At 31.7% G+C, this 57,671-nt stretch carries 47 protein-coding genes, 2 pseudogenes and 2 riboswitches (2 of these 51 only partly in view); of the genes and pseudogenes, 14 read left to right on the top strand and 35 right to left on the bottom strand.

What is annotated here, in order from left to right; genetic code table 11:
* The 5 genes and pseudogenes from CKL_RS08570 to nifB all read right to left on the bottom strand — a co-directional run.
* Positions 1–1,004, bottom strand: the 5' portion of a protein-coding gene (locus CKL_RS08570) for a nitrogenase component 1 (protein WP_012102137.1). 382 nt of this gene lie to the left of the window's left edge; only the first 1,004 of its 1,386 coding nucleotides appear in the window; its start codon is at positions 1,002–1,004; its stop codon lies off the left edge, out of view.
* Positions 1,005–1,027: 23 nt separating this feature from the next.
* Entirely contained in the window at positions 1,028–1,366 is a 339-nt protein-coding gene (locus tag CKL_RS08575) for a Fe-only/vanadium nitrogenase subunit delta (protein ID WP_012102138.1), read from the bottom strand.
* A gap of 8 nt (positions 1,367–1,374) precedes the next feature.
* Entirely contained in the window at positions 1,375–2,763 is a 1,389-nt protein-coding gene (gene vnfD / locus CKL_RS08580) for a nitrogenase vanadium-iron protein, alpha chain (RefSeq protein WP_012102139.1), read from the bottom strand.
* Positions 2,764–2,948: 185 nt separating this feature from the next.
* Positions 2,949–3,776, bottom strand: coding sequence for a nitrogenase iron protein (gene nifH / locus CKL_RS08585; protein ID WP_012102140.1), 828 nt, complete (start codon positions 3,774–3,776; stop codon positions 2,949–2,951).
* 131 nt (positions 3,777–3,907) lie between these two features.
* Positions 3,908–5,191 (bottom strand): annotated as a pseudogene (gene nifB, locus CKL_RS08590) (nitrogenase cofactor biosynthesis protein NifB); the annotation flags it as partial.
* Between the two features lie 1,059 nt (positions 5,192–6,250).
* Between nifB and CKL_RS08595 the strand changes: the two are divergent.
* The 5 genes from CKL_RS08595 to CKL_RS08615 all read left to right on the top strand — a co-directional run bounded on the left by CKL_RS08595 (position 6,251) and on the right by CKL_RS08615 (position 8,840).
* Complete coding sequence (locus CKL_RS08595) at positions 6,251–6,619, top strand: helix-turn-helix domain-containing protein (RefSeq protein ID WP_012102142.1); 369 nt, start codon at positions 6,251–6,253, stop codon at positions 6,617–6,619.
* Positions 6,579–7,439, top strand: a complete 861-nt coding sequence (locus tag CKL_RS08600; RefSeq protein ID WP_012102143.1) for an ImmA/IrrE family metallo-endopeptidase — start codon at positions 6,579–6,581, stop codon at positions 7,437–7,439. The genes CKL_RS08595 and CKL_RS08600 overlap by 41 nt, the downstream gene beginning before the upstream one ends.
* The gene (locus CKL_RS08605; protein WP_012102144.1) at positions 7,429–8,025 is read left to right on the top strand and encodes a hypothetical protein; all 597 of its coding nucleotides are present in this window, start codon (positions 7,429–7,431) and stop codon (positions 8,023–8,025) included. The genes CKL_RS08600 and CKL_RS08605 overlap by 11 nt, the downstream gene beginning before the upstream one ends.
* A 99-nt stretch (positions 8,026–8,124) precedes the next feature.
* On the top strand, positions 8,125–8,451 hold the full coding sequence (locus CKL_RS08610; protein WP_012102145.1) for a P-II family nitrogen regulator: 327 nt from the start codon (positions 8,125–8,127) through the stop codon (positions 8,449–8,451).
* Between the two features lie 17 nt (positions 8,452–8,468).
* Entirely contained in the window at positions 8,469–8,840 is a 372-nt protein-coding gene (locus CKL_RS08615) for a P-II family nitrogen regulator (RefSeq protein ID WP_012102147.1), read from the top strand.
* 98 nt (positions 8,841–8,938) lie between these two features.
* Here the strand turns inward: CKL_RS08615 and anfO are convergent, their stop codons facing one another.
* From anfO to CKL_RS08640, 5 genes are all read right to left on the bottom strand, one after another.
* Positions 8,939–9,577, bottom strand: a complete 639-nt coding sequence (gene anfO / locus CKL_RS08620) for a Fe-only nitrogenase accessory protein AnfO (protein WP_012102148.1) — start codon at positions 9,575–9,577, stop codon at positions 8,939–8,941.
* A 75-nt stretch (positions 9,578–9,652) separates the two neighbouring features.
* Positions 9,653–10,282 (bottom strand): NifB/NifX family molybdenum-iron cluster-binding protein, encoded by a 630-nt coding sequence (locus tag CKL_RS08625; RefSeq protein WP_012102150.1) that lies wholly within the window; start codon positions 10,280–10,282, stop codon positions 9,653–9,655.
* Between the two features lie 43 nt (positions 10,283–10,325).
* Entirely contained in the window at positions 10,326–11,135 is an 810-nt protein-coding gene (locus CKL_RS08630) for a homocitrate synthase (protein ID WP_012102152.1), read from the bottom strand.
* 156 nt (positions 11,136–11,291) lie between these two features.
* Entirely contained in the window at positions 11,292–12,353 is a 1,062-nt protein-coding gene (locus CKL_RS08635; RefSeq protein WP_012102153.1) for a homocitrate synthase/isopropylmalate synthase family protein, read from the bottom strand.
* A gap of 224 nt (positions 12,354–12,577) precedes the next feature.
* Positions 12,578–12,988, bottom strand: coding sequence for a GNAT family N-acetyltransferase (locus CKL_RS08640; RefSeq protein WP_012102154.1), 411 nt, complete (start codon positions 12,986–12,988; stop codon positions 12,578–12,580).
* A gap of 404 nt (positions 12,989–13,392) precedes the next feature.
* Here CKL_RS08640 and CKL_RS08645 point away from each other — a divergent pair, with 404 nt between their 5' ends.
* Positions 13,393–14,979: a serpin family protein gene (locus CKL_RS08645; protein WP_012102155.1), complete on the top strand. Its 1,587-nt coding sequence runs from the start codon at positions 13,393–13,395 to the stop codon at positions 14,977–14,979.
* A 398-nt stretch (positions 14,980–15,377) separates the two neighbouring features.
* Entirely contained in the window at positions 15,378–16,262 is an 885-nt protein-coding gene (locus CKL_RS08650; RefSeq protein ID WP_012102156.1) for an HD-GYP domain-containing protein, read from the top strand.
* A 109-nt stretch (positions 16,263–16,371) separates the two neighbouring features.
* On the opposite strand, the gene CKL_RS08655 is transcribed toward CKL_RS08650, so the two are convergent.
* The 4 genes from CKL_RS08655 to lexA form a co-directional block, all read right to left on the bottom strand.
* On the bottom strand, positions 16,372–18,144 hold the full coding sequence (locus tag CKL_RS08655) for a bifunctional homocysteine S-methyltransferase/methylenetetrahydrofolate reductase (protein WP_012102157.1): 1,773 nt from the start codon (positions 18,142–18,144) through the stop codon (positions 16,372–16,374).
* A complete protein-coding gene (gene metE, locus CKL_RS08660) occupies positions 18,141–20,429 on the bottom strand; it encodes a 5-methyltetrahydropteroyltriglutamate--homocysteine S-methyltransferase (RefSeq protein WP_012102158.1) in 2,289 nt (762 codons plus the stop codon). The genes CKL_RS08655 and metE overlap by 4 nt, the downstream gene beginning before the upstream one ends.
* A 139-nt stretch (positions 20,430–20,568) precedes the next feature.
* The gene (locus CKL_RS08665; protein WP_012102159.1) at positions 20,569–21,000 is read right to left on the bottom strand and encodes an HD domain-containing protein; all 432 of its coding nucleotides are present in this window, start codon (positions 20,998–21,000) and stop codon (positions 20,569–20,571) included.
* 73 nt (positions 21,001–21,073) lie between these two features.
* Positions 21,074–23,521 (bottom strand): transcriptional repressor LexA, encoded by a 2,448-nt coding sequence (lexA, locus tag CKL_RS08670; protein WP_012102160.1) that lies wholly within the window; start codon positions 23,519–23,521, stop codon positions 21,074–21,076.
* Positions 23,522–23,698: 177 nt separating this feature from the next.
* On the opposite strand from lexA, the gene CKL_RS08675 reads away from it, so the two are divergent.
* From CKL_RS08675 to CKL_RS21265, 3 genes and pseudogenes are all read left to right on the top strand, one after another.
* Positions 23,699–24,178: an RNA polymerase sigma factor gene (locus tag CKL_RS08675; RefSeq protein ID WP_012102161.1), complete on the top strand. Its 480-nt coding sequence runs from the start codon at positions 23,699–23,701 to the stop codon at positions 24,176–24,178.
* 1 nt (position 24,179) lies between these two features.
* Positions 24,180–24,857, top strand: a complete 678-nt coding sequence (locus CKL_RS08680) for a zf-HC2 domain-containing protein (RefSeq protein ID WP_012102162.1) — start codon at positions 24,180–24,182, stop codon at positions 24,855–24,857.
* A 193-nt stretch (positions 24,858–25,050) separates the two neighbouring features.
* Positions 25,051–25,454 (top strand): annotated as a pseudogene (locus CKL_RS21265) (DUF2225 domain-containing protein).
* A gap of 66 nt (positions 25,455–25,520) precedes the next feature.
* Here the strand turns inward: CKL_RS21265 and lpdA are convergent.
* From lpdA to CKL_RS08750, 13 genes are all read right to left on the bottom strand, one after another.
* A complete protein-coding gene (lpdA, locus tag CKL_RS08690) occupies positions 25,521–26,888 on the bottom strand; it encodes a dihydrolipoyl dehydrogenase (RefSeq protein WP_012102164.1) in 1,368 nt (455 codons plus the stop codon).
* An 11-nt stretch (positions 26,889–26,899) separates the two neighbouring features.
* Entirely contained in the window at positions 26,900–27,892 is a 993-nt protein-coding gene (lplA, locus tag CKL_RS08695; RefSeq protein ID WP_012102165.1) for a lipoate--protein ligase, read from the bottom strand.
* The gene (gene gcvPB / locus CKL_RS08700; protein ID WP_012102166.1) at positions 27,893–29,356 is read right to left on the bottom strand and encodes an aminomethyl-transferring glycine dehydrogenase subunit GcvPB; all 1,464 of its coding nucleotides are present in this window, start codon (positions 29,354–29,356) and stop codon (positions 27,893–27,895) included.
* The gene (gene gcvPA / locus CKL_RS08705) at positions 29,353–30,672 is read right to left on the bottom strand and encodes an aminomethyl-transferring glycine dehydrogenase subunit GcvPA (RefSeq protein ID WP_012102167.1); all 1,320 of its coding nucleotides are present in this window, start codon (positions 30,670–30,672) and stop codon (positions 29,353–29,355) included. The genes gcvPB and gcvPA overlap by 4 nt, the downstream gene beginning before the upstream one ends.
* 18 nt (positions 30,673–30,690) lie before the next feature.
* Complete coding sequence (gcvH, locus tag CKL_RS08710) at positions 30,691–31,071, bottom strand: glycine cleavage system protein GcvH (protein ID WP_012102168.1); 381 nt, start codon at positions 31,069–31,071, stop codon at positions 30,691–30,693.
* Positions 31,072–31,083: 12 nt separating this feature from the next.
* Positions 31,084–32,172: a glycine cleavage system aminomethyltransferase GcvT gene (gene gcvT, locus CKL_RS08715; protein WP_012102169.1), complete on the bottom strand. Its 1,089-nt coding sequence runs from the start codon at positions 32,170–32,172 to the stop codon at positions 31,084–31,086.
* Positions 32,173–32,294: 122 nt separating this feature from the next.
* Positions 32,295–32,384, bottom strand: a riboswitch (glycine riboswitch).
* Positions 32,385–32,537: 153 nt separating this feature from the next.
* Positions 32,538–33,788, bottom strand: a complete 1,251-nt coding sequence (locus CKL_RS08720; protein ID WP_012102170.1) for an EAL domain-containing protein — start codon at positions 33,786–33,788, stop codon at positions 32,538–32,540.
* Positions 33,789–33,966: 178 nt separating this feature from the next.
* A complete protein-coding gene (gene thiC / locus CKL_RS08725; RefSeq protein ID WP_012102171.1) occupies positions 33,967–35,280 on the bottom strand; it encodes a phosphomethylpyrimidine synthase ThiC in 1,314 nt (437 codons plus the stop codon).
* Between the two features lie 132 nt (positions 35,281–35,412).
* A riboswitch (TPP riboswitch) is annotated at positions 35,413–35,520 on the bottom strand.
* Positions 35,521–35,684: 164 nt separating this feature from the next.
* Positions 35,685–35,933 carry a hypothetical protein gene (locus tag CKL_RS08730; protein ID WP_012102172.1) on the bottom strand — a complete coding sequence of 83 codons (249 nt, stop codon included), beginning with the start codon at positions 35,931–35,933 and terminating at the stop codon, positions 35,685–35,687.
* A gap of 108 nt (positions 35,934–36,041) precedes the next feature.
* Positions 36,042–38,486: a mannose-1-phosphate guanyltransferase gene (locus tag CKL_RS08735; protein ID WP_012102173.1), complete on the bottom strand. Its 2,445-nt coding sequence runs from the start codon at positions 38,484–38,486 to the stop codon at positions 36,042–36,044.
* 31 nt (positions 38,487–38,517) lie between these two features.
* A complete protein-coding gene (locus CKL_RS08740) occupies positions 38,518–40,008 on the bottom strand; it encodes a glycosyltransferase family 4 protein (protein WP_012102174.1) in 1,491 nt (496 codons plus the stop codon).
* 147 nt (positions 40,009–40,155) lie between these two features.
* Positions 40,156–41,763 (bottom strand): alpha-glucan family phosphorylase, encoded by a 1,608-nt coding sequence (gene glgP / locus CKL_RS08745; RefSeq protein WP_012102175.1) that lies wholly within the window; start codon positions 41,761–41,763, stop codon positions 40,156–40,158.
* A gap of 314 nt (positions 41,764–42,077) precedes the next feature.
* Entirely contained in the window at positions 42,078–42,278 is a 201-nt protein-coding gene (locus tag CKL_RS08750) for a hypothetical protein (protein WP_012102176.1), read from the bottom strand.
* A 202-nt stretch (positions 42,279–42,480) separates the two neighbouring features.
* Between CKL_RS08750 and CKL_RS08755 the strand changes: the two genes are divergently transcribed.
* Positions 42,481–43,863, top strand: coding sequence for an FAD-binding oxidoreductase (locus CKL_RS08755; protein WP_012102177.1), 1,383 nt, complete (start codon positions 42,481–42,483; stop codon positions 43,861–43,863).
* Positions 43,864–43,938: 75 nt separating this feature from the next.
* Here CKL_RS08755 and CKL_RS08760 read toward each other — a convergent pair whose 3' ends face one another.
* Genes CKL_RS08760 through CKL_RS08770 form a run of 3 tightly spaced genes read right to left on the bottom strand, consistent with a single transcriptional unit; the run spans position 43,939 to position 48,490 of the window.
* Entirely contained in the window at positions 43,939–45,789 is a 1,851-nt protein-coding gene (locus tag CKL_RS08760) for an ABC transporter ATP-binding protein (RefSeq protein ID WP_012102178.1), read from the bottom strand.
* Positions 45,786–48,011 carry an ABC transporter ATP-binding protein gene (locus CKL_RS08765; protein ID WP_012102179.1) on the bottom strand — a complete coding sequence of 742 codons (2,226 nt, stop codon included), beginning with the start codon at positions 48,009–48,011 and terminating at the stop codon, positions 45,786–45,788. Before CKL_RS08765 ends, CKL_RS08760 begins: the two co-directional genes overlap by 4 nt.
* A 41-nt stretch (positions 48,012–48,052) precedes the next feature.
* A complete protein-coding gene (locus tag CKL_RS08770; RefSeq protein WP_012102180.1) occupies positions 48,053–48,490 on the bottom strand; it encodes a MarR family winged helix-turn-helix transcriptional regulator in 438 nt (145 codons plus the stop codon).
* Between the two features lie 196 nt (positions 48,491–48,686).
* Between CKL_RS08770 and CKL_RS08775 the strand changes: the two genes are divergently transcribed.
* Positions 48,687–49,415, top strand: coding sequence for a LysE family translocator (locus tag CKL_RS08775; protein WP_012102181.1), 729 nt, complete (start codon positions 48,687–48,689; stop codon positions 49,413–49,415).
* A 100-nt stretch (positions 49,416–49,515) separates the two neighbouring features.
* On the opposite strand, the gene CKL_RS08780 is transcribed toward CKL_RS08775, so the two are convergent.
* From CKL_RS08780 to CKL_RS08800, 5 genes are all read right to left on the bottom strand, one after another.
* Positions 49,516–51,378, bottom strand: a complete 1,863-nt coding sequence (locus CKL_RS08780) for an APC family permease (RefSeq protein ID WP_012102182.1) — start codon at positions 51,376–51,378, stop codon at positions 49,516–49,518.
* A gap of 201 nt (positions 51,379–51,579) precedes the next feature.
* The gene (locus CKL_RS08785) at positions 51,580–52,422 is read right to left on the bottom strand and encodes a YitT family protein (RefSeq protein ID WP_012102183.1); all 843 of its coding nucleotides are present in this window, start codon (positions 52,420–52,422) and stop codon (positions 51,580–51,582) included.
* A 473-nt stretch (positions 52,423–52,895) separates the two neighbouring features.
* Positions 52,896–53,765 (bottom strand): GGDEF domain-containing protein, encoded by an 870-nt coding sequence (locus tag CKL_RS08790; protein WP_012102184.1) that lies wholly within the window; start codon positions 53,763–53,765, stop codon positions 52,896–52,898.
* A 311-nt stretch (positions 53,766–54,076) separates the two neighbouring features.
* A complete protein-coding gene (locus tag CKL_RS08795) occupies positions 54,077–54,727 on the bottom strand; it encodes an HAD family hydrolase (RefSeq protein ID WP_012102185.1) in 651 nt (216 codons plus the stop codon).
* An 873-nt stretch (positions 54,728–55,600) separates the two neighbouring features.
* On the bottom strand, positions 55,601–55,882 hold the full coding sequence (locus tag CKL_RS08800) for a putative quinol monooxygenase (protein ID WP_012102186.1): 282 nt from the start codon (positions 55,880–55,882) through the stop codon (positions 55,601–55,603).
* Positions 55,883–56,081: 199 nt separating this feature from the next.
* On the opposite strand from CKL_RS08800, the gene CKL_RS08805 reads away from it, so the two are divergent.
* Entirely contained in the window at positions 56,082–56,735 is a 654-nt protein-coding gene (locus CKL_RS08805; RefSeq protein WP_012102187.1) for a hypothetical protein, read from the top strand.
* Between the two features lie 65 nt (positions 56,736–56,800).
* A protein-coding gene (locus tag CKL_RS08810; RefSeq protein ID WP_012102188.1) for a GMC oxidoreductase crosses the window boundary here: on the top strand, positions 56,801–57,671 show its 5' portion. The gene runs 833 nt beyond the window's last position; 871 of the gene's 1,704 nt are visible here — the first part of the coding sequence; it begins with the start codon at positions 56,801–56,803; its stop codon lies off the right edge, out of view.

A 57,671-nucleotide genomic window follows, 5' to 3' on the forward strand; every position in this document is an offset into this window, starting at 1 on the left:
TCGCATTCCAAACAAAACTGTGCAAGTCCTATAACCAAATCAGGATCACCATAAATTGCAACTTTTTTATTTGCAAAGAACATGTGGGCCAGATTTACCATGGTATCAATGGCTAATCCACGTTCTTCAACTAATGATTGTGGTATTGGTTTACCTGTCAACTTACTGATATTTTTCAAAAACTTATCTGTATTTTTTATGCCAACAGGTATATCCTCAATTACTGCTGGAACTTTAAATTTTGTTTCAAGCAGTTGAGCTGCAGCACCGCCTTCGTATTTACACAAGGCTATAGTACCAAGAGAATTAGCAGAATCTTCTATATCCTCTACTGTTGTATTCCCGTATGCAAATCTGGATTTATCCGGCATAATTGGTGTCATAAATGTTTCTGTATCTATAAGTATATTTCCCTTTACATCCATTTCTTTCAATATATGCTTAATTTCAGCTACATCACCGGGATTTAGCCATCCAGTTATAACATTTAATTTACCATTTGGCTCCCCTTTTTTTGCTAAAGCATTGACAAATGCTTTTACAGCTACATTATAACCCTGAACATGACTTCCACTATAACTTGGGGTATGAACTGGAATAAGGGTAACTTTTCTATCAGGATGTGATTTCTTTAGCTTCCTATTCATAATTTCCGCTATACCTTCAATATCATCACCTATGGTTTCAGTTGAACAAGTAGTAACAATAGGAATTATTCTTAAATCTGGATATCTGTCTACAAGTACCTGAACTCCTTCTTCCGCATTTTTCTTTCCACCAAAAACAGCTGCATGCTCATGTATGGAAGATGATGCCATTTCGAAATTTTCTTTAAAATGCTGTGCAAATAACAATCTGACAAACATTGAACATCCTTGTCCACCGTGCACTAAAGGAATGCAGTCCTTTAATCCGATAGATGCAAACTCTGCACCACAAGGTTGACAATTGTATATCGGATTTACTATTCCCGCCCGTTCTTTTTCTTTTATTTCTAAGGACATACTATCACCTCTATTCTAATTTATTAGTAATTTGGATTTTTTAATTCAGCATTTAATGACCTTGTTACAACTACATCTAACAATTTTGTCTGTAGGTCATTAATTACAGATTTTTTTTCTGATTCATCAAGTTCTAAAAACCACGGAAATTTCTTTTTTATAACTTCTGAAAATGCTTTTCCTTCAGTATAGAAATATTTATCCATTAATGTTTTATCTTTCACTTGCTTACCTGTACAAATTTCAAACGTAGCGTCCAAAATCCCTTTTATATTCTCCTCTCTATCCCAGGAACGAGAATAAAATTGCCACAAATAACGTTCTTGAATAAACGAAAATAATTCTTCTACTCTGTTTTTCATAGATATCCCTACACCTCTCTTATATCTTCTCCGGCAAGTTCCCAAAGTGGAGATCTGGTAGCATTATATACATCTCTTGCCAAATTTACAAAACCTTCAAATCCCATGTAAGGTCCATTGTGATATGCGTGTCCATTAATATATGGTATGTGCAGTTTTTTAACTAAATCACCAACTCTAGGACCTGTAAATATCACATCCGGTTTAACTTCATCCAAAACCTCAAAAAATTCCAATTCGTTGGCATCATCCAAATAAATTGCCCCCGTTTTTCCTCTTGCAATTACTTTTTCAAAGTCTTCCTGGTGTCCAAATTTTGATGACATTGCCACAACTTCAACACCCAAATCATCTTCAAGGGATTTTGTCCAGTGCCATAATCTAGGTCCTCCTGTCCATATGCAGGCCTTTTTACCCTTTAATTTTTCCTTGTACCAGTCAAGTTTTGGCTTCCATTTTGCATATTCTTCAGAAATTAATTCCTCTACTTTATCCTCTATTCCAAAGAATGTTCCTATTTTTCTCAGTCCTTCTGCGGTATAATCAAAGCCCCATGAATCAATATCAATACGAGGAATATTGTATGTTTTTTTCAATTCATTGGCTATATACCCTGCAGATCTGGCACAGTTAACCACACTTAGCTGGGCTTTATGCATGGACCTGAGGCCATCATAGGTACCATTACCTGTAAAATGGGCTATCACCTGGATTCCCATCCTGTCAAGATATCTGCTTAAAACATAGCTGTCTCCCTGAATATTATAATCTCCAATAAGATTTATGGTATATGGACTTTTGATTTCAGGTTCAAAAGTTCCTACCTTTTCATTCATCCAGCTAATATTGAACACATGGTGTCCTTTAGACTGGCTAACTCCTGCAAACCCGGCACATTCAGAACAAAATATATCTACGTCACCTAATTCTTTCTGCACTTCTCTCGCAACTGCTTTAGGGTCATCACCTATTAATGCTGTAGCACAGGTAGTATACACTATCATTCTTTTTATATTTGGAAATTCAGCAAAAGCCTCCAGCATACTTTGCTTTAATATTTTTTCACCGCCAAATACAACATGCCTTTCTTTAACATCTGTAGACCATGCGTGTTTAAGCTGAAAATTATCATTGTCACTTGGATAACGCTTTGTGTGCCATGTGTTATATGCACATCCCACAGGGCCGTGAATCAGCTGAATTGTATCTTTGAGGACTCCCCCTATAACAAGCTTTGATCCACAAAAGCTGCAGCCTCTTTCAGAAAGTGTTCCTGGAATGGTATTTATGTTTGCATCAGGTAAAAACATTGTGGTGTCTTCTCCAGGCTGCTTCACATAACAATGTCTTTTTCGCTCTGGAATAGTTTCATCACACTTAAATAACTTTAATGGCATTTTTTACATACCTCCTTAATTTTAAAATATTATACTTTATTTGAAGTAAACTACCTCCACTCTGTTCATACTTTTAATTCATGTATCTTTAAATTTCTAAATAATATACAAAAGAGGAGGAGGTATTTACAACAATTAGACTCATTAAGAACCTTATAGGCTTTGAGCATGCATGGAATTTTCAATTAATCCAATAGGCCATATTTCATAACCATTTGTTCTAAGTCAATAATCTTTAAAGGTTTAGGTATAACAAAATTTTTATTTTCTATAATCTTACGTGCTAATTCTCCATATTCCTTTGCCTGATTGCAGTCAGCATCATATTCAACTACTGTCTGCTTGTTAAACTCTGCTTTTTGAACTATATTATCCCTAGGTATAAAATGAATCAGTTGAGTACCTATTGCTTCGGTAAATTCCTCCATGAGTTCTAATTCTTTATCAACCATACGGCTGTTGCATATAATACCACCTAATCTGACTCCACCTTGATCTGCATATTTAAGTATACCCTTACAAATGTTATTTGCCGCATATACTGCCATCATTTCTCCAGATGCAACAATATATACTTCCTGTGCTTTTCCTTCACGAATAGGCATTGCAAATCCTCCGCATACAACGTCACCTAAAACGTCAAAGTGCACAAAGTCAAGATCAGGAGAATAAGCTCCAAGCTCTTCCATTAAATTAATTGAGGTTATAACACCCCTTCCTGCACAGCCGACGCCAGGCTCAGGTCCTCCAGATTCAACACAGCGTATATCTTTAAATCCTGTTTTAATAACAGCTTCTTCTGTTATTGAATCCTCCCCCTCTTCTCTAAGAGTATCCATTATTGTACTTTGAGTCATCTCTCCAAGTATAAGACGTGTACAGTCTGCCTTGGGGTCACACCCATGAATAAAAACCTTTTTGCCATAGAAATGAGCCAGTGCTGCAGCTGTATTTTGTTGTGTAGTTGATTTACCTATTCCACCTTTACCATAAAACGCTATCTTTCTTGTCATTTTTTATTCCCCCTTTAAATTATAAATTATTAAAATAATTAAACTTTATATTGATTTTCCGCTTTCAACTAATAGATATCACCTCCCTATTTAATTAATAGTTAATAATTAATAATTTATAGTTACATCTATTACTTTCCAATAACAGAAGATAACTGGCAGTCAACTTCTTCAAATTCCTGAACGGCCCGGAGAATCCCTTTATCTATAGGATCATACATCTCTATAGCTCTAATTCCCTCTGTTTCTAATTTTTCTTTTGGATCAAATCCAATTCTGAGTACAAGCACTGCATCACAGTCCTTTATAGATTTAATTATTCTTGAAATTTTATCATCATGTTCATCACAGTCTTCAATTCCTGTACAATATTTATTTACATCTCTTTTTTCCAAAAATTTCACGGTGCCTGAATCATATGAATAAATGTAAAATTCATCAGCATGTCCGAAATGTTGATCTATATTAATGCCTGATTTTGATGAAATTGCAAATTTATACTTTTTGCCTTTAGATATGCACTTTTCAAGATCATGTTTTTCTGCTTTAACAGAATGTTTACTTTCACAGATTCCACATCCTGCATTTCTAAAATCTATAGAGCGATCTTGGGATAAGGTGCCTATTGCATCTGCCCTACACTGTCTGCAGTGATACATTTGCTTTATATCAACTTCACATTCTTTCCTCATTTCATTCAACTCTATATTTGAAACCAGAGGCAAATGTTCAAACCTACTTCCTGGGACTGGTATCATCTGCATTATGTTTGTCATATATGCCCCGCACTCTTTAACTCTTTTAACAACTTCTTTTATATGCTTGTCATTTATTCCTTTAAGCATAACTATATTTACTTTACACACTACGCCACTGGAACATAAATAACTAAGTCCTTTAAGCTGATTATCCAAAAGTATTTCTGCCCCTTCTTCCCCTACATATTTATGACCTAGATAGTTAACTTCTTTATATATTTTTGCTCCTATTTTTTTATCTACAGCATTTATGGTTACTGTGACATGGGATACCCCAAGTTTTATAAGTTCATTTGCATAAAGTGGAAGCATAAGGCCATTAGTTGATAGACAAAATATAGTTTCTGGGGACTCTTCCCTTATAAGTGTTAAAGATTTTCTTACCTCTTGAAAATTTGCCAGTGCATCTCCGGGGCCTGCTATACCTACAACAGTTAAACTTTTCATGTTACTTTTAACTACTTTAAATTTTTCAAGGGCTTCTTCCGGACTTAAAATTTCACTTGTAACTCCAGGCCTACTTTCATTTGCACAATCATATTTTCTGCTGCAGTAATTACAGCTTATATTACATTTAGGAGCCACAGGTATATGCATTCTGGCAAATTTATGAGCGTTATCTCCAAAACAGGGATGTATATTGGATTTCATCTCCCTATTAATTGGAACATAGATTTCACATGGATTATAATCTACAGCCCTTAAATTTTTATTTTTCAACTCAATCATCTCCTTATCAGCTTTTCATTTAGAATCTTTTATATTTGCCTTAAATTACTAATTGCAGTTTAAAAACTATATTGAACCTGATGCTCTTTTATGGTATAATTTTGTTATATATGGTTAGAATTTGACATATTCTGACTCATTTTTTTGAGTATATCTCTTGGCATTTCCTTCACAAAACTAAGAGGTATGCTCTAGTTCATGTTAACCTACCTAAAACTATTCACAACTTAATTACAATTATTTTTCTATATTTCTAAATTAACTATCAATGTAACATCCAACAATAAAATATTGATCAAACATCAAGCTTTTTAGATTCTTATAAAAAGTGTTAGTATGATTTTGAATAATAATTTATATGAAAATATACCACAATTTTTCTAAAAAGGCAATAGTTTCATTAATATTTTATCAAAATAAATATACTATTAATAATAATATATCAAAAATATAGCATTTAAATTGATATATTGATAGTTACCTAAATCTCTACTCTTTTTATTTACACATCTCCTTTTCTAATTTTTAATAGCAATGATATCACATAACGTTTTTATGCGAATTTATTTCAATTTGTTTAAAACACTATATTATTATATTGTTAATATTGTAATGTAATGTTTCGTAAATTGCAATAGCATTTTGATTATTTATCAGAAAAACTATAATTTATTGATAAATAGTTAATTATTTATTGTCTTTACAAACGATTTACTATATTATTTTGGAATTTCATAATAAAAGCTTATCTCATATTAAATCAAAATCCATTACAATAACTTGACTTTTATCGAAATAAAAAATATAATAATACGAAACAATATAAAATATATTAAAAACATCCATTTATATTGTGTAATATAAATTTTTATATCAAAATATTATGTTTAGTATAAAAATATTATCATACTTTATTGAACATTAAGGACTGATATTAAATAAAAGATGTATCACCTGAAATTCAAAAATAATGGTGAGGTGCTTGCAGTGAATTTCTTTGAAGTAATTGGAAATAGCATTCTTATTGAACTTAATAAAAAAAATTGGACTCAATCTATGTTTGCCCATAAGATTGGAGTTTCAGATGAGGTATTTAAACAAATTGTACAAGGTAAGAAAGCACTAAATGCTGTTGAAATAGCTAAAATTGCAGATACTTTAGATGTGGATCCAGAAAAGCTTTTAAGGGAAGAGAAAAAAATTTATTGTGAAGATAATTTATCCGAAAAATTCATTAACAGCTTTTACAACAAAGATAATTTTAAACTTATATATTTCATAATTGAAGAATATATAAATATGGAGGAAGATTTGCATGAATTCAAATTATCTAAAAAGAATACTTCTGGAAAATGACATCAAAAGTATCAAATCCAAAATTAATATATTAATAGAAGAAAATCACATCATTAATCCTATAATAAAGGATGATATGTTTAAACTATTAGAATCAGTAGGTAAAGTACTCTATTATCCTATCAAGGATAATGTGTGTGCTTTTTATGTTAAAGCAGACAATAATCATTTCAAAGAAAATATTATCTTCATAAATACCTTCATGCCCTATGAAATACAAATATTTACAGCAGCTCATGAATTTGCACATATTATTGGTATTGCCGAAAATCATGAAGAACTTCTTGTAAAGGATAAAATTTTTGATTATGTCTTTGATAGTATGGAGAACATAGATAAAAATGAACTGCTAGCAAATTATTTTGCCTCTGAGTTATTGGTAAAAGATATAATTTTAGAATCACAACTTCTAAAAATGAAAATAAATAGACTAGATTCTATAACTATGGAAGATATTATAAGGCTAATGGATATATTTTTATTTCCTTACAAACCTATGGTACTAAAATTATATTGCATAGGTAAGATATCCTATGAAAAATATGAAGAATTAATTGATATTAATTGTGATAATTCCATATTTCAATTACAAAATAGACTTGGTTTGTGTTCTAGAAACAACGAACTGACAAGAATTAAGAGCTTCTCTAACTTTATCGATTTAGCAATTAATTCTTATGAGATGACTGTAAGAACTTATGATAAATTAAAGTATGTATTAAAATTATTTGATTTAACACCTGAAAAACTTGGTGTGAAAAAAAAATTACCTAAACATCTTTCAGAAGAAGGATTAGAAGAGATACCTTATGACTTATAATGGAAAATACGACTGTTTAATTTTAGATGCGGATATTTATTATAAGTTAGTACAATTTGAAGATATAAATGCTTTTGTAAAAATCATTGATAATATAACAGATAAGGCTTACATACACGAATATGTTTATAAGGAAGAAATTCTCACAAAAAGAGAGCAGCTGGAACAATTAATTGCTGTGAAAAAATTAGAGATATTATATCCAAGAAATATACTTGATAAAATTGGATATAGCGTGTACAAGGATTCATTTAAAATTTTATGTGAAGAGTATATAGGCCTTGAAAATCTCTGTAAAAGACACGGCCATTTAGGAGAAGTGTATTCACTCGCCATTGCGAAAGCATTAAGTATAACTATATTTATGTCTGACGAAGGCGGACTTAAGCCAATAATTAAAAGACTCTTAAATACAGGAATAAATGATATTAATATGTTCAGATTAAAAAATATTATTCATTGGATAAGGCACAACCCAGAATGTGACATTACCAGGCGGGAAGCAAAAAAAATTTTTTGCTACACCTGCAGTAAAGGAAATATAAAAAACAGAAAAAGATGTTTCGATGATATATGGAAAATTTAGATACTCTTAAATATTATAGTTGATACCTAAAATTAAAGATAATAACGTTCAAATTAAGAACGTTCATAAAATAAATAACTTTCGTTAGGAGGAAATTCTATGTTAATGATTAAAGCTATTATAAGACCAGAAAAAGTAGAGTCAGTTTTATCCGCACTTTCAAATGCAGGTTTTCCGGCTGTTACAAAATATGATGTTGTAGGAAGGGGGAAGCAGCAGGGACTTCAAGTGGGTTCCATACATTATGATGAAATTCCTAAGGAAATGCTCATGATTGTTATAAATGACACTGACAAAGATGAAGTAATAGATACTATAATACGCACAGCAAAAACTGGAGAAGAAGGGGCATTTGGAGACGGTAAAATTTTTACAGCACCTGTAGACGAAGTTTACACAATAAGTACAGGCTCTAAAGAACTTTAAATAAAGGAGATGACACTATGAAAGAAATTAACGCTATTATTAGAATGAATATGGTGAGTAAAACTGCAACTAATTTGAAAAAAGCGGGATTTCCTTGTTTTACCTGTAGAAAAGTTCTTGGACGCGGTAAAAAAATGGTAGATCTTAAGGTATCTAATGGTGAAATATCTATAAATAGACACCAAGCAGAAAATTTGTCTGAACAACACAGACTAATATCCAAAAGATTGTTTACAATAATGGTAAATGACCAGGATGTACAAGAAGTAGTAGATATAATTATTAGCACAAATCAAACTCATAACCCAGGAGACGGGAAAATATTTGTAAAAGATGTCACTGAGGTTATACGAATAAGAACTTCAGAAACAGGTGTACTGGCTTTATAATATAAGAATTATCTGTCAATAAAAAAGGATTTATTATGTTGTTTTACACTACCTAATAAATCCTTTTTCTATTGAATTATTGTAAAATAGGCCTGGCCTCAACATATCTTATATTTAACAGTTACCTTAAACCGGCCCTTTTCTTCTATTTGAGCATCAGCCTTTAAATTAAAATTATCCAATCCATTTTCAAACCACTTTGGGACATGACTGCAGCTTATTACAAGTTCAGAAAAGGTTTGATTTTTAAAAAATGGAACTAATATTTGTTTGGTAGTAATATTTGGATTCTGTTGTTGCACCTTAACAAGATCTAAAAAATAACGTCCTTCTTGTCCAATCTTAACAGGTTCACATACATACTTATCTTGAGATTTTGGAGAAGATTCTAATAATTTACGCTCTTCATCCTCCTCTTTTTCCATGACATGATCTAGAAATTCATCAGGTCTTCCAGTTATTTCCCAGGAATTCACTTCAAATCTCTCTAAAATGCTGTAGGGAATTCCTCCAATTTTTCTTCCTACAAAAATTTTACATTGTCCTAAAGATTCTACCATCTTTATAATTCTTTCTCGAATCAAATTTACATCGGTTATTTTGTATATTGAAAAAATTATTTCATCCTTTATCTTCCATTCTTTATCCTGTTTAGTATATACTTTAACTAAACCTGGTTCTGAAAAAGAAGCTATTTCTCCATTATAATTTTCTAATACTGCAATTTCTTTATTCATAATCTCTATACTAAGTTTATAATATATTATAAATTTAGTATAATAATCCCCCTTTCACAATAATATTTTAACAATTTAATTCATTATTATAATCTCTTCTAAAGCTTTCTCAATTCCTTTATCTACAGTTGTATTTATCTGAATTACTTTAATGCCTTTCTGTTCTAGTTTCTTTATAGCCTGTACTCCCATTTTTAAAGTTAGCACAATATCACAGTCTTCTACAGTTTCTAGTATTTTAGAAATTTTCTTATCATGGTTACTACATTCCTCAACTCCTATACCGTACCTGTAAACTTTTCTTGTTTCTATAAAATTAATGCCATTTTCATCATAGGAATAAATATAAAATCTATCAGTATGTCCAAAATGTTCATCTATATTCTCACCTGTCTTACTTGAGATTGCCAATTTATAATTATTTTTTTTATGTCTGGCATCATAGGTTTTATTTCTCCAATTCAACTTTTTATTTGTAACCCACACTTCAGGATTAGGAATTTCACAAATAACTAGCCTGTCAGTACCTATTAAAAATTCACTCAAAGAATTTCTTATATCTTCATAAGATGCAGAAGTTTTTATTACGTAGGTAGTTATATCCAGATAATGGCACCAATCTTCATAACTTTGTATAGTCTCTTTCACTTTTTCATTATTGTAATCCGGATGACTTAAATCATAACTTACCATGTACATCCCCATAGTAATCTCCTTCCTATTTCTATACAAATCAAGTGATTCTTAATTACTCTGACAATTTTATGATATCTTTAATTTGTTGTTCCATTTCCATCAAATCATCAAAATCTCTACAGGACACCGTGTTACCTTCCAGCATATATAAAACTTTAGCGAACTTTACAAAATCGCAATTGCCGGCCCGTTCCCCTATACCAGTGACAGTACAATCCACAAATGCAGCTCCGGCCTCTACTGCTGCCAAAGAATTGGCAAGTGCCATTCCAAAATCATTATGTGTGTGTACCTCTACTTCCACAGGTACCTCCTGTCTCAATTTATTTATATGATAAAAAATTTTCCCCGGATATAAAATACCCACTGTATCTGCATATCTTACTCTCTCTACTCCCATTTGAAAAACAGTTTCACATAATTCAACTAAAAAATTTATATCTGCCCTACTGGCATCTTCCAATCCCACGGATATCTCATATCCTTTGCCTAAAGTGTAATCGATACATTTTTTTATAGTATTTACAACCCAGTTTCTATCTTTTCCTAATTTAGATTTAATTTGGAGATCTGATGAAGGAATGGATATATGGATTATATCCACGCCGCAATCTATGGAATGGTTTATATCATCTATATTCATTCTATTCCATGATGATATCTTGCTGTTTAAATTGAGATTTACAATTTTTTTAATACTTGCCTTTTCATCTCCCCCCATAGATGCTATTCCCGCTTCTATCTGAGTAATACCCATATCATTTATAATTTTGGCAATTTCTACTTTTTCTTTTATACCTAATGCTACACAAGCCTTTTGTTCTCCATCTCTCAAAGTAGTATCCACAATATTAACATTCAACTTACATCCCCCCTCTTTTTCAATGCACAATTAACAATTCACAATTTTTTTCAATGTGTAATTCACGGACTTTTCAAATTTGCAAATTCCAGCTAGATGACAGCCAGTTTTACTCAGTGGACAACTTACATTTATATATGTGATAACAAAACTATCTTATTGTAAACAGGTATTTTTAAAATCATTATAAATTTGAATTAATTCCTCATCAAAAATATTTCTCTTTAATTTAATGCTTACTTCCCTTATTCTACTTAAAAAATTATTTCCATTAATTCCCTCATAATCTATATTTAACTCTTTAAGACGCAGCATTACCGCTTTTTTCCCTGAATGTTTTCCTATATACATGGTCCTCTTTTCTCCAATATCATAGGGATTATAAGGTTCATAAGTATATGGATTTTTTGCTATTCCATCCACATGAATACCAGATTCATATTTAAATATATCTTCTCCAATTACAGCCTTCATACAGTAGACTTTTTCCCCTGTCAGCTGCGTATATGCCTTTGCCAGTTCACCTATTAGCTTTAAATTTCCAGACACTTCTCCCTTTTTTATCACTTTAAGGCCTAAGACAACTTCTTCTAGAGATGCAAATCCATAAATTTGTCCATTAAAAGCTGCGGTTATAAAATCTGCACCATCTGAACAAGCTTCCATAGCTATTGCCGTTGCCATATAAAATCTATTATCAGGACAAAAGTCCACATCTGTAGAAAAATGAGTTTTTATATTTTCTATTAATCCGCTCCATCTTGATAAATTGTATTTTACAATACCTTTTATTCTCACACAGCTTATGTGCAACTTATTAAAAATTTTATTACCTTCACTTGAAAACAATTTATCTAAAATTTTAATGTCTGCCTCAAGTATTATTTTCCTATCCTTTAGTCTATTTAAAATATCCTTATTAAAAGTAACCGCTTTTTCATAATCCACAGCTATATATTTAAATTCAAATTCACATTTATTCAAAAAATATATATCACAAATATCATCTATACTGTATATATAATCTAAGTCTCTAGGCAAATTTTTAATTTTATTTAAAGTGCTCTTATTTATCTCTATTAAATCCACACCTATTTCCTTTAATAATATTAAAAAATTTTTTATCATATTTTCATGAATCTTCTCTGATCTTTTCATAATTTCCGGTAAAGTTCTATCTATAATAAATTTTTTATTGTGCTTTATTATGACTGACATAACGCACCCCTCCTTTATTTAATTAACATTTAAAATAGACAGTAATAATGACATTTTATGTTATAATAAGTTATATAGGGTTAGAATTTAATATATTCTAATTCATTTTTTGAGTATACTTCTGGCATTTCCTTCACAAAACTAAAAAGTATACTCTCATGTTTCCATTCATATAGTCTATATATACTTTTTATTTAAACACATAAGACCTGTATTATTCCAGTTTAAATGCCTATAAAATTTAACGCGGGAAAGTTATCATTCTCCGCTAAGAGCTGTAGTCTTTTTGCCTTCTTTAAATCTGCCCATTTCTCTATTTTAAAAAGGAGTTCTTTTCCAATACTCCGTTTCCTGTAAACCTCTTTGACAATTAAATTTTCTACCACTACAGATATGCCTCCCTCAGCAGTTGAGAGCAAAGCTTGGCCTGAGACCATTCCCACAATTTGACCATTATACTCCGCTATAAATACACACCGATTTTCCTGGTCTTTAAGCATGCTTTCAAGACCTCTCCTTTGCTTTTCCTCATTGAAAATAAAATCTTCCTCAATGGAAAAAAGGACTTTTAACAACTGAGTCATCATTTCAATATCACCCTGGTCAGCTCTCCTTATGCTTAGATCCATTTTCATAGTGAAAATTCCTCCTATCCCTATAAGAATTAAATCACCTCAATCCACACCTGGCAGCTTTATTATGTTTTACTTTGTTTCGTATTATTATATTTTCTATTTTATCAAAAGTCAAGTTTTTTAAATAATTATTTATTAATTTATTAAAAATACAATGTTTTATATAACAATATAATATTTATAATTTGCAGTTATACTACAAATTATAACATTTTTTACATATACCTTTTTTATTTATTGCCCTCTCCTCTAGTAGGTATAGGTAAAAGCCATACTTATATGTACTTGGATACTTATTACTTATTTTATTAAAATATATAAAATTTCAATTTGCTTTAAAATACCATTCATATTATTATAATATTATGTGGAATATTATGAGGATTAAGGGAGAGTGATGCAATATGCTTAATAAAAGCAAGCGAAAAAAAATTGTTCCACTATTTTTTCTTATGTTATTTATGACAACGTATACCCATTTCACCCCAGTTATACATGCAGACTCAGATGAAAAGTCACAGATAACTCAACTGGAGGCCAAGCAAAATATAAGTACAATGAAAACCTGGACTATAAAATTCAGAACACCGGTAGATGAAAATTCCCTATTTATAAATGTAAAAGGCTCTCAAGGAAACTTTATAAATGTAAAAATTTCTACAGACAGTTCTGGAAAATATGTTTATGTAGATCCTCCAGAAGAAGGTTACAAGATAGGACAAACATACTATCTTAATATCTCTAAGGATATAGTATTTAAAGAGCCGGGCAGATCACTTAAAAATGACATACAGATGAAATTTACAACCAATGATATAGGAACTATAAACATAGATGAAACTACTTCTATAATTACGGCAAACAATACTTTTGCATTTAATTTAATGAAAAATTTAATATCAGAAGATAATACTGAAAACATGATCATTTCCCCTTTAAGTATATCCAGCATACTTGCCATGACCCAAAATGGAGCAGCTGAAGAAACAAAACAAGAAATGTTAAATTGCATGGGACTTAAAAATATAAGTGACAGTGATATTAATAAACAGTATTATAGCCTATTAGACTATTACAACAATTTAAAATCAACTGACTTGAAAATGGCAAACTCAATATGGACAAATAAGCAAATAGCTCTCAACAGTGATTTTAAAGATACAGCTGAAAAATATTATGCTTCAGATGCAAGTTCGGAAGATTTTGAGGATGCAGATACTTTAGTGAAAATAAATAAATGGGTTAATAATCATACGGAAGGTCAAATAAAAAAAATACTGGATAGTATAGATAAAGATACCGGAGCCATTTTAATTAATTCTCTATATTTTAAAGGGAAATGGGAAGATCAATTTTCAACTGGTAATACAAAAAAAGAAGATTTCACTTTATCTAATGGCAATAAACTAAATATAGATACTATGCAGAATACTTCTTATGTAAATTATCTGGAAGGACCAAATTTTCAGGCAATTTCACTGCCTTATTACGACAATATGGAAATGGATATATTTTTACCTAATAAAGATGTAAGCATAAATGATTTTACCAAAAGTATTACTAAAGAAAAATTTGATACATGGATAAATAACTTTAAGAGCACCTATGTTCTGCAGCAAATTCCTAAATTTAAAATGTACTATGATGTAGATTTAAATGATACATTAAAAGCTTTAGGAATGGATAAAGCTTTCAACTCTAAAGAAGCAAATTTTACAAAGCTTATAACCAATACCATAACAAGCCAGGAATCCTTATACATAAATAAAATAAAACACAAAGCTTATATAAGTGTAGATGAACAGGGCACAGAAGCAGCTGCAGCTACAGCTGTAATCATGAATCCTACTTCTGCACCTCCTGGTAATCCAATTTATTTTAAGGCAAACAGACCTTTCTTCTTTATTATAAGAGATACCAAGACAGGAGCCATATCCTTTATGGGAAAGTTGGACAATCCAAATGCATCAGATACAGAGCCAACAAATTAAATTATAAATAGAAGATTTATCTCAGTCTAGTTTGGGATAAATCTTTTTATTTAATTTCCTTTTTCAAGTCTTAAGAGCATGAAATATAAAATCTCCTTTAAAAATTAGGATTCATTATTCAACAAATATCGCCTCCACATCCCATTACAAATTAGTATAACTTCACTGCATTACATATTAGAATTCTTTTAAATAAATTAGCAAAAATTTCTGTAAGATATAATTATTTTATGTCTTTTCTATGTTATTATTATAATTAACTTAATAATGGAAAGATTATCGTACAATTTAATACATTAAATATGTTTTTAAATTCTATATTAATATCCATTAAAATAACAATATTATACAATATTATATTATTTTCTATTAAAATATAATAAAGAGGGTGTTATAAAATGATTAGAATTTACACTGATGAACTAATACAAGGTATGGTTTTAGGAGATTCTATCTACTGTAAACAAACTGGCAAATTATTGTTAGTGGGCGGCACAATACTTTCAGAAGCAACTATTAAACTCCTAAAACAAAATGGTATATCTACAGTGAAAATAGTAGATCGATATACCTTATTTGTAAAACCTACGGAGACTATTTCTAAAGAACTCAAACAAGCATTGGATCTGGAAATTATAAAACATGCTCCTGATTCTCTGGAGGCAAATACTTCTGATAATATGGTCCATGTATCGAAAATTGCAAGAGAAGTTGTTTCAGAATTAATTGAAGATGAAATTATTTTGAATTTCTGTACTGAAATGAAAATATTGAACAATGAATATTTATTTAAACATAGTGTAAATACTTGTGCCATATCACTTTTAGTAGCTGGAGCAATGGGACTTGGTAAAAATCAAATGTACATTATAGGTGCCGGTGCATTACTGCACGACATAGGATTATGTGAAATGCCTTTTTTAATTGATTTGCATGAAATGACTCCTCAGCAAACCTTATTGTGGCAGCAGCACCCCATATACGGTTATTATTTTGCAAAAGAAAAGAATCTCTCTCCCGAAATCACAGAAATTATACACTATCATCATGAAAGATGGAACGGCTCCGGTTTTCCCGAAGAACTTAAAGGAAACAATATACCATTAGGTTCTTTAGTGAGATTAACCACTAAAGAAGTTGGTGTAGTTGTCAATGTGAGAAAAAATTTAGGTCCAAGACCTATTGTTCGTATATATTTTAATAGAGTAAATAGATCTTTAAGTGAAGCAAAAGATGTGGATTTAGGTGTAGAAAATACTATATTCATAGAAGAAGTACTTTAGTACCAATGAATTTCAGAAGAACTTATAGACCGCAGCATTGCTTATATTATACTTTGAATAATGCGGGAATATTAGCTAATTGCCGTGGATAAAATAAAAAACACCACTACTATATTGTAATGGTGTTTTTTGCCTTGATATTGTTAATAATTTCAGAAATAATATCAATTCTCTTAAAAGGCGTAATGAGATAATATCCATCTACATAGGGGTAAATTTGCTCTGCAATATCGGTAGATATTTTTACTGCAAGTTTAACTGCCTCTTCTTTTGAAACATCCTTATATTGTTTTATAATTTCTTCTGAAACCCTTATTCCGGAAATTTCATTATTCATAAAGCATGCATTTCTGTAGCTTACAACTGGAATAATTCCCCCTAATATCCTGGCAGTTAATTCTCTGCGCGCCAGTTTTAAGTTTTCCAGGGCTTCTTCTGTTAAAATAGGCTGTGTCAAAAACACAGCTATACCATTTTCTATTTTGGTTTTGGCTCGTTTAAGTTCAGTATTAAAATTTCTTGAATTCACATTTAGAGCACCACAGATATTAAAAGGAGATGAAAATATTGTATCATTTAAATTGGTAATATAATTTGCAAGTATTGCAGAATTAAAACTGAACATTGCCTTAACTTCATCCCTCTCGGCCGATGGTATGGGATCTCCAGTCACCACCAAAACATTATTTACCCCTTCAATATTCAACCCTAAAAGCAGTGCTTTTGTAGCATTTATATTCCTATCTCTGCAGGTCATATGGGGAATAGTTGTGATGTCTAATTCCCTTTTTAGCTTACAGGCTAAAAGACTGCTGTCTACTCTTGCCCTTGCAATAGGGCAATCTGCAATGGTTATGGCATCAATTTCCTGTTCTTTAAGAGTTCTAGCACTATTTAAAAAGAAATCTACTTCTGTATCAATGGGAGGATCCAGCTCCACTGCGATAATTTTTTTACCTTTATTAATTTTTTCTAAAAGTACATTTTTAACAACTGGTTTTTCAGTGTGAATTTTTTCTGCCTGTTTTTTTAAAACAATTTCTGATTTAGATAATTTTTTTAACTTTATAACAGTTTCTCTTATGAATTCTGGAGTTGTACCACAGCATCCCCCTAAAATAGACACCCCCTGTTTTGCAATTTCCAGCATTCGCTGGGCAAAATATTCTTTAGTATTGTCAAAAAAGGTTCGGTTATCTATCACTGTAGGGTAACCAGAATTCGGCATAACAGATATGGTTTCATTTCCTATATTAAAAGTTTTAATATACTGCAGTAAATGATAAGGACCGGAAAAACAATTAAAACCACAGGCATCAATAGTTGGTATCTTTAAAATATTTTCTATAAGTTTTTTTCCCGACTTTCCAACTCTTGTATAACCTTCTGGTGAAACTGCAAACTCCATCAAAATATATGCTTCCGGATCTTTTCCCTTTATATATTCAGAGATTTCCCTTAGATATTCATCACTGCTGAAAGTTTCAAATATAAAATATTTTGCTCCAAGTTCTAAAAACAAATCCACTATTTCTTTATACCCTTCGTATAAATCCATACTTTCTAAAAATGGGATTGGTCCAATATCTGCAAAAACTAAAACCTCGGTGTCCTTTGCGGCCTCTTTTGCGATTTCATACCCATTTATAATAACTTCTTTTACCTTATTAAAATCACTTTCAAGGCTAACTTTATTTGCCCCGAAAGTATTGGTTTTAATTGCCATGCAGCCTGCCTCTATATATTCCCTGTGTATTTTTAGTATAGTATTTCTATCATAGATATTTGCAAGCTCACATTTAGGCAGTGGATCTTTAGAAATACGAGGGTAATATGTTCCCATTGCCCCGTCAAAAATTAAAGGTTTTTCTTTTATATTCATACATACTCTCCTAATTTATTCCTTACTTTTTTGGTTGCCTCCACAAGATTTTTAAGACTTGGTACAGTTTCTTTTTCACCCCGGGTTTTTAATCCACAGTCTGGATTTATCCAAAGCTTTTCTTTATTAATTTTTTCGAGCATTGAATTAATTCCTTTAACAATTTCTTCTACACCAGGTACTCTAGGTGAATGAATATCATAGACACCAGGTCCCACTGCAGTAATAAAATTATTTTTATTTAAAGCTTCAACAATGGATAGATTTGAACGTGATGCTTCAAAAGAAATTACATCTGCATCCATAAAATCAATATCTTTTACTATTTCTTCAAATTCACTATAACACATATGTGTATGTATTTGAGTAGTTGCCTTGCTGCTGCTGTGAACCAGCCTAAACGCAGGAATTGCCCAATCCAAATATTCACTGTGCCAACTGCTCTTTCTAAGAGGGAGTTTCTCTTTTAATGCAGCTTCATCTACTTGAATTATATTAATGCCATTAGCTTCAAGGTCTAAAATCTCTTCCTTAATAGCCAGCGCAATTTGAAAAGCCATTTCATTTAATGAAATATCCTCCCGTGGAAAAGACCAGTTAAGAATAGTTACAGGGCCTGTAAGCATGCCCTTTACAGGCTTTGATGTAAGACTTTGAGCATATTTAGAGTATTCAACTGTAATAGGCTTTGCCCTGGATACATCTCCCCATATTATAGGAGGTTTAACACAACGCGTACCATAAGACTGAACCCATGCTCTTTGCGTAAATAAGAAACCATTAAAATTTTCTCCAAAATACTCTACCATATCATTTCTTTCAAATTCACCATGTACTAAAACATCAAGTCCAATTTTCTCTTGAAGTTCTATACATTCCTTAATTTTTTCCTTTAACTTTTTTACATACTGCTCTTTTGTAATCTCGCCTCTTTTAAATTTGGCCCTGGTTGATTTTACTTCAGAGGTCTGTGGAAAAGAACCTATTGTAGTAGTTGGAAGCAGTGGAAGTTTGAAAAAATCCTTTTGGATTTTTGCTCTTTCATCAAACTTTGGAAGTCTTATAAAATCTTTTTCAGTTAAATTTTCAACTTTTTTCTTTACTTCAGAGTTATAACTATTTAACTTTTTTGTAAACAGGGAAATATTATTTTTATATTTATTTGAAGCTATATAATTTGTATCACCAAAAAGCTCCTTTAATTCGGCTAATTCTACCAGTTTTTCTTCTGCAAAAGCAAAATGGGATTTATAATCTTCAGATAGTTTTTCTTCATTTTTTAAAGTATAAGGAACATGCAATAAAGAGCAAGAGGTATTTATTACAATGTTCTCTTTTTTGACATGCCTTGAAAGTTCATTTAGAATTATAAAGGACTTCTCATAAGAATTTTTCCATATATTTTTTCCATTTATTATGCCTGCAAAAAGAAATGTATCCTCCGGAAATCCCATATCTTTAATTAACTCTAAAGATTTTTTTCCCTCTACAAAATCCAGCCCTATTCCATCAAAGCCAAGGGAGGTCACTTCCCCATAACAATCTCTGATATCCCCAAAATACGTTTGAATTAATATGTTAAGTTTACCTTTATTTTTTAATAATCCTGTATATATTCTTTTGAATATTTCTATATCATTTTCACTTAAATCCATAACTAAAATAGGTTCATCAATCTGTACCCATTCCACTCCTAATTTATTTAATTCTATAAAAATATCTCCATATGCCTTCACTATATCTTCAATAAAATCATCTATTTTTTTTGTGCCGTTATAATGGGCTAGTTTGAGAAAAGTAAATCCACCTATAATTACAGGCTTTGTTTTAATTCCAATCTCCAGAGCCTCAGTATACTGATTAAAAAGTTCCTCACTATTTAACTTAATTTCCGTATTGTCTTCCACTATCGGTACTATATAATGATAATTTGTATTAAACCATTTCTTCATGGGAAGTGCTTTAACATCGCCTTTTTCTCCTTGATATCCTCTGGCCATTGCAAAATAGGTATCTAATTTGTTAAGACCTAAAAATTTATAATTATCCGGTATTACATTTAAAAGAGCTGCCATATCAAGCATTCCATCATAAAAGGAAAAATCATTTGACGGTATAAAATCAATACCTGCCTGTTCTAACAGTTTCCATTGATTTTTTCTTAAATCTTTAACATTTTGCTGCAGCTTTTCCAAAGACAAATTTCCTTTAAAATAATCCTCTGTCCAAAATTTCAGTTCACGAAGTTCACCTATTCTAGGATAACCAATAATTGAGTTTTTCATAACACTATATCCTTTCAGCAAAAATTTTTTCTAAGTTAATCATAACAAAAATTCTTACCTATAGTGTAAATCCCAAAAACTATTACTTGTTATAGTTATAAACTATAACAGAGACTATATAGAGTTAAGTTATATCCCTTTATTTTACTGCAGTTAATGCTTCAGAAATTTTATAAAATGCCTTCTTATATTTTTTTATTCTTCTTTCATCTTTATCCGTAGGACTACTTATACGAGTTAAATCCATGTTATCGGCCAGGTCAGCAAGCTTTACACTGCAGGCAATTTTATTCTTAAGCACTCTTCGAATAAAATCATCATAGCTCTCCCCTTTATGCCTGGTTAAACAACCTAGAGCATTTACAATTTCATCAGAAAATCCTTGTTCTCTTATATCCTCAAAGGTCACAGGAGTATCCTCTACAACATCATGAAGTACAGCACATATTCTTTCGATTTCACTATTACAGGAAAGCATTACTCTAAGTGGATGTAAAATATAAGGATTTCCACCCTTATCGACTTGTCCCTCATGAGCTTTAACTGCTATTTGGATTGCTTTATTTAACATGTACAAAATCTCCTCTAAATTTATAGATACTTATTTCTTCAATAATATCTATAATCCGATTTAGTTAATTGTCTTAGCTGCATTTCTTCATTATTCCCACAACTATTCCAAGTATTTTTACCTGATTGCTTCTTACCTGTATTGGCTCATATTCTTCATTTTCCGGTATTAAAAGTACTGTATCTCCCATTTTCCTGAATCTTTTTAAGGTGGCATTTTCCATATCTATTGCAACTGCCACAATATCACGGTTATCCGCAGCATTTTGTTTTTTTATAACCACTAAATCTCCATTATCTATATTGGCTTCTATCATACTGTCTCCTTTTACTTTAAGCACAAAATGCTCTTCATTATTATTAAACCAATGTACCGGCAGCCTTAATAAATCCTCATAATTTGAATTCATAAAAATTGGACTTCCAGATGCTATACTATTATATATTTTAAATGAACTTAAATCTTCTGCTGTATATTGTTCTTCTTCATCATTATCTTTTACAATTATTTCATGAAAACTATCTGAATCGAAGGTAATTGTGAACTTTTTATCGTGTTTCAAATCCATATATTTATAATTTTCTGTATTTTGAGGAAGCATATTTACATTAAATTCAGGTACATCACTTATTTCTTCAAAATCTTTATTTATTACAATGCACTGAAACCCATTAGTAACTAATCCATATTGACAGCTGCTGCAGTTACTCATATAGCTTTTCAACTGGCTTAGTGCATCAGACAATGGCATTCCTGAAGTCTTAACTTCAGCCAATATATAGGGTACTTGTGTATCATTACTATATATTTGTACACACACATCTGCAAATCCAATTTTAGAAAAACTATTAATTTTATATTCTACTTTTAATAGGTCTTCAGGATATTTATAAGTTTGCTGCAATTCTCTTAAAAACCACTGTCTAACTTTTTCTTCATTGGAATACAGATCTAATATAACATCTTTGAAATAATATTTATCCAAATCTACTTTATATAGTTTACTTAGTCTGCAGTTATCTTTTATTTTTAAAAATTTAGGATTTATATCTTCTATAAACCTGGAAGGTTTTCCACTGCTGGTTAAATACAATTTCTCCGTGGCCCTGGTCATACCCACATATAAAAGCTTTCTTTCTATTGATTCCTGTATTTTTTGTTCCTCTGAACCGCCATAAGAAATATGCGGTATAGTACCTTCATTTAAGCCAACTATTATAACTACTTTAAACTCCAATCCCTTAATGGAATGCATAGTTATAAGTTTAATATTGTCACTGTCAAAATTTTCATCATTCTTACTTACCAGAATATTGGGGATTTTATTCTGCTCCAAATTACGTTTCATATTATTTAATATAGTTCTATTCTTTGCGACTATTACTATATCTCTTAAACTGTATTTTCTGCACAAAGTATTTATTTGTTTTATTATATAAATGGATTGTTCCTTTTCACTAGCAAACCCTCCATATACAGGATATGAACCTTGCTTATCAATCAATGAAGGTTTTACATAGTTATCATCCTCCACAATATTTATGTCTTTCTCTATCAAGCTGTAAGCAGCCTGAGATATTTGTGTAGTGGTCCTGTAACTTTTAGATAAGATATTGCTCTTTCCAGTCATATCAAACCCTATACTTGCAAAACTTCTCCCCTTTACAAGCCATGAATGAGTGTATATACTCTGAGCAGTATCTGCTACAAACATAAAACTTGAATATTCTTTTTGCAAATAAAGATTTTTTAAAAATTCCAATTGAGTTCTTGTAAGATCCTGGCTTTCATCTACTATTATATGAGTATACTTTTTCACCACATTACTTTTGGCTTCTTCCAAAGCCATAAGAGCCATATCTCCAAAATCAATATGTCCTGATTTTCTTAATTTTTTATTATAGAGTGTCATAAGTTCAAATATTACTCTTCTTATCTCGGAATTTTTCATGAGCTTTTGAGGACTTTCGCCGCTCTTTTTTAAGGTTCTTCCTATCCTATCTACATTTTGATATTCTTCCAATTCCATATAGTTACAGGCTTTAATCCATTCTATCTCATCTAATAAAAATTGGGAATTTTTTATATCTAATATTGAGATTTCTTTAAAAACTTTGCCCATTTGTGCAATAGATTCATTAATTAGGGTGTATTTAACATTATTATCAGCTAAATCATACTTCACTCTGTTATTTTTACTATATTTTTTATAATATTTATATACAACCTTATCTATATTATATATTTCAACTTTAGAGGAATCCACTTGAAATAAACTCTGAAAATCAATATTATCTTCCTCTTGTATTTTTTCATATATATACTTTATATAATTAATGAGAGTTCTATTAAAAGTTATTACCAATATTCTATCCTGTTTTTCAAAACAATAGTGGTTAAGTAAAAATGATATTCTATTTACTGCCACTGTAGTTTTTCCCGAGCCTGCCACTCCTCTTATAAGACTATGACCAGAAGGCCTTAATTGAACTAATTTCTTTTGTTCTACATTAAGCTGCATATACATATCCCCCCAAATGTAAAATTCGCACATTATGTTCATATTATAACTTATTTTTACTTTTTTATCAAAAATCCAGCATTATTAATATGATAGAATTTTACATGTAAACTGCTCATTATTTTTTGTAACAAATTAAATTTTAATAAGTCATATTTATATAAGGGGGATAATAATGTGAAAAATTTCGAAAAAATCTATAATCTCTATTTTGAGGATGTTTATAGGTTTATTCTTACACTGAGCCAAAATAAAGTACTTGCAGAGGAAATTACCCAGGAAACTTTTTTCAAAGCCCTCAAAAATATTGATAAATTCAGAGGAAATTGCAAAATTAAGGTGTGGCTTTGTCAAATAGCTAAAAATACATACTTTTCCCACCAAAAACATCAAAAACGTTATGTATATGATGAGCCACCCAAGCTAACTGACAACAATTTTGAAAGTATTCTATATGATAGAGAGCAAGCCTTTGAAATACATAAGGCTTTGCATTGTATGGATGAACCTTATAAAGAAGTATTTACTCTCAGGGTATTTGGAGAATTGTCTTTTAAACAAATCTGTGAAATTTTCGAAAAAACTGAAAGCTGGGCAAGAGTTACATTTTATCGTGCAAAACAGAAAATACAAAATTTAATGAAAGGAGAACAATGATATGAATAATATTTCATGTAAAGTTATAAAAGATTTGCTTCCTTTATATCATGATAAGGTATGCAGTGATGACAGCAAAAAAATAGTGGAGGAACACCTCACTTTTTGTGAAGATTGCCAAAGGGAACTTAAAAATATTGACACTGAAATAAAAATTGCATTTAAAAATAACACTATGGATAGAAAGGATACTAATGTCATTAAAAACATATCAAAATTATGGAAAAAATCCAAGGTAAAATCTTTTATAAAAGGACTTATTTACGCCACTTTATTTTTTGCCTTTGCTGCAGGTATATACATAGGATTATTTAGATGGAATATTATAAATGTATCTACAGATGTAATTAAAATCACTGACGTATGCAGACTTTCTGACGGTAGAATTGCCTATCATGTTAAATTGATAGATGGATATATATTGAATCAATGTAATTTCAATACAGATAAAAAAGGGAATTTTTATGTAAAACCGGTTCGTTCTGTGATAAAACAAAAACAAAAAAAAGATACTTTAGCAGGCCTTGCAGACATGTATTATGATTTTAATCCTAAAGAAAAACAAAGCAAAGCATTATATTGGGGTACATATAAAGATAACATTTTAATTTGGAAAGAAGATATGCCTTTGCCAAAAGCAAGTCAGGAGGTAGAAGATATGTTTAATATCAGAGATTAAAAGGTCGTGAAAATAATTATCTAATTTCACTTTTCCCCTATATTTTTAAACATAGGGGCTTGTAATGCTTTAACTGATTTATTTCCCCATATATTCTTATTAACAGCAGTTAAAAGTTATTACCAATATTGAAGTATATAAAAAACATAAAGGAGAAAAGATAGTAAAAGAGACCTCTAAGATAACAGAAGATATGCTTTTGTATGATAAAGAAATTACTTGTCCGGTATGCCAGCACAAATTTTCAGTTCGTACAGTAAAAATAGCTGGTTATAGAATGAAAAAAAAGAAAGTGATTTTTATATAAAATATGACATTATAAGCCCATACTTTTATGATGTTTGGGTTTATAATATGTGTGGTTACGCTTCTATGAAGGCTGATTTTTATAAATTAAGATCATTTGAGATAGAAAGCATACAGAAAAACATTACTCCTAAATGGCGCGGCAGAAAATATCCGGCAATATACGATATTAATATATCATTAGAAAGGTATAAGCTATCATTACTTAATAATGAAGAGAATAATACAAAAGATGTTGTGGAAAGCAAGAAGAAATCAGGTTTATTTTCAAAATTATTTAAACAAAGTTAAATTTAATAAGACTGTGAAAATAATGAGATTCAGATGGAGTTTGCTATCTCCATCCGAACCTCAAAATTACTCCCTCATCAATTCCCCTATTCCTTCAGAAAAAGTAGGATGAGGGTGAATTACATGGGCCATTTGTGAAAGAGTCATACCATTTACAATAGCCGATGTAAATTGACTTATTATATCCGTTGCCCGGGCACACATAAGCTGTGCACCAAGAATTTTTTCCGTTTCCTTTTCTGCAACCACCTTCATAAACCCTCTCTCTTGCATTGTCAAAACTGATTTTCCATTTGCCATCATGGGATATTTTTTAGTGATTACATCAATACCTGTCTCTTTTGCCTGGCTGGCTGTAATGCCCACCACTGCAATTTCAGGATTGGTATAGACACAACCTGGAATCACTCTTACATCTAAAGATTCTTCTTTTCCTATAATATGCCTAACTGCACAAAGTGCTTCAGAGGAAGCTGCATGAGCAAGCTGTATGCCCCCAATAACATCACCAATGGCATATATGGAAGGACAACTGGTTTTATAATATTTATTCACCAAAATCTTTCCTTTTTCTGTTTCAACAGCAAAATTTTCATCAAAAAGTCCTTCTGTACTAGGCTTTCTTCCAATTGCCACAAGCACACCATCTACTTCAATATGCTGTAATTTTTCCTTTTCCCTGTAGGTACACAGAATTTTTTCTTCTTGTGTTTGTTCTAGTTTTTCCACACTGGCAGATGTATGAATATCTACTCCCTGCTTTTTTAAAATCTGCTTCAGATTGGTACCAATTTCCCTATCCATATCAGGGAGAACCCGGTTCATTGCTTCAATAACCGTTACCCTGCACCCAAAAGCACTGTACAAGGATGCAAATTCCATTCCAATAACACCACCGCCAATAATAACAAGGTGGTGAAACAAATCTTCTTTGTTCAAAAGTTCATAGCTTGTAACAACATTTTTTAATTGGATGCCAGGAATAGGAGGAATTACAGCACTAGATCCCGAGGCTATAATAATTCGTTCTGCTTCAATAATCTTCTTTTCTCCATTTTCACTGACAGCTACTTGATGTGCATTAACAATCTTTCCTGAAGCATAAAAAACATCTACTTTATTTTTTTGAAGTAACATTTCCATACCATAAGAAAGCTTATTTATAACCCCTTCTTTATATTGAAGTAAAGCAGGTACATTAAGCTCAGCTTTTTCCACCTGTATTCCAAACTTTTTACTTTCCTTTATTTCCTGATAAATACCTGCTGAATGTAATAAAGCTTTCATTGGAATACATCCCCTATTTAAACAAGTACCACCTAATTTATCTTTTTCAATAACTGCAGTTTTCATTCCGGATTTTGCTGCTTCAAGAGCTGCTGCACTACCTCCGGGTCCTGTCCCTATTACAATCAGATCATATTTATAAGCCATGTTTTTCTCCTTTACATATTGTCATGAATCAACATTCCTATATCTCTTGCAACAACCTGTTCCCATCCCTTTGCAAAATTTTTAGCTAGTATATTCTTTAACTGGTTTTCCTCATAGGTACATCCAATGAGTACTTTGGGAATTCTCAAAATCAATTCCTCATCCATGGCATCTGAAAATACATTTAACGATTTTATCTTGCCTCCCTGAACTTGAAACTGCAGTTGTATATCTCCCCAATTAAAACGTGAACACATTTCATGCTGAAATTCAATTTTTCTTCCATATTTCCACTCCCAGGATTCAAACTTCTCCTTTAAAATTTCAAACTCTTTTTTTTCAATTTGGGATTCATTAAGTTTTTCAGGCTTTAATCCATACACTTCTCCAAAAGATTCTATAAGCTTCTCACACATAACATCTGTTGTAAGTGATGGACAAAGCTTTCTTAAATTTATCACTCTTGATTTTACAGAACTTACACTTTTAGACTGCAATTTTTCTTTTGAAACATTAAGATACTTAGACATATCTTCAGTATTTACATCAATCAAAAGTGTTCCATGATGATAATAAAAATCACCTGACTTATAAAATGCATTCCCTGAGAACTTTCTCCCATCCACTGTAATATCATTTCTTCCTGTTTTTTCTGCATTAATTCCCAGTTTTTTTACAGCTTCTATAATTACTTGAAGCTGCATATCTACATTATAGTTATCCTTTTTAACTGCAAATGTAAAGTTTAAATTACCCAAGTCGTGATATACGGCTCCTCCCCCAGACAATCTACGTACCAAATATCCTCCATCATCTTCAAGTTCTTTTACCTTACATTCCTTCCAGCAATTCTGATTTCTTCCTATAACTACCGTATGCCGATTTTGCCACAGATATAAAATGCATTCCTCATCTCCTACATGAAAGGTTAAATATTCTTCAAGGGCCAGATTTTCATAAGGATAAGTTCCCTTTCCCCTTATAAATAATAACTTCTCTATCATTTACAAGACGCCCTTTCCTGTATTATTTTTACTTCCCATGTAATACTGAAGTTTAGGTTTTGTGGCTGCTAGAACTTCATCAGGTCTTCGGACTACTGTATTATACGGATACTCATGAACCTTTTCTGGTGCTTCTTCTGCCTTTTTGTATATATCTTTAAAAACGCAAATTGCCTCATCTAATGTTTCTTTTGTCTCAGTTTCAGTAGGTTCAATCATCAATGCCTCATGGACGATCAATGGAAAATATATGGTAGGTGGATGTACACCATAATCAAGGAGAGCTTTTGCTATATCCAGCGCCAAAACTCCATGTTCTTTTTTCATATTTTTCATAGTTACTACAAATTCATGCATACAGGTTCTATCGTAGGCCACATCATAACAATCAGATAGTTTTACTCTCATATAATTAGCATTTAATACTGCATTTTCAGCTGTTTCCAAAATGCCGTTCTTTCCTAACATTATAATATAGGTAAGAGCTTTTACAACTACTTGAAAATTGCCGTAAAATGATTTTACATCACCAATGCTTTCTTCTGTCTTATGTAACATATAAATATCATCTTCTTGTTTTACAACTATTTTTCCTGGAAGAAATTTTTTCAAAAAATCCTTACAGCCTACAGGACCACTTCCCGGTCCTCCTCCTCCATGAGGTGCAGAAAATGTCTTATGTAGATTAATGTGTATAACATCAAACCCCATATCTCCAGGTCTTACAATTCCCATAACTGCATTTAAATTGGCACCATCGTAATAATTTAATCCTCCTGCTTCATGAACCATTTTAGTTATTTCCAGAATATTTTTATCAAATAAGCCCAAAGTGTTGGGATTAGTCAACATAAGTCCTGCAGTATCTTCTCCAAGTACCTCTTTTAATTTAACTATATCTACACATCCATCTTTCCCTGAAGGAATACTAATTACCTTAAACCCTGCCATAGCAGCACTGGCAGGATTGGTTCCATGTGCTGAATCCGGTACTATAATTTTATCTCTTTTTTTGTCATTTCTACTTTCATGATAAGCTTTAATCAAAAGTAATCCTGTAAATTCTCCATGAGCACCTGCCGCAGGCTGCATTGTCATGGCATCCATTCCTGTTATTTCACATAAATACTTTTCTGCTATGTAAAGCAGTTTAAGACAGCCCTGCACTGTATTTTCAGGCTGCAGAGGATGAATTTTTGTAAAGCCTGAAAGAGATGCTGTTTCTTCATTGATTTTGGGATTATATTTCATAGTACAGGACCCAAGTGGATAAAATCCATCATTAACTCCATGTGCTCTTTTTGCCAGGCTGCTATAATGTCTGCTGATTTCACTCTCTGACAACCCCGGAAGACGCATTTCTTTTTGCCTAAGTGCGCATTTTGGAATTACAGAAGGTACATCATTTTCAGGTAATATACTGGATTTTCTTCCCGTATTTCCTTTTTCAAATAACAATTTCATTTTTTCTGCATCTCCTTTACAATACCAACCAATTTATCCATATGAACCCTGGTATTTAATTCTGTGGTACACCATAGTATTTCTTTTTCTCCTATAGGAAGTCCTCCTAAAATGTTTTCCTTCTCCAATTCTTTAAGTATTTCATCTGCATTATTATCTGAAACTGTTACAAATTCATGAAAAAATTCCTGTGAATACTTTAATTTCAGTCCCACATTTTCCAGTTCCTTTTGCAAATAATGGGCTTTTGAGGTACATTGAGTGGCCGTTTCTCTTATGCCTTCGCTTCCCATAACTGCCATATAAACTGATGCTGTCATTGCACACAGTGCCTGATTGGAACAAATATTGGAACTTGCCCTCTCTCTTTTAATATGCTGTTCTCTCGCCTGCAGTGTCAGCACAAAGGCCCTTTTTCCATCCATATCTACAGTTTCCCCTACAATACGTCCAGGAAGTTTTCTCATCATTTTAGAAGTGGATGCCATAAATCCAAGGTAAGGTCCTCCAAAAGATAGTGGCATTCCAAGGGGCTGTCCTTCCCCCACTGCAATATCTGCACCACACTCTCCTGGTGTTTTTAAAATTCCAAGAGAAATAGGATTACATCCCATTATAAAACTAGCTCCCTTTTCATGCACCACCTCTGAGATTTTATCGCCATCCTCTATAATTCCATAATAATTTGGCTGCTGTATATAAAAACATGCTGATTTATCATCAAGCATCTCCTTGAGCTTTTCGTAATCTGTAACACCATCTTTTTTGGGTACAATAAAAAGTTCCCCGCCGCTGCCAAAGCAATAAGTTTTAATGGTATTCATGACTTCAGGATTTATGGTTTCAGATACATATATATCTTTTCTCTTTTTATTTCTACACATAGCCACTGCTTCTGCCGCTGCACTGGCGCCATCATAAACAGATGCATTGGAAACATCCATACCTGTGAGTTCACAAATCATAGTCTGATATTCAAAAATAGACTGTAAAATTCCCTGACTGATTTCTGATTGATAAGGTGTATATGCAGTTTGAAATGTTTCTTTTGAAAGCACATTCTTTACAATGGCAGGTATATAATGATTATATGCTCCTCCCCCTCTAAAAATATATTTAAAGATTTTATTCTTTTCAGCTATTTCTCCCATTTTTATTGATGCTTCTATTTCAGATGTTCCCTCAGGCAGATTTAATGCTTTTTTTAGTCTTACCTCTTTAGGAATATCACAAAATAAGTCATCAAAACTTTTATATCCTATTTCATTTAGCATCTGTAACTGTTCTTCTCTGGTATTTGGCACATAAGTTCCCATGAAATTACCTCCATTTTGTTATTCCTTTTCGCTATTTACAACTGCCTCATATTCTTCCGCTGTCAATAATTTTTCCCTATCACTGATTTCTCCTATTTTTACAAGCCATGCTTCATAAGGAGCCTCATTAATCCATCCCGGTCTGTCCAAAAGCTCTTCATTAACTTCTTCTATCACACCACCTAATGGTGCATATACATCCGATGCCGCCTTAACAGATTCCACATCTAAAAATACTTCCCCTGCGGTAACTTCATCACCTTCCTCTGGAAGATTTACAAATACCAGATCCCCAAGTTCACTTTGAGCATAATCAGTTAGTCCCACCAAAGCCTTATCTCCTTCTATTTTTACCCATTCATGCGATTCAGTGTACATAAGTTCCTTTGGAAAATTCATGTTTTATTCCTCCTATTTACTTTTTTTATAAAATGGCAGCTCTACTACCTCTGCTTCTATTTTTTTTCTTCTTGCAATTACTGTTACTTTTGTTCCCAGCTTACTGTAATCTGAGGAAAGCAGTGCCATAGCTGCAGGATAACCAATATATGGACAGTGAGTTCCAGATGTGGTAATTCCAATATTATAATCTCCTGAATAAACCTCCATATTCTCCCTTATAATGCCTCTCCCTGTAACTTTTAATCCTACCCTCTTTTTTTGTATAGGCTGATTCTGCTCTAAGGCTTTCTTACCTATAAAGTCCTTTTTATCCATTTTAATAAACATGCCAAGACCCGCTTCTATAGGCGTTATTTCATCATTCATCTCATGTCCATACAAAGGCATGGAAGCTTCCAGTCTAAGTGTATCTCTGGCACCTAAACCACAGGGAATCAATCCCTCTTCCTTACCTGCTTCTAAAAGAGCCTCCCATATCCTAGGTGCTTTGTCAGATTCCATATATATTTCATAGCCATCTTCTCCGGTATATCCTGTTTTTGAAATCATGCACTTTGCCCCTTCTAAAGTACAGTTAAATATGCCGCTGTAATATTTCTTGGGTATTTCATCTGATTTTACCACATTGCTTATAACTGAAAATGAGGAAGGTCCCTGTAGTGCAATTTGCGCCACATCCTCTGAAATATCCTCAAATACTACATTCCCCTCACCATGAGATTTCATCCAGCTGTAATCCTTATCTTTATTTGCGGCATTGACCACAATCAAATAATCATTGTCCTTTACTTTATATACAATCATATCATCCACTACGCCGCCTTTTTCATTGCACATAGGGCTATATCTTGCCTGGCCATCATACATTCCTTCAAAATTATTGGTAAGCAAATGATTAAGATTTTTTAATGCATCTTCTCCTCTGCAAGTAATTTCTCCCATATGAGATACATCAAATAATCCACAGACTTTCCGTACTGCCATATGCTCTGCTATTACTCCCCCTTCATATTGAACTGGAAGCAGATAGCCTGCAAAAGGAACCATCTTCCCTTTATATTTTAGATGCTTTTCATAAAGTGGTGTCTTCTTTTCCATTGCTCCATCCCCTTTTCAATAATAAAAAAGCACATAAATAAACAACCTATTTATTTATGCGCTCTGTCTTTTATACCTGAAAGATTTTAGCTTCTTCGGTGTATTGCTACTTTCCAGAGTTTCGTCAAAATTCAGTCCTTTTACCTGAGAGTTTACTGCAGCTTCCCCTTCGGTGCCGCCATATTTCTGGCAGTCTCTCCTAAATTTATCATTCGAGTATTAATTTTTATTAATAAAATATTAGCATAGCCTTTTTACAGTGTCAACAAAAACACCAAAACTTGTATTAATTCCTTAAACTTTACCCCTCATTATTTGCAATAAAAAAATTAATATATAAAATTATTGTGAAATTCATATAATTTTTAACCTTTAGCAATATCTATACATAATATGTATTTTTTATAATTATTATGCGTAAAAATTCTAGATAATGTTATACAAATTTCTCCCGTAGCATAGGATATATAGGGTTCTGAAAAATAATTGTCAATTTTAGAATTCATAAGCTCATAATAGTATCTCTTTAGGGAATTATCTTCTCCCTTTACTGCAGGAGAAAATACAATACCATCAGGGTGGATACCACTTTTTTCTTTGGAAAAAATGGTATCGGTAATTTGAATTCCAGTCTCATCAAGAATATAAGCACACTCAATATCTAGATTTTTATATTTGTCTATAAACTCTAAAATTAAATTATCAAAGTTATTCACAGGATTTACTCTAAGTTCTTTAACAAACTTACTTAAAAACTTGTCAATTTTATACCTATAGAGCCTGTCTCTTCTGGCCTTTAAAATCATATGCTCTTTATAACTATTTACTGCATTTTCAATCTTATCATTAACCTTTTTAATCATATTATTATTTATAAATTCAGGCTTTGAAAAAAAATATCCCTGAACCAAATGGGCACCAAATTCAACTACATAATTAAGTTCAATTTGGGTTTCCACCCCCTCTGCCACAACTATTGCACCTATTCTATTGGCAAGGCCTGTAATACATTTAAATATTTCCTGCTTGTGATAACTGTCCTGAATGTTTCTAACCAGCAGTGCATCTAGCTTTATAATGTCAGGTTTTATAATTGAAATCCTGTCAAGATTTGAAAAACCTGCTCCCACATCATCCAAAGCAATCAAAAATCCCTTTTTTCTATAGGTATTAGTAAATCTTTCTAATACATTTAAGTTCCCTGTACGGGCCTCGTTAATCTCAATTACAATGTTTTTAGGTGAAATTTTTCCTTTCAATATTTGATTAAGAAAATAATTTGACCCTTCTAATTTTTCTATAACTGAAGCATCTACATTTATAAAAAGATTCCACTTATTATTCATTCTATGTATACTTTTAAAGCCCTCAATACATTTTTCTCTGCACAACCTATCAAGTGCAATTGTCATATCATGCTTTCTCGCATATTCAAACATTTCAAGAGGGGGTATAATCTCTGAATTTAAAATATTTACTCCTCTCGTCAATCCTTCAAATGCTACTATTTTTTTCTTTACCAATGACACAATAGGCTGATACTTTGCAATTACCCTCTCATTATCTATAGTCTCCTTTATTGTATCCATTTCATTGTGATTACCATATTGAATCATGTTTTATAGCTCCCTTATACCATTCACTCAATTAAATACCTCCAAAATATAAATACTATATTTATATTACTATAGATTCTATACTTTTTAACATAATATTTTAACATATTTATATCAAGTGATTCTTAGGGTCTTAGGGGCAAGCCGTTGAGATGCTCTTAACATTTTAAAATACACTCTAATCTTCTTCTCTTAAAATATTTATATTTTTTCCTTCCATTACTTTGTTCATATTTCTAACAGCACACATTTTTCCACACATGGTGCAGGTATCCTCATGTTCTGGAGTAGATTCTCTTCTATATCTCCTTGCTTTTTCTGGATCAATTGCTAAGTCAAACATTTTTTCCCAATTAAGCTCTTTTCTTGCCTCACTCATTTTATAATCCCATTCCTTGGCACCTTTTATATTATTACTTACATCTGCCGCATGTGCCGCTATCTTAGAAGCTATGATTCCCTCTTTCATATCTTCTAGATTTGGAAGCCTTAAATGTTCTGCTGGAGTAACATAGCATAGAAAATCTGCACCATTTGCAGCTGCTATTGCTCCCCCAATGGCACTTGTTATGTGATCATATCCTGGTGCAATATCTGTAACCAAAGGTCCAAGTACATAAAAAGGCGCCCCATGACACAGCTTTTTTTCCAGCTGCATATTAGCAGCTATTTCATTTAAGGACATATGCCCCGGTCCTTCAACTATAACCTGTACATTCTTTTCCCAGGCTCTTTTGGTAAGCTCTCCGAGAGTTATAAGTTCCTTTATCTGACTTGCATCTGTAGAATCATTAATACTTCCTGGACGACAGGCATCTCCAAGACTTATAGTAACATCATACCTTGCACATATATCTAAAACTTTATCGTAGTATTCATAAAATGGATTTTCTTTATTGTTTAGTTCCATCCATGCATATAAAAGAGAGCCCCCTCTTGATACTATATTGGTAAGTCTTTTATTTCTCTTAAATACTTTTGCAGTTTCCCTGTTGATTCCCGCATGTATAGTCATAAAATCCACCCCATCCTGGGCATGTTTTTCTACCACAGCTAGGAACTCCTCCGGTGATATATCACTCAATTCCTTATCATAAAATCCTACTGCATCGTATATAGGTACAGTACCTATCATAACAGAACACATTTCTACAATTCTTTTTCTAAACTCTTCAGTTTTACCATAGGAACTTAAATCCATTATAGCTTCTGCTTTCATTTCAATTGCAGTTTTAACTTTCTCAAGCTCCATATCTATGTTAGCACAATCTTTTGATATGCCTAAATTGACATTTATTTTAGTCTTTAATCCCTGTCCAACACCCTGGGCATCTAAGGACTTATGGTTTTTATTTGCAGGTATTACTATTTTACCTTCAGCTACAAGCTCCCTTAAAATTTCTACATCCACACCTTCTTTTTGAGATACTACTTTCATCTCTTTTGTTATAATTCCTTTTTTAGCAGCATCCATTTGAGTAGTAAAATTCATACTTTATCCTCCTTTTATTGTTGGTTCTCTATACACTGACCGATTATGTTAAGAGGTATTAGAACTGGCACCGTTCGGATAAAAAACATAATAAAAAGCATAATTCCGTAGAATTATGCTTTAATTACTTAAATACCTACACAAACAACTTCCTACGCTGGCATTACCCAGATCAGGTTTAGGGTCAAAGAATTAACTTCTTAATCTCAGCCGGAAACACCAGCCCCCCTGCACATAATATTCAGCTTTCTTATTCTATAATGTACCATAATATTTATTACTAATCAAGTAATAAATAGTTTCAATCATTTTCTTTTGTTCCTGTATGTCAGCCTATTTACACGAATTTAAAGTTAGTTAATAAAAATAACTAAGTATTAACTAAATAAACTTCGCCAAACATTTTAGCGAAGTTTATAATTTTCCTTATAACTTAAATTTATATTAATCCCCAGTACTTTTGCATATATCAAAAAATGAATTATATCTTTATCTATACCTTTTTCTATATTTTTTAATTCCTCCTCCTCAAGACCAGAAATACTTGACAAATCTGCAAAAGTTCTTTTATTTTCCTCTCTACACCTTTTTAAAATTTCTCTTAACTTTAAATATTTTTCTTCTGCTTCTATGTATTTTTCATTTATATTCATATTATGAATCCCCCTATGAAGTGATCCTAAGGTTCAGATGGAGTTTACTTATAAAAGAATACTTTTCTCATCTGTACCTTAGAAAATCTCACCTTAGAATTCTCTACTTCAACATTCACTGGTTATCGTAGTAATTTGGGTTAGAATATCCTCTGTAAGTTTATTGAGTTTTTTATAATCGCTGCACTCTGTATATATCTTACATAAAGGCTCTTCTGCATCTGGCATTACCAGTGTCCATCCATCTTCAAAATTAAGTTTTACCCCTTCAATTAGATCTACGGATTTTGAAGTATTCTCTTCTATCAGATTTCTCATCAGTCTCCCTTTCATATTCCAGGGACACTTTATTTCCTTTTTCATAGTATAATATTTGGGTATAATAGATGTTATCTGTGAAAGGGTTCTGTTGCAGTTTGCCATAAAATTAATAATCATGGAACACACACTTACTGCATCCAATGTCATAAGATATGCACTTACCATATCTCTTTTATTTATACCCGTTGTATTTTTCAAGTAGGTTTCCAATATAACTTTATGGGCAGTTTTGGTTCTTATAAATTTGCACCCGCATATTTTAGCCAGCTTTTCCATGGTGGAAGAGGCCGTAACTGGAACTACTAAAGTTCTTATGTCATGGGTTTTAAGCATAACCAGCGCATTTAGAGCATCATAAAGATTATCTTTTATTATACTTCCTTTTTCATCTATAATAACCGGTCTTTCACATTCCTCATCTATCTCAATTCCCAGATTCGCACTATCCTCTATAACTTTTTGGGCCAATCCTTCCGTATCTCCAAACTTATCATAAAGTTTTACCTCAACTTTAAGTTCCTTTAAAACTCCAGTAATTACTTCAAGCACCATAGGATCTTCAATACTTAGAACCGCCCTATACTTCTGATTTTTTATATTTTCAAGAGAAAATCCATTTACAAGCTGTCTTTTATAATATTCTAGGCAATTGTATATATGTTCCATATGCTTGAACTTATCTGGTTTAACTCTTCTAAAGTCCTCTCTTGTGAAGCTGCTTTCTATCTTTCTCTCCATGCCCCTATCTATATTGAGTCCATTTTTATCCATAAATATTATAGTAACCTTTTCCGGGGCATTCCTATTTACACATACATAAATTCCTGCCTGAGCTCCAAAAAAAAGAATTGACTGTCTTATAAAGGCCATGGGCATCTTTTTCAAGTCCATAACCTCCAAACCCATAGACAAAAGCCCTGTGGCCAGGGAATATTTAAACATCTGTGCCGCTCCATTATCACTGCAGGCTATGGCAACCCTGGAGTCCGCCTTTAAAACAGAACCATATGCAGAACCAAGTTTTGACACACACTCTGGAGTTATATCTACATTTATCTCTCCACTAATACCATTTCTCCCAAAAATAGATTTTGAGGCTTTTTCCTTCCATATTATATTGGAATTTACCAGGGTACCGCTTTCTATTATTTTATTTGGCCATATTTTAACTCCAGGCTTTATTATGGCCTTATCCTTTATAATAGTATCATTTCCAAGGGCAGCTTCTTCAAATACAGAACACTTTGATTTAACTTGAACTTTCTTGCAAAGTACCGCCCCTCTTATTTGGGCTTTGTCTCCTATATAGCAATTATTAAAAAGTACACTTCTCTTTATGGTGGCATCAGAACATATAATATTATTCTCTCCCAGTACAGTATAAGGGCCTATTTGTGCATTTTTATATATTTTGCTTCCCTTTCCTATATATACAGGTGTTGAAATTTTAGCCTGGGGACTTATTTCACAATCTTCCCCTATCCATATGTCTTCGCTATACTTTTGTGCCTTTATATTTACATTTGCAAACCCCTTTAATATATCAAAATGGCATTTCATATACTGGTCGATATTTCCTATATCACACCAGTAACCTTCTGCCACATATCCAAACACAGCTGCTTTTTCCTTAAGCAGAAGAGGAAAAAGTTCACTGCTGAAATCACATTTCTTATTTTTCCCATAATATTTAAATATTTCTGGTTCTAAAATATATATTCCTGTATTTACCTTGTCGCTGAATACTTCACCCCATCCTGGCTTCTCCAAAAAGCCAGTTACTTTTCCTTTATCATCTGTAACTACCACCCCAAATTCTAAGGGTACCGGTTCTTCTTTAAGTACCAATGTTGCCACAGCACCTTTGCTCTTATGATAAGAAATAGCTCTGGACAAATCTATGTCCGTAAGGGCATCTCCGCTTATAACAATAAAAGTATCATTTAAAAATGCCTCTGCATTTTTAACGCTTCCTGCAGTACCTAAAGGGGTCTCTTCTACAAAGTAACTTATATTAACCCCAAAATCCCTGCCATCCCCAAAATAATTTATTATTTCATCCGGAAGATATTGTAGGGTGGCTCCAATATCTTCTATTCCCGTATTCTTAAGTAATTCTAATGCATATTCCATTATAGGTTTACCCATAACGGGCATCATGGGTTTAGGTATGTTGCAGGTTAAGGGCCTTAACCTGGTTCCCTCTCCTCCGGCCATTATTACAGCTTTCACAACCATCACACCCTCTATCCATTTTTAATATTTACGCCTTGCTTTTTTCTTTACTTTTGGTACTACTTCTTTTTCTTCCTGAAGTCTGACTTTTACTTTTAACGCCAGCCCCTACTTTTACCTTCTTATCTTTATTTTCTTTTCTATCTTCCTCTCTACTTTCCCTAAGATCTTCATAATACTCTAAAATCTCTTCCTCTTTAAAATTATCTCTTGCAGGTTCATTGTGATTAGTTCTTGCAACTTCTGCTAAATCCTTATTTTCCTCATTTAAACTTTTATACAACCTGTAATCTTCTCTAAAAGATTCATTATTATTTCCCATCTCTAATTTCCTCCATTCCGTACCACCGGCTTCTTCTAAAACTTCATCATACATTTTCATAGTAAGATCTGCTACTCTATTCCATGTAAATCTATCTTTTACAGTACTCTTTCCATTATCGCTTATATACTTAGCAAAGGCATCATCATGTAATAGCTGAACTACATTATCTGCTATACTATTGGAATTTCCATTTATACACTTAAGTCCGTTATCTCCATGATCCACAATCTCACTTAATCCACCTGTATCTGAAACAACTACAGGACATCCTGCTGCCATAGCCTCCAGAGCCACAATACCAAAAGGCTCATAAAGAGATGGAAATACCGCTGCACTGGATACTCTGTATAATTTATCCTTTTCTGATTCATCCATATATCCTGTAAATAAAAATTTATCTTCCAATCCAAAATATCTGACTTTATCCTTCAATTCCTCTGTCATAGGACCTGTACCTGCTATTATAAATTTAGAATCATTGTATCTACTTATTATACTAGGAGCAGCTTCTATAAGAAGATGTATTCCCTTCTCAAAAACATGCCTTCCTATACAAAAGATTATCTTTTCATTATCCATGGCGTATTTTCTTCTGAATGAAAGCCAATCAAATTCAAAGTCAAATTTATCCACATTAATTCCATTTGGAATAACCCATATCTTTTCTTCAGGAGTTGAAAACAGCTTATTTATCTGGCTTTTCATATAATTACTGCAGGCAACTACTTTCCATGACTCATAGGTAAGCATCCATTCTGTAGCAGAGATATATCTTTGAGTTACAGTATTTATTCCCCCATTTCTTCCGTATTCTGTAGCATGCATAGTACATAAAACAGGTATCTTAAAAGACCATTTTAAAGTCTTTGCACAAAATGCAGTAAGCCAATCATGAACATGTATTAAATCAAATTTTTCACATTCATTTATCAATCTAATAGCTCTTTCTACCATGGCAAAATTAAGCTGCATTACCCACTTTGTAAAATCCTGTGTATCTATAGCATAAGGTGTAACCCTGTGAACAAAAACTCCCTTATCATTTTCATCTACAGGTGCCCTGCCTTCTTCACAGGTAATAACATGAACTTCATTTCCCTTCTCACAAAGAGAATGGGATAAATAATATACATGATTTGATAATCCTCCTATAGTTTTAGGAGGGTATTCCCAAGAAATCATTAAAATTTTCATTATATCACTCTTTTCTTTATAAATTTTATCTTTAAAATTATCAGTAAAATTGTCAAAATTTACTGATATAGTTTTGTTTCTTATGATTTTACCTACTTATAAAAATAAGAAATTTTAAGTTCATATTTATTATAATTACTTTTCCACCTACTTATACACTTTATCATAATATTCCATAATCATTCTATCTGCTGAATATCTTTCCACCATAGCATTTACACTGGCTACCATCATTTCATTCCATTTATTTTTATCGTTATAATAAGTTTCCAAAACTTTGTTAATTAATACATCATAGAGACTTTTTCCATCATGAATATCCTGTTCACTTTCAGTTCTACCTATAAATCCATTTCCTATCTGCCATCCTGTAACTTCATCCCAACAAGCCTCTGGCCACCATCCATCCAATGTACTTAAATTCAATACTCCATTTACAGCAGCCTTCATACCCGAGGTACCACAAGCTTCCTTAGTAACCCTTGGATTGTTAAGCCATACATCTACTCCCCTTGTGAGTAGTGCTCCTTTTTCCATATTGTAATTATTGACAAAGACTACAGATTGAGGATATTTTTCTTGTATGCTTAAAATATGCTTTATTATCTCTTTTCCTGTAAAATCCAAAGGATGTGCCTTTAAAGATATTATTATCTGTACCTTTTTGCTTTTTAGAAGAGGTGAAATCTTTTCTTCATTGCTGAATATCAAATCCCCTCTTTTATATGGTGCTGCTCTCCTTGCAAAACCTATAATCAGACTATCCTTATCTAGTTCTACTCCTTTTTCTTCATATACATGCTGTATCATCCTAATTTTATTCTTCATATGGAGTTCTAACAGGTTTTCTTTCTTTCTAGCGGCTTCTATAATAGTCTTATCTCCCCAGGTATTTATATTTATTCCATTGGTTATACTTATAATTTCACTTCTATTATGGACATCCTTCCACATTGCATTTGCCGTTCTTCCATGCATAGCTGAAACTGCATTGGATTTTTTAGAAAGTCTGAGTCCTGCTGCAGTCATATTGAAGGGATTTCCTCCTATTTCTGCTATAAAATTTCTATCCAGTCCATCATAGGCGTCCATATACTGCAATATGTCAAGTCCATGGGATTCGTTTCCCTCTATAATAGGAGTATGGGTAGTAAATACAATATTATTCCTGCAGTTTCTCCAGGCCTCATGAGCATCTTCTCCTCTTCCAATTCTCTCTCTTATAAGTTCAAACCCAGCAAAGACAGCGTGTCCTTCGTTGAAATGATATATATCTATATCCTTTTTCAATGCCCTTAAAGCTCTTACTCCTCCTATTCCAAGTACCATTTCCTGAGCTATTCTTTCTTCTTCAAACCATCCATATAATTGGCCTGTTATCCATCTATCCGAATTTTCACGAAGATCTGTATCCAGCAGATAAAGTTCTGAATTGCCAAAGCAATCCACTTTCCACACTTTACAATGTACAACTCTTCCTCTTATCTTCACATTTACCTTTATTCCTGTATCTTGAAGAAAATCATACTCATAATTATAGAAAGAATCCACTATTCTCTGCTTGTCATCTATATGCTGTTCTACATAACCCTGTTTCCATCTTATGCCTATACCAGTTACAGGAAGATTATTTTCTTTAGCCGCTTTAAGGTAATCTCCCGCCAGTATTCCAAGTCCCCCAGCATATATTTTAAAATCAGAGTTTAATCCAAATTCCATACAAAAATAAGCAACTTTGGGGCAATCTCTACTCACTATCTTAACATCTCCTTTTTCTATTTTTATAGAAGACAAATTTAAAACTTTATTATAAATATCCAATTTAATATTAAATATTTTTTACATGTATAAATTGTAATAACTGTTATAATATTATATTTTTACACTATATAATATTTACTTTCTTATTATATGTATGATAAGCTTTATTATACATGAAAACAAAGGGAAATATTTACATAAAATTACTATTTGCACATTATTTATTGAAAAGCATATGAAAGACCACCAATTATTGACAAATTGATGGTTTTCATATTTTGTATTAGTAGTGATCCTTATAATTATAATTAATAATTTCTATGCTGACTTAATCCAGAAGCTATTTTCTCACATTCTCCAAGACAATTGGTAACTTGAGTTAATTGATTACTTATTTGATTTTTAATGTTGGAATTTTCTACTTCTCTTGCAGCCATCTGCAAACCCTGTTGAGCACTTTTTAATGATTCTTTCACCTTATGAATACTATCTCTTGCCTGTGAATTCATTTATTAATTCCTCCCTTGCCATATATTTTTGTTAATATTATTTGCAATATAGTAAATATGATACTAGAATTCTAAGAATTCGTTTATAAATCTAATCATGAGCAATTGAATGTTTTATATGTAACCTATATAATATGCAGTATAGTATCCATTTTAAACCGTAAAAATATGGAATAATGATTATTAAAGGGAGGTAAAAATATTGAAAGAAGAAATCGTTGAAAATTTGAAAAAAATTACAGGAGAAGATTGGGTCATCAATGATTTATCCCAAATGAAAAGTTATCTATATGACGAGACTGAATCTTTAATTCGTATTAAACCCTCAGAGGATTGTATAGTAGTTAAGCCTGGTTCACCAGAGGAAATATCCAAAATATTAAAATATGCCAATGAAACACTAACACCTGTGGTTCCAAGAGGAGGCGGCACCGGTGTATGTGGTGCGGCAGTGCCTATAAAGCCCAGTATAATTCTTTCTCTTGAAAGATTGAATAAAATCATTGAACTGGATGAAAAAAATTTGATGATTACTGTGGAATCAGGAGCTACTTTAGCAGATTTACTTCAATCATTAGGTAAACAGGATAAGTTATTTTTCCCTATACATCCTGGAGATGAAGGTGCACAAATTGGCGGCATGGTTATGGAAAATGCGGGAGGTACAAAAGCTGTAAAGCATGGAATCATGAGAAATCATGTAAAAGCATTGGAAGTAGTCCTCCCTACGGGGGAGATAGTTAATTTTGGTGGAAAACTCTTAAAAAACAATATGGGTTACGACTTGCTTCATATGATGATAGGAAGTGAAGGAACTCTTGGTATAGTTACAAAAGTTACTTTAAGGCTTTATGCAAAAAATAACTATACGGGTACACTTTTAATTTCCTTTGATACAAGGAGGGAAGCTTGTGATGCAGTACCAAAAATACTCCAGGAGGGGATTACCCCTTTAGCTATTGAATATATGGATAGATTTATCTCAGAAAAAGCTGCAGAACACCTTGGAACTATCTGGCCTGCCACTGAAGGCTCTGTAGACTTGATGTTCATGCTGGATGGAGCTACAGAGGACGAATTATACTCAACCAGTGAAAAAATTGTAGAAATATGCGAAAAACATAATGCAGTGGATAGTATTATAGCAGAAACCGCAAAAGAGCAAAAAAATCTTTTGGACATACGCAGCAACGCCTACACTCCTTTTAAGGAACATGTAGCAGACGGTCTTGATATGGCAGTTCCTCCGTCCTCAGTACCTGACTTTTTTGATGATATAACAACCCTTGCTGAAAAATACAATACTATAATTCCCGCTGTGGGCCACATAGCAGATGGAAATATTCACAATTTTATTATGAGTGAAAATGGCAAATTACCTTCTTATTATGAAGAATTCAAACAGGAAATGTATAAAATTGCATTAAAATACGGTGGTACAATAACTGCGGAACATGGTACCGGAAAATCACGAAAAAAATATATGCCTCTTCAGTTTACCCAAAGGGAAATTGACATTATGAGTGGGATTAAAATGGCTTTCGACCCAAATAAAATTCTTAATCCTGGTACTGTGGTAGACTAAAAATATTATAATTCAAGTTAAAAGTTAAGAGTCATGGGACAAATCACCCATAACTCTCACTTTTTAACTTATTAACTATTCATTTTGTAAAGAATAGTTAAATTGACTATTATAAAGCTTTGAATACGCTCCTTCCTTTTTAAGAAGTTCATGGTGATTTCCCTGCTCCACAATGTCTCCATTATCCATTACCAGAATCAAATCAGCATCACGAATTGTAGACAATCTATGTGCAATAATAAAGCTGGTTCGATTTTTCATAAGATTGTTCATGGCTTTCTTTATTCTTACTTCTGTACGTGTATCTACAGAGCTGGTTGCTTCATCTAAAATAAGAACTTTAGGATCTGAAAGTATTGCCCTTGCGATAGTTAAAAGTTGTTTTTGTCCCTGAGATATATTTGAAGCTTCTTCATTAAGAATCATATCATATCCACCTGGAAGAGTACGTACGAAGCCATCCACATATGCTGCCTTTGCTGCGGCTTTTACTTCTTCATCCAAAGCATTAAGTTTTCCATATCTTATATTTTCCATTATACTTCCATTATAAAGCCAGGTATCTTGAAGAACCATGCCAAACATAGATCTAAGATCCCCCCTAGTATAATTTCTTATATCATATCCATCCACCAGAATAACACCCTTATTTACATCATAAAAGCGCATCAAAAGTTTTACTATGGTAGTTTTTCCAGCCCCTGTAGGTCCTACAATTGCCACTCTCTGTCCTGGGTTTATTTTAGCAGAAAAATCATTAATTACGATTTTATCGGAATTATATGCAAATTGAACATTTTTAAACTCAACGCTGCCTACAGCATTTTCAATTTTCACAGGATTTTGAACTTCTGGAACTTCTTCTTCCTCTTCCAAAAATTCAAATACACGCTCTGCTGAAGCAGCTGTCTGTTGAAGTATATTAGATATATTGGCAATTTGAGTAATAGGCTGGGTAAATGATCTTACGTACTGTATAAAAGCCTGAATATCACCTACCTCAATGGTCTTCTTTATTGCAAGCCATCCCCCTAAAACACACACACCTACATACCCCAGGTTACTTACAAAATTCATTACAGGCATCACTATACTAGTTAAAAATTGAGATTTCCAGGCAGATTTATAAAGAGTATTGTTAAGCTTATCAAATTTTTCAATACTGTCTTTTTCTCCATTAAAAGCTTTCATAACTATATGTCCGCCATACATTTCCTCCACATGACCATTTACATGTCCCAGGTAATCCTGCTGCTCTTTAAAGTATTTCTGAGAATACTTTATTATAAACATCATAATTATCATAGACAGTGGAATTATACAAAGGGCTACTACAGTCATGAGAACACTTATACTAAGCATCATAATAAATATACCAATTACAGTGGTAACAGATGTGATAATCTGTGTAAGACTCTGGTTAAGTGTTTGGCTTAAGGTATCTACGTCATTGGTGACACGAGATAATACTTCTCCCTGATTTGTACCATCAAAATATTTAAGGGGCAATCTGTTTATTTTTTGAGAAATTTCCTTTCTCATTTTATAACTTACCTTCATAGAAACTCCAGACATTATCCATCCCTGCATATAAGCAAATAGTGAACTTATTAAATATAATGCCCCAAGTATAACTATTATTTTCCCTATATAATTAAAATCCACTCCTGTTCCACTACCTGAAAGTTTATTCATAATCCCTTCAAATAACTTTGTTGTAGCATTGCCCAGCATCTTAGGACCTATTATAGAAAAAGATGCACTAACTGCTGCAAATATAACCACAACAATCACAGAAGCTTTATATTCATTCATATACCTTATGAGATTTTTCATTGTATCTTTAAAATTATTTGCTTTCTCCCCTCCCTGGATCATTCCTCCAGGCCCCCTTGAGGTTTTTCTTATTTTTCTCTTCTCACTCATGCCAACTCCTCCTTTGAAAACTGTGACAATGCAATTTCCTTATATACATCACAATTCTCCATAAGTTCTTTATGAGTACCTGTCCCTACTATATTGCCATTGTCAAGAACTATTATTTCATCTGCATCTATAATTGTGGAAATACGCTGTGCCACAATAAGGAATGTACAGCCTGCAGTTTCTTTTTTTAGTGATCTCCTAAGTGCAGCATCTGTTTTAAAATCAAGAGCTGAGAAACTGTCATCAAATAAATAAATTTCAGGTTTTTTAAGTAGTGCACGGGCAATAGATAATCTCTGTTTCTGCCCTCCAGATACATTTGCTCCTCCCTGGGAGATTTCAGTTTTAAATCCTTCTTGTTTAGTGCTTATAAATTCCATGGCTTGAGCAATCTCTGCGGAATTTTTAATATCCTTTTCCGCTGCATTCTTGTCTGCATATTTAATATTGGATTCAATTGTACCACTAAATAAATAACTCTTTTGAGGTACATATCCAATTTTGTCACGAAGCTCTTGCTGTGATACATCTTTTACATTTACACCATTTACAAAAATTTCTCCCTTTGTTACGTCATAAAAACGCATAATCAGGTTTATAAGAGTAGTTTTACCTGAACCCGTAGAACCTATAAATGCAGTAGTTTTGCCCGGCAGTGTCTTGAAACTAATACTTTTAAGTATGTCCTCTTCGGCTCCCGGATATCTAAAAGACACATTCTTAAATTCCACCACACCTTTTATGCTATCATCAAAATGTTTAGGTGTTTTGGGATCTGAAATTAAAATTTCCTTTCTAAAGACCTCATCAATACGTTGTGCTGAAACAGAGGCTCTAGGTATGAGAATAAACATTACTGCAAGCATTAAAAAAGCCATGATTATCTGCATTGCATATTGCATAAAGGCCATCATATCTCCTACCTGCATACTTGCATTTGCCACTTCATGAGAACCTATCCATACAATGATCAACGTTACCCCGTTCATAATAAGCATCATGACGGGCATCATACAGGCCATTACACGATTTACAAATAGATTTGTATTGGTAACATCCTTATTTGCCCTGTCAAAGCGTTCTTCTTCAAAATTTTGAGTATTAAAAGCTCTTATTACCATCATCCCCGAAAGACTTTCACGGGTTACAAGATTAAGTCTGTCAATAAGTTTTTGTATAATCTTAAATTTAGGAAAAGCTACTGCAAATATTATAAAAATCAACCCTAAAAGTACTATAACTGCCACTGCAATAATCCATGACATAGAACTACTTTTTTGGATAGCTCTTATTACACCTCCAATTCCCATAATAGGTGCATAAAATACCATTCTTATCATAATTACCATAAGCATTTGTATCTGTGTTATATCATTAGTACTTCTTGTTATAAGGGAAGCTGTTGAAAAATCATCAAACTCTTTATTTGAGAATCTTTCAACCTTTTCAAATATTTTCTTACGAAGATTCCTTGCAAGTCCTGCTGCTGTTTTAGACGCTAGAAATCCTACTATTATAGTGCATATACCACCTAATAATGATATAAGAAGCATAATCATCCCCGTGTTTATAATATACCTATTCTGCATCTTATCCGTATCCATCCCCAGAGCCTTATACTCAGCCTTAACTTTTGAAACAGCAGATTGAGTTATCATGCTGTCATCTAAATTTGAGATTTTATTATCTATGCCTTTAATTATTTCTTCACGCTGATTATATGGCATGGAGGAAATTACTGCAAACAGATCTGTATTCACAGGTACTTTAAATCCATTAAATGATATTATTCCATTTTCACTATTGGATTTAATCTTTTCAATACTGGAAACTCTAAGTATTGCCCTGCCCATTATATTATTCAGTTTTTCTCTTTCACTCTTTTTTATATCTTTAATTACAAAAATAGGTTCATTTTTAAGATTAGGATACTCCTTTAAATACTCTTCATAATCTTTACTGGACTTATCAATAAATTTATAGCTGTTAAGAACCTCCTCTTTATCTTCTTCATTCATGAGTAATTGTGTTTTATTCATTTCACTTTGTCTTATTGCCTGGGGAACTGCATCTAAAATACCCCCTTGTTGTATACCCTTATTTACAATATTAGAAGTGTAATCTGGAAGAGCCAAATCACACATAGCCTGCACAAACAAAAGTACTACGGCCATAATAATCATTGCAACAAATGGTTTTAAGTATTTTATTAATTTTATCATTATTAGATTTACTCTCCTCATTCAATAATATAGGTTTAAGATTATTTCTTTTTATTTATCAATTTTTCTAACAAATCCAATCCCTCAAGTATTTTATCAATTTCATTAGATGGAACTCCATCTATAATATCTTCAAATTTCTTCTCAATTTCACAAAAATTATTGTGAAAGCTTCTTTTAAATTTTTCAGTTACACTTATATATACTACCCTCCTATCTGTCTTGCTTCTAATTCTTTTAACCAATTCCTGTTTTTCTAGTCTATCTACAATTCCTGACACAGTACTATTAGACAATCCTATCTTTTTACTTAAATCACTTATTTTCATCTGTCCATGTCTATGTAATATGCCAACAAGCATACCCTGTGTTCCTGTAAGATTAAAGGGATTAAACTTATTTGCCATACTTTTTTTAAAAGAAAATAGAATTACTTTCATTTTGGTCACTATTAAAATACCTTTATTCTCTTCTGCCATGGATTCACCTACTTTAAATTTAAAAATATTTTCTATCCGAATATTTTCTATCCGAATATTTTATTTATGAATTATTTTACTACTTATATTTTTTAAAGTCAACACTTTTAAAATACATATAGTTATTGAAGATGTGTCATATTAAATATAAAATAATTATATACTAATCAATTAATAATGAAAGCAGGAAATTTATATGTTACTTAACTTGTTTAGAGGAATACTTATAGGTTTAATAACAGGAATGCCTACAGGTCCTATTGGTGCCATATGTCTTAAAAATACTATAGCCTTTGGAAATACTTATGGTTTGGTATCAGGATTAGGTTCAGCACTGGCAGATAGTATCTATGCAGCACTGGCTTCCTTAAGTTTCATAATGGTGGAAAAATTTATTCTCCTGCACGGATTATATTTTCGTATTATAGGTGGGATTATATTAATTTGTTTTGGTATCTATACCTTTATAAAAGAAAAATCAGCTAATAATATAAATAAACCAGCTAAAACGGAATCATTAAATAATAGTTCTTTATTTAAAGCTTTCATATCAACTTTTCTAATGGCATTTGCAAATCCGCTTACAATTTTTTCTTTTATAGCTGTATTTACGGGATTGCATTTAATACATATAGGAAGAAACATGTCTAGTAGAATACTTTTGATAGTGGGAGTATTTATAGGAAGTATGCTTTGGTGGTTTATATTAATTTTTATGGCTGATAAATTCAGTAATAAGCTAAATTCCAAAAATACAAAATTTATAAATAAAATTTTAAATTCTATAATAATATTTTCTGGAATTATAATATTTTTAGGGTCTTTTAATACATTTAATGTAAGAAAGCCTCCACTTTTACATTCAAAGTTATTTCAGGTAATTCTGAACGTAAAATACAAACTGACTCCCCACAGATATAGATAAAAATTACTATGTTATGTAGGCTATTAATTTTGTATAATAAAAACAGGTTTCCCAAATAGTTGTCCTATGGGGAAACCTGCAGAAAAGAGTCACTATAAAATTATTTCTTTAAACACTCTTCATTATCTTCAAAAATTATATAAGGTACTGTAACTATTGCTATATTTCTTCTTCTAAGCAGCATGGTTTTAATAAATAATGCAGTTTGATTATGTAGTATATTTCCCCACCATCTAGTAACCACAAATTGAGGAAGTACTACCGTTACCGTATCTTTAGAACCTGCTGCATATTCTTCAGATTCTATAAATTTAACTAAAGGTCCCACTACACTTCTATAAGCAGATTTCTTTACCACTATAGGTATACCTATATCGTATTCATGCCATTTTGATAAAAGTCTGGCTGTAGCCTCATCATCTATTGAAACATGGAAAACTATTATATTATTGGATATTGTTCTAGCATAGTTTAAAGCCTTTAAAAACGACCTATTTAAAGTGTCTATGGGAACAATAACATATCTTTTTTGCTTCGTAAAATCTATTTCCTTGGGTCTTTCATTTACCGCAAGCTTTAACTGCTGGGCTACTTTTTTGTAATGCCTATTTATTTCTACCATAATATAAACAACTGCAGGTATTAATATAAAAACAATCCAAGCTCCCTGCAAAAACTTGGTTATACCCAATATAACAGCTGTAGCAAAAGTAACTATTGCCCCTATACCATTTATGACCGCTTTATGTCTCCAGCCTGTATTTTTTAATTTCACCCATCTTTTAAACATTCCTGCCTGAGATAAAGTAAAGGATATAAATACTCCCACTGCATACAAAGGCATCAGACTATGGGTTTCACCATTAAATATAATAACAAGTATAGAAGATATTATACACAATATCACAATTCCATTAGAATATCCAAGTCTCTTTCCTCTTTTGGCAAATTGTCTAGGCGCAAATCCATCTTTTGCTATAAAAGCCAATAATAATGGTAAACCTGTAAAGGCAGTATTACTGGCCATTATAAGTATGATAGTAGTAGTTATCTGAACCAGATAAAACATAATATTGTGGCCAAATATCTGAGAAGCAAGTTGGGCAATTACTGTCACTTCAGTATTAGGGACTGTATGATAAAGCGTAGACAGATACGATACCCCTCCAAATATTATAAGTACAACAAGTGCCAAAAGCTCCAGAACTATACGGGCATTTTTTTGTGAAGGCTCTTTAAAACTGGGTATACCATTACTTACAGCTTCTATACCAGTAAGTGCCGTACATCCTGAGGAGAAGGCCCTTATAAATAATAATAGGGTTATATTGGATACAACTTCTGGTATTTTGTATACTGGTTTAGGTACATAGCCAAATACCTTCACTTTAAATATTCCAACTATAATCATGCACAAAATAACAGCCATAAATATGTAAGTTGGAGTACCAAATACTTTAGATGATTCCCTTATACCTCTGAGGTTTCCTATGGTTATAATAAATATAAAAAATAGAGTTATAGTGACCCTATGAGGTGATAAGAAGGGTATTGCAGAAATTATAGCAGCAGTACCTGCCGATGTGCTTACCGCTACAGTTAGTATGTATCCAATGGTTAAAGATGCCCCTGCCACAAGTCCAGAAACCGTTCCTAGATTATCTTTTGCAACAATATAAGAACCTCCTCCTTGGGGATAGGCATCTATAGTTTGTCTATAAGACAATGTAACCATGATCATCAAAAATACAACACATAGTGCTGAATAGAACATATATTTATAGGACATTATACCTAAAACCGGTATAAGTACCCATAGTATTTCCTCCCCCGCATAGGCTACAGAGGATATTGCATCACTGGATAATACAGGTAGTCCCCAAAGCACATTAAACTTTTCAGATTTAAGTTCTGTAGTTTTGAGACTCCTACCTATTAATAATCTTCCTAATTTAGACAACATTTTTACACCTCTAAAAGCAAATTTTCTTTTAACTTTAGTATGAGACGATTATATATTATTATTCAATTTTATAATAGCTTTATTTACCATATTTAAAGCTCATTTTCAATGAAATTATCCAGTTTAACTCAATAAAATAACTTATTTAATTGTTTTTCACACTTATTCTTCAATTTAATACTATTCACAATTAAATAATTTTTAAAAAACAGCCGCCTTAAATCCCTTACCTCTAACTTCACTTACATCCATAATTGACATTACAGATTTAGGGTCTATATCTAAAATAAGCCTTTTTGTCTGTTCAATTTGTGCTGGATTCATTATAGAATATATAATTTTTTTCTTATTTCCAGTGTAAGCTCCCTCTCCATAAAGATAGGTAACTCCTCTTCCAATTTTTTTGCATATAATCTTTTCTATTTCCTCACTATTTTCAGTTATTACAAATAGTACTTTTTCTCTGTAAAATCCACAGATCACTTTTTCTACTACTACAGAGCACATATACATGGATATTAAAGTATAGAGTGCCCTTGGTAAACCTCCTATAAAAATTCCCATAAAAACTATTATTACATTTATGAAAAAGGTTACTTTACCTATGGTAATTCCATATTTTTTCTTCATCCATACTGCTATTATATCCGTACCTCCAAAAGAAGCTTTTGATTTAAACAATATTCCAGCTCCAATTCCTGTAAGTACCCCACTGCACAAAGTTGACAATAACGGATCCTGAAGATAATAAAATTTGTCAATACTCTTTGTAATTATAAGTGACAATGCCATAAATACCATTCCCATAAAACTAAAAATTCCAAATTCTCTATCTATAGTTTTAAAACCCAGTATAAATATTGGTATATTTATTAATACTATAAAGTATCCTGATGGTATGCCTGAAAAATACTGAAAAATAATTGCAATGCCTGCCACTCCTCCACTTAAAAATTTATGTGGGATAATAAACATATTAACTCCAACAGAATATATAAAACTTCCAAGTACCATAAATATCATTCTAAGCAAATTTTTCTTCATAATTATTTTCCTCCATGAGAACCCTTTATTTCCAATTTCACTTAAGTACTTAAAATTTTACTTTAAACAAATTCTATTATATTCTTATAAATATGGTCAATGAACAAAATCATTTATTAACCTATCATATACTCCATGACAGATTACACTATGAATTAAATTCATCCATTATGCCTATAGCTTTCCATAGCTTATGAATTCTCTTATGTCTTATTACTGAATATTTTGATTATTATATATATTATGCTAATTCAAATTTGGATTTAAATTTATTCATGCTTAAATCACATACGAGCAAGCAAATGGTAATAGCTCGAATATCTATTATCATTTGCTTACTTGATATTTAATTATAAACTATCTTAATTTAGAATTTTCATAATATAGTGTTTATTATATACTATTTAAAATTATTTTTTGATCAGTACGTTTAGGGAAAATTATCCAATCAAGTGATTCAAATGTAATTAAACTTATATTAGAACAACTCTATTTCTACCCCTAACTTTTGCCTCATAAAGTGCTGAATCTGCCCTTTCAATGCATTCTATAAAACTTATACTATGATTAAAGTTAACTAGTCCAAAACTTATGGTCATATGAAATATTTCACCATTATATTCAAAAGTTTCATTCTGAATTATAGATCTGATATTTTCAATTACAGATAATGCATACTTTAAATCTGTTTCAGGAAGAAAAATTACAAATTCTTCTCCTCCATACCTGGAAATTACATCCTCTTTACGTAAGTTGTTTTTAAATATACATGCTATTTTTTTTAGAACTTCATCTCCGCATCCATGTCCATATGTATCATTAATATTTTTAAAAAAATCCACATCTCCAATAGCCAATGAAAATGACGTAGGCCTTGTACTAACTTTTTTTATTTCACATTCAAATTTTTGCCTTAAATCTCTTCTATTGGATAATTTAGTAAGAGGATCAATTCTAGACATATTGTCTAAATACATATTTAATCTAGTCAATTTAAGATTTGCTTTATTTAGCTTATACTTTTCTTGTTCCAATAATTTATTCTTATTCTCAATTTCTCTAGTCCTATATTTTACTGCCTTTTCTAATTTAAAATTTATACTTTTTAATTCTCTTAAATAAAGTTTATTTTCATAATGTTCTTTCATAAAGAGCTCTACAATATTTTTTATATATTTTAAAGTGTTACAATCAGTATTTTTCGAAATATATAAATAATAATTTGAATAATTAAGTTTAATTTTTATATATTTACAACTATTAACATTTTCTTGCAAAATAAATAAATCATCTAAATTACATAATTTTTTTAAATTAACAATTAATTCATCTGTTCTATTCATAGATTCACCGCCAATCGAGTAAAACTATCCTTATTGTATGTTTCTATAGGACGACAACTATTTTACTAATATTTTCAAATTATATTTTAATTACATAAATCAAAAACTATATTTTAAGAAAATTAATACTTTATAATAAAAGATTATATCCCATAAACAACCCTTTTTCTACTTTATAATACTTTTTTTTATGTTTATTTCATATTTTTGATATAAAAATAAATGTATCAGAAAATAATTCTATATTATAATCTAATACATTAATGTAATAATATAACTGCTAGTATTATTAACTATTGTATTTCTATTTTTTATAAAGAAGTATCAATTGCTTTAATAGCATCGATCAATTGTTCTGGTTTGCTTATAACAAGTTTATTATTATTTTCGAACTTATTTTTATCATATCCCCAGCCATATTCCACTAAAATTACATTTTTTATCCCTGCTTTTTTAGCTGAATCATAATCGGATAATCTATCACCAATTGCTATAACTTCATCCCTTCCAGCATTATATTCATTAATTACAGTTTCAAATTCTTCCGACTTATCCAGCTCCTGATGTCCGTACTTATGTCCTATGACATCTGAGAAATATTTATCTATATTATAACTTGAAAGCTTTTGCATTACTTCTTCCTTGTAATTTGAAGATACTAATACCAATTTGTAACGACTGTATGCCCATGATAAAACATCTTTTATACCTTGAAAAATACCTGGTTTTTTAGTAACAATCTCCTTTCTAAATATCTCTACTGCTTTTTTCTGTTTATCAGAATCCATACCAAGATTATTGTAACACTCATGAAAATCATAGCCGTATATATTTCTAAATTCCTCAATTGTAGATGGTATTTTCACATCTAACTCACTGCCTATAACTTTATATATGTCATAAATGTTAGGAAAAGAATCCACTAACACACCATCGTAATCAAAAATTATCAATTTAATCATTTTTAATTCCCCCTCTAAATATAATGTCTAAATACTTATTAACATTATAAATTATTTACCACAACAATTAAACTTTTCTATATAAAATTAAAAATCCCCTTATGTTCTTTAAAAATAGTAAACGTTTAAAAATCATCATATGAATATTCGAAATATTCTCAAATATACATATGTAAAATTAAAATTATACAAATTTAATCTATTAAATCTAAATTAACACATATAGTTTATCCTATAGAATCTACACTATAATTAATATTAATAGTTTATGAATATTTATAAGAAAAGTTCATTAATTCTGACTTTTAGAAGAAGGAAATATGTTTTTTTTAATTTTTAGTATAATTTTAATTGACATACACATACTATAGAGATATAATAGAAAAAAGTAAAAGGACGGTGAATACATTGAATAAGATAAACGATAAAAAATCAGTTCTAATAACTTCGGAGGTTATTGAAGAGTGCCTTTGCGAATCCTTTGATATTACAGAAAAAAATACTCTATCACGTAAAAAAAATAAGACTCATCTAAAATAGTGCCTTTGTTATACGCTATTCTATTTTTGAAAAAAAATAGAATAGATGTATGAAAGGGTTTTTTTATTGTTATCATTTCTTATTTTTTAAAATCATTTCTTCTTAGAAAGCTATTTATACATTATACATAAAATTTATTAAAAATTTCTCCAATTACATTAACTTTACAAAATATTTACATTTATCTTCCTTTTCATATCCTGTTGATCTTCTGAATTTTAACCTTCTATTAGATGATAAGCTAATTATTGTATTATAAAGAATAAGTTATAAATATAGTAAAAACTAAATGCACTCCTTTTACAAAGTGCATTTAGTCAACTGAAAATAATTCTATATTTCTTTATAAAGGTTACTTTCCTTATCAACACGAAGTTCTGCAAGTAAAGGAATTATTCTTTTAAAATGTTCAGTATTGTTATGTTTTTCAATAGCTTTTTTATCTTCCCATTCTTCTATAAATGTAAGTATGGAATCATCATTTATATCTTCAAACAAGCCATAAGAAATGCAGCCTGCTTCCTGTCTACTTTTTTCAATTAATTCTTCTGCCAATTTAATAAATTTTTCTTTATGACCTTCTTTTAACATATTTTTTGCCACTATTTTTATCATTATTATCAATCCTCTCTTAGAAATTAGAATTACATACATTTACTTAAATATGCTACACCATTATAACAAAGAAGTAAATGAAAAAAACCTTATCATGAATTCTATCATATATGAATAAAAACTTCATACTAATGATAAACTATATCTATTAAATAATCTATTCTTTCAACAAAAATTCTAAGGATATATGGAGTCAATTATGAATCTAAATATTTTTAAACTATTTCCTGAAATGATAAAAAATCAAAACAAATACCCTTTTCCCCATACAAATGTGGCCTTTAAGGCATTAGTTGATGCTGCAATACCTAAAACTCCTAAGCTAGCAGAAAATCATGGGCCTATTCAATTATTTGGAGCATTGGACTGTAATATCCATGGATATGAAATATGGATATTAAATCACTTTGTTTCTTTACATATACCTCCATTAGATGTGAATATTCACCTGGCTAACTCAACTGCAAAAATGCTGGATATAGCTGCCAGACAATTGATTGATTCCAAAGAAAATAAAAAATCTATAGATTCTAAATTATTCAGGGAAAAATACACATTTGCATCCCTAGCACCAGAAGATCGCTTTCGTGTCATAAGTCTTTTAGAGGAATTAAAAATTAACCCTGCACATTTGCCACTGCCTTTTTATAATGATCCCGGTCTCATAGTTTCTCTGACCGCTGGAATAGTTATGTTTATTACAATAGGTTACTACACCGAATGGTCAGCCTACGGTTCAACAAGTATGGAAACACCTAATAAGCGAAAATTGGAGCAATTTCCTATAGGATGGGAGCAGGTAGGATATCCCGGCCCTTCTAAAGGATATCATGCTTTCAGAGGATACTTATGAGTAAAATTCTACCTGGATCTAAAATCACTTAATTATATAAGTTCGTAAAATAGGAGGTGTATTTTATGGAAAAAGATGCTGATGTAATAGTTATCGGCGCTGGAGGTGGAGGCCCTGTGGTTGCCAAAGAACTTGGTGAAAAGGGCATAAAAGTTTTACTGCTTGAAGCAGGAACATGGTATGGAAACAAAAAATGGCCCAATCCACTCCAAGAACAGGGAGCCAAAAGTTCTAATACTACTGAAGACTTAAGTGATGAAATTTTACATAGATGTTTTACAGATTATGAAGGAGATACAAACGATAATGTAATTGGTAGATTTCGCTGGGGACCCGCAGATAGGCGAAAACCTGCCTGGTTTAGAAGGCTTCCTCAAGGAGGCTTCGCCTGGCAAAGTTCCAGCATAGGCGGCACTACACTGCTTTATTTTGGAAACTCTCCTAGAGCCTTTCCTTCATCCGTAAACAATACATGGCCAATTTCATATAGGGAGCTAATTCCATACTATGAAGAAGTTGAATCCACACTTCCTGTTTCTCAGGCTCCAATGACAGATAAGGAAGAATTATTTTTTTATGGTGTTAAGAACGCTGGATGGCCAATTTTAAAAACTCTTGATATAACAAATCCAGGATATAGAACTCAGCCTAATGCAATCTTATCCCCTGATCCTGATATAAATAATTTAGATTTTAAATTTGAATATAGTACAGAAGGTTGTACTCTTTGCGGCCATTGTATGAATGGATGCAGCATAGGCCCTTCAGTAGAAAGAGTGGCAAAGCGTTCTACACTAGTCAGTTATATTCCTTTAGCCCTAAAAACCAATAATGTAGAAATCAGACCTAATACATTTGTTATAAAAATTTTGACAAAAAAGGATAGTACGGGAAGCTTAAAATCTGTAGGCATTAAATATAAAGATACATGGTCAG

Source organism: Clostridium kluyveri DSM 555 (assembly GCF_000016505.1).
GTDB lineage: Bacteria > Bacillota > Clostridia > Clostridiales > Clostridiaceae > Clostridium_B > Clostridium_B kluyveri.

Coding starts and splice junctions, on each gene's coding strand:
- CKL_RS08575 (WP_012102138.1), bottom strand. CDS start 1,366: ATGAAAAACAGAGTAGAAGAATTATTTTCGTTTATTCAAGAACGTTAT.
- vnfD (WP_012102139.1), bottom strand. CDS start 2,763: ATGCCATTAAAGTTATTTAAGTGTGATGAAACTATTCCAGAGCGAAAA.
- nifH (WP_012102140.1), bottom strand. CDS start 3,776: ATGACAAGAAAGATAGCGTTTTATGGTAAAGGTGGAATAGGTAAATCA.
- CKL_RS08600 (WP_012102143.1), top strand. CDS start 6,579: ATGAATTCAAATTATCTAAAAAGAATACTTCTGGAAAATGACATCAAA.
- CKL_RS08605 (WP_012102144.1), top strand. CDS start 7,429: ATGACTTATAATGGAAAATACGACTGTTTAATTTTAGATGCGGATATT.
- CKL_RS08610 (WP_012102145.1), top strand. CDS start 8,125: ATGTTAATGATTAAAGCTATTATAAGACCAGAAAAAGTAGAGTCAGTT.
- CKL_RS08615 (WP_012102147.1), top strand. CDS start 8,469: ATGAAAGAAATTAACGCTATTATTAGAATGAATATGGTGAGTAAAACT.
- anfO (WP_012102148.1), bottom strand. CDS start 9,577: ATGAATAAAGAAATTGCAGTATTAGAAAATTATAATGGAGAAATAGCT.
- CKL_RS08625 (WP_012102150.1), bottom strand. CDS start 10,282: ATGGGGATGTACATGGTAAGTTATGATTTAAGTCATCCGGATTACAAT.
- CKL_RS08635 (WP_012102153.1), bottom strand. CDS start 12,353: ATGTCAGTCATAATAAAGCACAATAAAAAATTTATTATAGATAGAACT.
- CKL_RS08640 (WP_012102154.1), bottom strand. CDS start 12,988: ATGAAAATGGATCTAAGCATAAGGAGAGCTGACCAGGGTGATATTGAA.
- CKL_RS08645 (WP_012102155.1), top strand. CDS start 13,393: ATGCTTAATAAAAGCAAGCGAAAAAAAATTGTTCCACTATTTTTTCTT.
- CKL_RS08650 (WP_012102156.1), top strand. CDS start 15,378: ATGATTAGAATTTACACTGATGAACTAATACAAGGTATGGTTTTAGGA.
- CKL_RS08655 (WP_012102157.1), bottom strand. CDS start 18,144: ATGAATATAAAAGAAAAACCTTTAATTTTTGACGGGGCAATGGGAACA.
- metE (WP_012102158.1), bottom strand. CDS start 20,429: ATGAAAAACTCAATTATTGGTTATCCTAGAATAGGTGAACTTCGTGAA.
- CKL_RS08665 (WP_012102159.1), bottom strand. CDS start 21,000: ATGTTAAATAAAGCAATCCAAATAGCAGTTAAAGCTCATGAGGGACAA.
- lexA (WP_012102160.1), bottom strand. CDS start 23,521: ATGCAGCTTAATGTAGAACAAAAGAAATTAGTTCAATTAAGGCCTTCT.
- CKL_RS08680 (WP_012102162.1), top strand. CDS start 24,180: ATGAATAATATTTCATGTAAAGTTATAAAAGATTTGCTTCCTTTATAT.
- lpdA (WP_012102164.1), bottom strand. CDS start 26,888: ATGGCTTATAAATATGATCTGATTGTAATAGGGACAGGACCCGGAGGT.
- lplA (WP_012102165.1), bottom strand. CDS start 27,892: ATGATAGAGAAGTTATTATTTATAAGGGGAAAGGGAACTTATCCTTAT.
- gcvPB (WP_012102166.1), bottom strand. CDS start 29,356: ATGAAATTGTTATTTGAAAAAGGAAATACGGGAAGAAAATCCAGTATA.
- gcvPA (WP_012102167.1), bottom strand. CDS start 30,672: ATGGGAACTTATGTGCCAAATACCAGAGAAGAACAGTTACAGATGCTA.
- gcvH (WP_012102168.1), bottom strand. CDS start 31,071: ATGAATTTTCCAAAGGAACTTATGTACACTGAATCGCATGAATGGGTA.
- gcvT (WP_012102169.1), bottom strand. CDS start 32,172: ATGGAAAAGAAGACACCACTTTATGAAAAGCATCTAAAATATAAAGGG.
- CKL_RS08720 (WP_012102170.1), bottom strand. CDS start 33,788: ATGATTCAATATGGTAATCACAATGAAATGGATACAATAAAGGAGACT.
- thiC (WP_012102171.1), bottom strand. CDS start 35,280: ATGAATTTTACTACTCAAATGGATGCTGCTAAAAAAGGAATTATAACA.
- CKL_RS08730 (WP_012102172.1), bottom strand. CDS start 35,933: ATGAATATAAATGAAAAATACATAGAAGCAGAAGAAAAATATTTAAAG.
- CKL_RS08740 (WP_012102174.1), bottom strand. CDS start 40,008: ATGAAAATTTTAATGATTTCTTGGGAATACCCTCCTAAAACTATAGGA.
- CKL_RS08750 (WP_012102176.1), bottom strand. CDS start 42,278: ATGAATTCACAGGCAAGAGATAGTATTCATAAGGTGAAAGAATCATTA.
- CKL_RS08760 (WP_012102178.1), bottom strand. CDS start 45,789: ATGAGTGAGAAGAGAAAAATAAGAAAAACCTCAAGGGGGCCTGGAGGA.
- CKL_RS08765 (WP_012102179.1), bottom strand. CDS start 48,011: ATGATAAAATTAATAAAATACTTAAAACCATTTGTTGCAATGATTATT.
- CKL_RS08770 (WP_012102180.1), bottom strand. CDS start 48,490: ATGGCAGAAGAGAATAAAGGTATTTTAATAGTGACCAAAATGAAAGTA.
- CKL_RS08775 (WP_012102181.1), top strand. CDS start 48,687: ATGTTACTTAACTTGTTTAGAGGAATACTTATAGGTTTAATAACAGGA.
- CKL_RS08780 (WP_012102182.1), bottom strand. CDS start 51,378: ATGTTGTCTAAATTAGGAAGATTATTAATAGGTAGGAGTCTCAAAACT.
- CKL_RS08785 (WP_012102183.1), bottom strand. CDS start 52,422: ATGAAGAAAAATTTGCTTAGAATGATATTTATGGTACTTGGAAGTTTT.
- CKL_RS08790 (WP_012102184.1), bottom strand. CDS start 53,765: ATGAATAGAACAGATGAATTAATTGTTAATTTAAAAAAATTATGTAAT.
- CKL_RS08795 (WP_012102185.1), bottom strand. CDS start 54,727: ATGATTAAATTGATAATTTTTGATTACGATGGTGTGTTAGTGGATTCT.
- CKL_RS08800 (WP_012102186.1), bottom strand. CDS start 55,882: ATGATAAAAATAGTGGCAAAAAATATGTTAAAAGAAGGTCATAAAGAA.
- CKL_RS08805 (WP_012102187.1), top strand. CDS start 56,082: ATGAATCTAAATATTTTTAAACTATTTCCTGAAATGATAAAAAATCAA.